Source organism: Micromonospora sp. RTP1Z1 (assembly GCF_033804685.1).
Lineage (GTDB): Bacteria > Actinomycetota > Actinomycetes > Mycobacteriales > Micromonosporaceae > Micromonospora.
In genome coordinates this window covers 1-40393 of the sequence record NZ_JAPFQV010000060.1, presented here as the reverse complement: position 1 = coordinate 40393, position 40393 = coordinate 1, and the positions used below count along the sequence as shown (strand labels likewise).

Annotated in this window: 35 protein-coding genes and 1 pseudogene; 23 read left to right on the top strand and 13 right to left on the bottom strand. The window is 72.8% G+C overall.

What is annotated here, in order from left to right; all coding sequences use genetic code 11:
• Together SLP03_RS25010 and SLP03_RS25005 are read right to left on the bottom strand one after the other, a co-directional pair.
• Positions 1-3059: pseudogene (locus tag SLP03_RS25010) on the bottom strand (permease); the annotation flags it as partial.
• A gap of 157 nt (positions 3060-3216) precedes the next feature.
• Positions 3217-4644, bottom strand: coding sequence for a UDP-glucose/GDP-mannose dehydrogenase family protein (locus SLP03_RS25005; RefSeq protein WP_319463073.1), 1428 nt, complete (start codon positions 4642-4644; stop codon positions 3217-3219).
• A gap of 240 nt (positions 4645-4884) precedes the next feature.
• On the opposite strand from SLP03_RS25005, the gene SLP03_RS25000 reads away from it, so the two are divergent.
• Entirely contained in the window at positions 4885-6048 is a 1164-nt protein-coding gene (locus SLP03_RS25000; RefSeq protein WP_319463072.1) for an acyl-CoA dehydrogenase family protein, read from the top strand.
• A gap of 54 nt (positions 6049-6102) precedes the next feature.
• Here the strand turns inward: SLP03_RS25000 and SLP03_RS24995 are convergent, their stop codons facing one another.
• Positions 6103-6768, bottom strand: coding sequence for a hypothetical protein (locus tag SLP03_RS24995; RefSeq protein WP_319463071.1), 666 nt, complete (start codon positions 6766-6768; stop codon positions 6103-6105).
• Positions 6769-6791: 23 nt separating this feature from the next.
• On the opposite strand from SLP03_RS24995, the gene SLP03_RS24990 reads away from it, so the two are divergent.
• Positions 6792-7310, top strand: a complete 519-nt coding sequence (locus tag SLP03_RS24990) for an acyl-CoA thioesterase (protein ID WP_319463070.1) — start codon at positions 6792-6794, stop codon at positions 7308-7310.
• Between the two features lie 150 nt (positions 7311-7460).
• Positions 7461-9455 (top strand): acetoacetate--CoA ligase, encoded by a 1995-nt coding sequence (locus SLP03_RS24985; protein ID WP_319463069.1) that lies wholly within the window; start codon positions 7461-7463, stop codon positions 9453-9455.
• 27 nt (positions 9456-9482) lie between these two features.
• Here the strand turns inward: SLP03_RS24985 and SLP03_RS24980 are convergent, their stop codons facing one another.
• Positions 9483-10172 (bottom strand): TIGR03089 family protein, encoded by a 690-nt coding sequence (locus tag SLP03_RS24980; RefSeq protein ID WP_319463068.1) that lies wholly within the window; start codon positions 10170-10172, stop codon positions 9483-9485.
• Between the two features lie 151 nt (positions 10173-10323).
• On the opposite strand from SLP03_RS24980, the gene SLP03_RS24975 reads away from it, so the two are divergent.
• Both SLP03_RS24975 and SLP03_RS24970 read left to right on the top strand, forming a co-directional pair.
• Complete coding sequence (locus SLP03_RS24975; protein ID WP_319463067.1) at positions 10324-11469, top strand: glycosyltransferase family 1 protein; 1146 nt, start codon at positions 10324-10326, stop codon at positions 11467-11469.
• A 63-nt stretch (positions 11470-11532) separates the two neighbouring features.
• Entirely contained in the window at positions 11533-12624 is a 1092-nt protein-coding gene (locus tag SLP03_RS24970; RefSeq protein WP_319463066.1) for a mannose-1-phosphate guanylyltransferase, read from the top strand.
• A 69-nt stretch (positions 12625-12693) separates the two neighbouring features.
• On the opposite strand, the gene SLP03_RS24965 is transcribed toward SLP03_RS24970, so the two are convergent.
• A complete protein-coding gene (locus tag SLP03_RS24965; RefSeq protein ID WP_319463074.1) occupies positions 12694-13239 on the bottom strand; it encodes an NUDIX hydrolase in 546 nt (181 codons plus the stop codon).
• A gap of 105 nt (positions 13240-13344) precedes the next feature.
• Here SLP03_RS24965 and SLP03_RS24960 point away from each other — a divergent pair, with 105 nt between their 5' ends.
• The gene (locus SLP03_RS24960) at positions 13345-14382 is read left to right on the top strand and encodes a hypothetical protein (RefSeq protein ID WP_319463065.1); all 1038 of its coding nucleotides are present in this window, start codon (positions 13345-13347) and stop codon (positions 14380-14382) included.
• 274 nt (positions 14383-14656) lie between these two features.
• A complete protein-coding gene (locus tag SLP03_RS24955) occupies positions 14657-15661 on the top strand; it encodes a winged helix-turn-helix domain-containing protein (RefSeq protein WP_319463064.1) in 1005 nt (334 codons plus the stop codon).
• Between the two features lie 40 nt (positions 15662-15701).
• Here the strand turns inward: SLP03_RS24955 and SLP03_RS24950 are convergent, their stop codons facing one another.
• From SLP03_RS24950 to SLP03_RS24940, 3 genes are all read right to left on the bottom strand, one after another.
• On the bottom strand, positions 15702-16790 hold the full coding sequence (locus tag SLP03_RS24950) for a coenzyme F420-0:L-glutamate ligase (RefSeq protein WP_319463063.1): 1089 nt from the start codon (positions 16788-16790) through the stop codon (positions 15702-15704).
• A complete protein-coding gene (gene cofD / locus SLP03_RS24945) occupies positions 16787-17788 on the bottom strand; it encodes a 2-phospho-L-lactate transferase (protein WP_319463062.1) in 1002 nt (333 codons plus the stop codon). Before cofD ends, SLP03_RS24950 begins: the two co-directional genes overlap by 4 nt.
• Positions 17789-18087: 299 nt before the next feature.
• Positions 18088-18708 carry a hypothetical protein gene (locus SLP03_RS24940; protein ID WP_319463061.1) on the bottom strand — a complete coding sequence of 207 codons (621 nt, stop codon included), beginning with the start codon at positions 18706-18708 and terminating at the stop codon, positions 18088-18090.
• A gap of 218 nt (positions 18709-18926) precedes the next feature.
• Here SLP03_RS24940 and SLP03_RS24935 point away from each other — a divergent pair, with 218 nt between their 5' ends.
• The 8 genes from SLP03_RS24935 to SLP03_RS24900 all read left to right on the top strand — a co-directional run bounded on the left by SLP03_RS24935 (position 18927) and on the right by SLP03_RS24900 (position 27296).
• Positions 18927-19103 (top strand): hypothetical protein, encoded by a 177-nt coding sequence (locus tag SLP03_RS24935; protein WP_319463060.1) that lies wholly within the window; start codon positions 18927-18929, stop codon positions 19101-19103.
• Positions 19104-19288: 185 nt separating this feature from the next.
• The gene (locus tag SLP03_RS24930) at positions 19289-20518 is read left to right on the top strand and encodes a transposase (protein ID WP_319463059.1); all 1230 of its coding nucleotides are present in this window, start codon (positions 19289-19291) and stop codon (positions 20516-20518) included.
• A gap of 55 nt (positions 20519-20573) precedes the next feature.
• Entirely contained in the window at positions 20574-21497 is a 924-nt protein-coding gene (locus tag SLP03_RS24925; RefSeq protein WP_319463058.1) for a hypothetical protein, read from the top strand.
• A gap of 194 nt (positions 21498-21691) precedes the next feature.
• Positions 21692-24241, top strand: coding sequence for a bifunctional FO biosynthesis protein CofGH (locus tag SLP03_RS24920; protein WP_319463057.1), 2550 nt, complete (start codon positions 21692-21694; stop codon positions 24239-24241).
• 169 nt (positions 24242-24410) lie between these two features.
• Positions 24411-24686, top strand: coding sequence for a hypothetical protein (locus SLP03_RS24915; protein ID WP_089011090.1), 276 nt, complete (start codon positions 24411-24413; stop codon positions 24684-24686).
• Positions 24687-24790: 104 nt separating this feature from the next.
• Positions 24791-26188, top strand: a complete 1398-nt coding sequence (locus tag SLP03_RS24910; RefSeq protein ID WP_319463056.1) for a DUF4331 domain-containing protein — start codon at positions 24791-24793, stop codon at positions 26186-26188.
• Positions 26189-26198: 10 nt separating this feature from the next.
• On the top strand, positions 26199-26540 hold the full coding sequence (locus SLP03_RS24905) for a phospholipase (protein ID WP_319463055.1): 342 nt from the start codon (positions 26199-26201) through the stop codon (positions 26538-26540).
• 495 nt (positions 26541-27035) lie between these two features.
• On the top strand, positions 27036-27296 hold the full coding sequence (locus tag SLP03_RS24900; protein WP_013284161.1) for a WhiB family transcriptional regulator: 261 nt from the start codon (positions 27036-27038) through the stop codon (positions 27294-27296).
• A gap of 140 nt (positions 27297-27436) precedes the next feature.
• Here SLP03_RS24900 and SLP03_RS24895 read toward each other — a convergent pair whose 3' ends face one another.
• Positions 27437-27886: a metallopeptidase family protein gene (locus SLP03_RS24895; protein WP_088963879.1), complete on the bottom strand. Its 450-nt coding sequence runs from the start codon at positions 27884-27886 to the stop codon at positions 27437-27439.
• A gap of 154 nt (positions 27887-28040) precedes the next feature.
• Between SLP03_RS24895 and SLP03_RS24890 the strand changes: the two genes are divergently transcribed.
• The gene (locus SLP03_RS24890; RefSeq protein ID WP_319463054.1) at positions 28041-28409 is read left to right on the top strand and encodes a DUF3499 domain-containing protein; all 369 of its coding nucleotides are present in this window, start codon (positions 28041-28043) and stop codon (positions 28407-28409) included.
• Between the two features lie 51 nt (positions 28410-28460).
• Here SLP03_RS24890 and SLP03_RS24885 read toward each other — a convergent pair whose 3' ends face one another.
• The 4 genes from SLP03_RS24885 to SLP03_RS24870 all read right to left on the bottom strand — a co-directional run bounded on the left by SLP03_RS24885 (position 28461) and on the right by SLP03_RS24870 (position 32524).
• Positions 28461-29837, bottom strand: coding sequence for an FAD-dependent oxidoreductase (locus SLP03_RS24885; RefSeq protein ID WP_319463053.1), 1377 nt, complete (start codon positions 29835-29837; stop codon positions 28461-28463).
• Positions 29837-30532: a pyridoxamine 5'-phosphate oxidase family protein gene (locus SLP03_RS24880; RefSeq protein WP_319463052.1), complete on the bottom strand. Its 696-nt coding sequence runs from the start codon at positions 30530-30532 to the stop codon at positions 29837-29839. Before SLP03_RS24880 ends, SLP03_RS24885 begins: the two co-directional genes overlap by 1 nt.
• Positions 30517-31863, bottom strand: coding sequence for an aspartate aminotransferase family protein (locus SLP03_RS24875; RefSeq protein ID WP_319463051.1), 1347 nt, complete (start codon positions 31861-31863; stop codon positions 30517-30519). Before SLP03_RS24875 ends, SLP03_RS24880 begins: the two co-directional genes overlap by 16 nt.
• A 148-nt stretch (positions 31864-32011) precedes the next feature.
• Positions 32012-32524: an Lrp/AsnC family transcriptional regulator gene (locus SLP03_RS24870; RefSeq protein ID WP_319463050.1), complete on the bottom strand. Its 513-nt coding sequence runs from the start codon at positions 32522-32524 to the stop codon at positions 32012-32014.
• Positions 32525-32730: 206 nt separating this feature from the next.
• Here SLP03_RS24870 and SLP03_RS24865 point away from each other — a divergent pair, with 206 nt between their 5' ends.
• The 7 genes from SLP03_RS24865 to speB all read left to right on the top strand — a co-directional run.
• Entirely contained in the window at positions 32731-33915 is a 1185-nt protein-coding gene (locus SLP03_RS24865) for a spermidine/putrescine ABC transporter substrate-binding protein (RefSeq protein ID WP_319463049.1), read from the top strand.
• Positions 33916-33920: 5 nt separating this feature from the next.
• Positions 33921-35075, top strand: a complete 1155-nt coding sequence (locus tag SLP03_RS24860) for an ABC transporter ATP-binding protein (RefSeq protein WP_319463048.1) — start codon at positions 33921-33923, stop codon at positions 35073-35075.
• Positions 35072-35983 (top strand): ABC transporter permease, encoded by a 912-nt coding sequence (locus tag SLP03_RS24855; RefSeq protein WP_319463047.1) that lies wholly within the window; start codon positions 35072-35074, stop codon positions 35981-35983. The genes SLP03_RS24860 and SLP03_RS24855 overlap by 4 nt, the downstream gene beginning before the upstream one ends.
• A complete protein-coding gene (locus tag SLP03_RS24850) occupies positions 35980-36777 on the top strand; it encodes an ABC transporter permease (RefSeq protein ID WP_319463046.1) in 798 nt (265 codons plus the stop codon). Before SLP03_RS24855 ends, SLP03_RS24850 begins: the two co-directional genes overlap by 4 nt.
• Complete coding sequence (locus SLP03_RS24845; protein WP_319463045.1) at positions 36774-38195, top strand: FAD-dependent oxidoreductase; 1422 nt, start codon at positions 36774-36776, stop codon at positions 38193-38195. The genes SLP03_RS24850 and SLP03_RS24845 overlap by 4 nt, the downstream gene beginning before the upstream one ends.
• Entirely contained in the window at positions 38195-39397 is a 1203-nt protein-coding gene (locus SLP03_RS24840) for a saccharopine dehydrogenase family protein (RefSeq protein ID WP_319463044.1), read from the top strand. The genes SLP03_RS24845 and SLP03_RS24840 overlap by 1 nt, the downstream gene beginning before the upstream one ends.
• Positions 39394-40393, top strand: a 1000-nt coding sequence (gene speB / locus SLP03_RS24835) for an agmatinase (RefSeq protein ID WP_319463043.1), incomplete at its 3' end; no start/stop codon positions are given. The genes SLP03_RS24840 and speB, both read left to right, overlap by 4 nt.

Sequence of the window (40393 nt, the reverse complement as noted above, 5' to 3'; positions counted from 1 at the left end):
CAGTGCCGGGACGCCTCCGGGCGGCGGAGCCGGGGCAGGGTGGCGTCGACGTCCTGCAGGGCCGCGCCCACGGCCAGCACCCCGCACGCGGACCAGCCGGCGGCCAGCCCGGCGCCGGCCGCGTGCAGGGCGACCACTCCGGCCACCGTGGCCCGGGACAGCGCCGCCCGGGGGTCGATCGCGGCGACCGCCGCCATGCCGAAGATCGTGGCGACCGCGGCGCCGACCAGCACCGGCGACCACCAGGGCAGGTCGAAGGCGGCGGGAGTGCCGATGGTGGCCAGCACGACGGCCGCGCCCGTCACGTCGTACTTCCACGGCGTCGGCAGCAGGATGCCGGCGACGACGGCCAGCAGCGCCAGCGCGACCGGCGCCTGCCACGTCGCCCCGCCGGTCGGCGCGGCCGGCCAGCCGGTCAGGTCGCCGGCCCAGATCGGACCCGGGGTGGCCAGTACGCCGACCCCGCCGCGCAGCGCGCTCCAGCCGGCGATCAGCCCGATCAGCGTGCCGCCGACCGCTATGCCGAGGATCGGCCCCCGCCGCCACTCCTCGGGCATGGCCCGGGCCGCGACGGCGACCACCAGCTCCAGCGCGGCCGCCACCATGAGCTGCCCGCCGGGCGCGAGCACGGCGGCGATCCGGGCCAGGGTGGCGATCAGCGCCGCGGTGGTCGCGGCGGCGGCCAGGTCGGAGCCGTCCAGCGTCAGGTCGGAGCGGCGACCCCGGTCGATGGATGGGTCGAGGAAGAGCAGCACCGCGGCGACGAGCATCAGCGCGCCCACCCAGGCGTCGGCGCTGGTGGTGCCCGGCGCGCCGAACGCGGCCGCGGCGACCGCCAGCGCGCCGAGCCCGGTGCCCACGGCCTGCGGCAGGCTGAGGTGCCGCTGCGCCACCTGGCGGATCGCGGCGTAGCCGAGGGTGACGCAGACGCCGAGGAAGCTCGCCGCGAGCACCGGGACGGTGACCTCGCGCATGCTCGCCGGGGTGGGGGTCGGATCGATGGGCACCGTGGCGGAGACGAACGCGGCGACCGCCCCCGGCAGCGCGAACGCCGCCCCGCCGGCGGCCCAGCCGGAGACCGTGTCCGCCGCAGCCGGGGCGAGTCGGATCCGGGGCGCGAGCGAGACCAGCGCGCCGGCCAGGAAGAGGGTGGTCAGCGCGGCGGCGGTCAGCGCCGGGCGGGAGAGCGCCGCCCCGGCGCCGGCGACGCCCAGCCCGGTCGCGGTGACCGCGTGCACCACGGCGGAACGTCCGCTGTCCGCGGAGAGCGCCAGCACGCCGATGCCCACCGCGGTCAGCAGCGTCGGCCACGGAGCGGCCGCCCAGCCCAGCCCGAGGGAGGCCGGTACGGCGAGCGCGGTCAGCGCCGCCCCGATCACCGCCAACTCGCGTCGGATCTCCGGGGGCAGGGCGACCACCGCGGCGATGGTGAGCAGGAAGGCGCTCGCGGCGAGCTGCCAGCCGGTCGGGCCGACCGCCGCCGCCAGCGTGGCGGGCCACCGGTCCAGGTCCGCCGCCCAGGCGGGCAGCCCCGCCCGGACCGGCGCCAGCCCGGCCCGCAGCGCGCCGCCGGCCACCACCAGGCCGCTGACCGTCAGGGCCACGGCCGAGGCGAGCTGCGGCCCGCGCCGGGCCGCCTCCGGTACGGCCCGCACGGCCAGCCCGGTGACCGTGATCACCGCCGCGATGAGCAGCAGCGACCGGCCGGGGAAGGCGACCGAGGCGATCCGGCCCAGCGCGCCGATCACCGCGAGGGTGACGATGCCGGCGCCGACGTCGGGCAGCGGCGGTCGACGCAGCACCAGCGTGCCGGCCAGCCCGACCAGCGCGGCGAGCAGCAGTACGGCGCCCGCGCCGGTGGCGACCGGCACCGTGTCGGCGCGCAGCAGCGCGGTGACCGCGTACGCCAGGGCGACCGCGACCGCCGCGCCGTGCAGCACCCAGGTCAGCTCGCCCAGCCAGGGCACCGGCCGGGCCGGTCCGGGTGCCGGGGCGGCCGGCGCTTCCGCGCCGAGTACCTCGGCGGACTCCTCGGGGTCCGTCTCCGGGCGACCCTCGGCGGCCCGCTGCCGAGGTGGCGGCGGTGCCGGCGGCGGGGTCGGCAGGTCACGCCGGACCGGTCGCTCGAGGATCACCGCCGAGCGGGCCAGCGCGAGGTCGACCACGGCGACCACGGTCAGCACCAGCGCCCAGCCGGCCGGCCCGGTGATCCGGTCGTAGGCCAGCAGCGGCAGCACCGGCTGGGCGGCGAGCACGGTCGCGAACCGGGGCGCGCGCAGCCCGGTCCCCTGGGCGTACCCGAGGGCCACCAGGGCGGTCAACAGGAAGATCGACCCGGCGAAGACCGCGCCCGATGCGCCGCCGATCCGGTCGACCGCCCAGAGCGCGTACCCGGCCAGCGGCACCAGCAGCAGGCCGACCGCGGCGATCGTCTCGGCGGTCGTGGTGAGCCCGCGGCGGGTCAGCACCGGTGGGGCGAGCAGCATCAGCACCGTCGCGACCAGCAGCACGCCGAGCCGGGCCAGCGCGTCCATCGAGCTGGTCGCGACCGCGGCGAAAACCACCGCCGCCACGCCGAGCAGCAGCGCGCCGAGGCCGAGGGGGATGTTCTGCACCTCGCGGGACGAGGCCTCCGGCGGGTGCTCCGGGTCGTCCACGTCGAGCCAGTGCGCGGTGGACCGGGGCGGCGACGGCGGGAGGTCGTCCGGGCCGGGTGGCGGGGTGCCCTGGCGGGGCACCCGGGGCGGCGCGCCGGTGGTGGCCGTCGGCGGGCGGCGGCCCGGCCGGCGGCGCAGCACCCTGCGGGGCCGGGTGGCCTGCTTGATCCGTTCCTCGCCGGCGTGCGCGAGGATGTCCCGCTGGAAGAGGGCGGCCTGCATCTTGGCGGCGATCTGCCGTTGCTCGCGGGCGATCTCGGCGTCCCGCGCCTTCATCTCCGCGATCGAACGCTCGATCTCCGCCAGGTGCTCGGCCCACTGTGGCTGGTCCGCCCCGCACTGCGGGCAGATGACGGCCGGCTTGATCTCCCGCCCGCACGAGGCGCAACTGAAGGTCTGCACGACACCCCTCCGTCCGGCCGGCCCGCACTGCGGACCTCCACTGTCGCAGCATGCCCTGACCGGGCGCGGATTTCGACAGTTGCCGGCGCGTTCGGAGCAAAAAGAAACGGCCGGCCGTGGAGCAGCTCCACGGCCGGCCGTACGCGTCGGGTCGGGGTCAGGGGCGGCCCATGCCGCGGTACTCCCAACCCGCCTGGGTCCACAGTGTGGAGTCGAGGCAGTTGCGCCCGTCTACCACCCGCCGGCCCCGCGCCAGCTCGCCCAGGGCGACCGGGTCCGCGTTACGGAACTCGGCCCACTCGGTGAGCACGCAGACCAGGTCGGCGCCGCTGACGGCGTCGGTCATGGTCTTCTCGTACGTCAGCTCGGGCATCGCCCGGCGGGCGTTCTCGGCGCCCTGCGGGTCGAAGACGTGCACGTCGGCCCCGGCCTTGCCGAGCAGGGAGGCGACCGCCAGCGCCGGGGCGTCCCGGACGTCGTCGGTGTTCGGCTTGAAGGTGGCGCCGAGCACGGCGATCCGGGTGCCGGAGAGGTCCGGCCCGGCCGGGCCGGAGCGGCGGCCGAGTAGCTCGGCGGCGAGCTGGACCACGCGGGTCCGCCGGCGCAGGTTGATCAGGTCGACCTCGTGCAGGAAGCGCAGCGCCTCACCGGCGCCGAGCTCCTGCGCACGGGCCTGGAAGGCCCGGATGTCCTTGGGCAGGCAGGCGCCGCCGAAGCCCAGACCGGCCTGGAGGAAGCGGTTGCCGATCCGGGGGTCGTACCCGATCGAGCGGGCCAGCTGGGTGACGTCGCCCCCGGCGGCCTCGCAGACCTCGGCCATCGCGTTGATGAAGGAGATCTTGGTGGCGAGGAAGGCGTTCGCGGCGACCTTGACCAGCTCGGCGGTGGCGAAGTCGGTGACCACCAGCGGGACCTCGCGGTCCTCGGTGGCGGCCAGGTCGAAGACGCCCTTGTGGGCGGCGTAGAGCATGCCGTTGGCCCACTCGCTCTTGACGCCGACCACGATCCGGTTGGGGCGCAGCACGTCGTCGACGGCGAAGCCCTCCTGGAGGAACTCCGGGCTCCACGCCACCTCGACGCCGAGGTCGGCGGGGGTGTGCTTGCCGACCAGCTGCTCAACCCACTCGGCGGTGCCGACCGGGACGGTGGACTTGCCGACGATCAGCGCCTTGCGGGTCAGGTGCTGGGCCAGGCTGGTCACCGACGCCTCGACGTACGACAGGTCGGCGCCCATGCCGTCGGCGCGCTGCGGGGTGCCCACGCAGATGAAGTGCACGTCGCCGAACTCGGCGGTCTCCGCGATGTCGGTGCTGAACCGCAGCCGGCCGGCGGCCAGGTTCCGCCGCAGCAGCTCGTCCAGGCCCGGCTCGTGGATCGGCACCTCGCCGGCGTTCAGCTTGGCGATCTTGTCGGCGTCGACGTCGAAGCCGAGCACCTCGTAGCCGAGTTCCGCGTAGCAGATGGCGTACGTCGCTCCGAGGTAGCCGGTGCCGAGGAAGGTCACCCGGGGCCGGGCCGCGCCGGAGGGCGGGGTCACCGCAGCGATGGCCGGCACCGGCTGGGTGTTCGGGTACGGGATCGTCACGCCTGTCTTCTCCGCTCGCACTGGCGGCGCTTCCTTGCGTCGCGTTCGGCTGCGGCGCCTGGCCGGGCGCCGGTTGGGGGGACGTTCTGTGGTCGCCGGTCGGCGTCTGCGCCTGTCACGCACGAGCCTACGCGGCGGTAAGGAGCACCAGAACCCCGGTCGCTATCCTTCACTCCGCGCGGTCGGCGGTTGTCAGGCGCTACAGACTGGGCATGATAGCGGTGAAGGGGAGGGGCCAACATGGCCGCAGAGCAGTCGTTCGACGTCTACCGGTTGCCGGAGGAGCACGAGGCGATCCGGGAGGCGGTCCGTGAGGTCTGTGCGGCCAAGGTGGCCCCGCACGCAGCTGAGGCGGATGAGACCGGTGAGTTCCCGAAGGCGTCGTACGACGCCCTGCGGGCCGCCGACTTCCACGCCCCGCACATCCCGGTCGAGTACGGCGGCGCCGGCGCGGACGCGCTGGCCACGGCCATCGTGATCGAGGAGGTGGCTCGGGCCTGCGCCTCGTCCTCGCTGATCCCGGCGGTCAACAAGCTGGGCACGATGCCGCTGATCCTGGCCGGCTCGGAGGAGCTCAAGCGGAGGTACCTGACCCCGGTCGCGGCCGGCGACGCGATGTTCTCGTACTGCCTCTCGGAGCCGGAGGCGGGCAGCGACGCCGCCTCGATGACGACCCGCGCGGTGCGTGACGGCGACCACTGGGTGCTCAACGGCGTGAAGCGGTGGATCACCAACGCCGGGGTCTCCGAGTACTACACGGTGTTCGCTGTGACCGATCCCACAGCCCGCTCGCGGGGCATCTCCGCCTTCGTGGTGGAGAAGTCGGACGCCGGGGTCAGCTTCGGCGCCCCGGAGAAGAAGCTCGGCATCAAGGGCTCCCCGACCCGCGAGGTCTACCTCGACAACGTCCGGATCCCGGCGGACCGGATGATCGGCGCGGAGGGAACCGGCTTCGCCAGCGCGATGCAGACCCTGGACCACACCCGGGTCACCATCGCCGCCCAGGCGGTCGGCATCGCGCAGGGCGCGCTGGACTACGCCAAGGGGTACGTGAGCGAGCGCAGGCAGTTCGGCAAGGCGATCGCCGAGTTCCAGGGCATTCAGTTCATGCTCGCCGACATGGGCATGAAGCTGGAGGCGGCCCGGCAGCTCACCTACACCGCGGCCGGCAAGTCCGAGCGCGGCGACGCGGACCTGACCTACTTCGGCGCTGCCGCGAAGTGCTTCGCCTCGGACGCCGCCATGGAGATCACCACCGACGCGGTGCAGCTGCTGGGCGGCTACGGCTACACCCGCGACTACCCGGTCGAGCGGATGATGCGGGATGCCAAGATCACCCAGATCTACGAGGGCACCAACCAGGTCCAGCGCATCGTCATGGCGCGCCAGCTGCTCAAGGGCTGACCGGGCGGATCTGATCGGGCGGGCGGGCCGGGGTCTCCGGCCCGCCCGCGGCGGTCAGCGGGTGCCGGTGGTGCCCTCCGGTCGGGTGGTGGCGCGCGGCGGCGCGGACCACGGCGACTCGCCGGTGGCCCGGCGGGGCAGCGGTTCGGTGGGGGTCGGGTCGGGATAGTCGAGGGTGAGCGGGGCGGGGTCCCGGTCGTTCCGGGCGCCGGCCGGCGGCCAGTCGCTGATCGGGAAGACGTTCTCGGCCGGCTTGTCGGCCGAGGTCAGCTCCGCCTCGGCCGGGGACGTCGCCGCCGGCCACGGCCGCCAGCGCTGCGCGCTGAAGGCCGCCATCAGCAGCAGCACGCCGATCAGGAACAGCGTGCCGTTCTCCACCGGCTGGCGCAGCGGCAGCGGGTCCCCGAGCACCTTCCAGTTGTCAGGGATCCAGCCGCGGACCGTGAACGGCGCGATGAACATCCCGACGTACGGGGTGATCAGCAGCAGCCCGGCGAACAGCGCGCCGAGCGGCGAGAAGCGCAGCGTGCCGAGTAGGCCGAGCAGGAGGCCGGCGACGCCGAGGTAGACGGCGGGCTCGATCAGGTTGGGGGTGCTGTACGTACCGATCTCCACCCAGCGGTGCACGGTACGTCCAGACCCGTCCTGCCCGAGGGTGACGAGCACCCAGGTGACGGGCGCCACCACCAACCCGGCAAGGAAGCTCCAGAGATGTCGCATCCGCGCACCGTACCGTTTCCGGCATGACAGATCATCCCTCCACCGTGCCGGCGGGCAAGTCGACGTCTTACTCCCGGGTCACGCTCAGCCGCATCATGACCGCAGTCGATGTCAATCTGTACGGAACCGTGCACGGTGGGGTACTGATGAAGTTCGTGGACGACGTGGCCGGGGCGGCCGCGGCGCGGCACAGCGGCGGCACCGCGGTCACCGCCTCGATCGACGAGATCGTCTTCTCCGAGCCGGTCCGGGTGGGCGACCTGGTGCACGCGCACGCCCAGGTGAACTGGACCGGCAACACCTCGATGGAGGTGGGGGTGCGGGTGGTCGCCGAGCGCTGGGACTCGGCCGAGGACGAGCCGGTCGGGGTGGCCACCGCGTACCTGGTCTTCGTGGGGGTGGACGTGGGCGGCGCGCCACGGCCGGTCCGGCCGGTGCTGCCGGAGACGCCGGAGGACGAGCGACGGTTCCGGGAGGCGGAGATCCGCCGGGCGCACCGGCTGGCCAAGCGTCGGGCGATCCAGGCCGCCCGCGCCGGCTGACGCCCGGTCCACATACCCGCCGGGCGGGGCGTGTGGGCCGGCCACGCCCCCTGGGCGGCACCCGGTGCGGAGAATGGCCCTGCGAGGTAGGGCAAGATGGCGGCACGGCCCATGTCACAGTGTCGTGCGGGCCGCAGGGAGGGTGGAGTAGTGGGTGACGTGCTGTGGACGCCGCCGGCCGACGTGCGCGAGCGGTCCCGGATCGGTGACTACCTGCGCTGGCTGGCCGAGCACCGCGGGCTGGAGTTCGCCGACTACGACGCGCTGTGGCAGTGGTCGGTCACCGACCTCGCCGCGTTCTGGCGGTCGATCTGGGAGTACTTCGACGTCGTCGCGTACACCCCGCCGACCGCCACGCTGACCGACCCGGCGATGCCTGGCACCCGCTGGTTCCCCGGCGCCACGCTCAACTACGCCGAGAACGTGCTGCGGATGCCCGGCCGGGGCGACGACGACCCGGTGGTGATCGCGCACGGCCAGACCCGGCCGCCGGTCACGCTGACCGCCGGGCAGCTGCGCGAGCAGGTCCGCCGGGTGGCGGCCGGGCTGCGCCGGCTCGGCGTCGGCCCCGGTGACCGGGTCGCGGCGTACGCGCCGAACATCCCCGAGACGTACGTGCTGCTGCTCGCCACCGCCAGCCTCGGCGGGATCTTCTCCTCCTGCGCCCCCGAGTTCGGCACCCGCAGCGTCACCGACCGCTGGCAGCAGATCGAGCCGAAGGTCCTGGTCGCGGTCGACGGCTATCGGTACGGCGACAAGCCGGTGGACCGGCGGGGCGAGGTGGCCGCCATCCGGGCCGCGCTGCCGTCGCTCCGGCACACCGTCAGCGTCGCGTACCTCGACCCGGCCGGCGTCCCGCCGGAGGGCGCGCTCTCCTGGGACGAGCTGGCCGCGCCGACCGACGAGCCGCTGGCCTTCACCCCGGTGCCGTTCGACCACCCGCTCTACGTGCTCTACTCCTCCGGCACCACCGGGCTGCCCAAGCCGATCGTGCACGGCCACGGGGGCATCCTGCTGGAGCACCTGAAGATGCTCGCGCTGCACCACGACCTGGGCCCAGCGGACCGGTTCTTCTGGTTCACCACCACCGGCTGGATGATGTGGAACTTCCTGGTCTCCGGGCCGGCGGTGGGCGCGGCGATCGTGCTCTTCGACGGCAACCCGGGCCACCCCGACCTGGGCGCGCTCTGGCGGCTGGCCGAGGAGACCGGCACGACCTACCTCGGCACCTCCGCGCCGTTCCTGCTGGCCTGCCGCAAGGCCGGGCTGATGCCGAGGGAGATCGCCGACCTGTCCGCGCTGCGCGGCGTCGGCTCGACCGGCGCGCCGCTGCCCGCCGAGGGCTTCACCTGGGTGTACGAGAACGTCGGCGACCGCCTCCAGCTCCAGTCCCTCTCCGGCGGCACGGACGTCTGCACCGGCTTCGTCGGCGGCGTGCCGTTGCTGCCGGTGCACGCCGGGGAGATCACCTGCCGGGCGCTCGGGGCGAAGGTGGAGGCCCGTTCGGCTGCCGGCACCCCGGTGATCGGGGAGCTGGGCGAGCTGGTGATCACCGCGCCGATGCCCAGCATGCCGGTGGGCTTCTGGAACGACCCGGACGGCGTCCGCTACCGGGAGGCGTACTTCGAGCTCTACCCGGGCGTCTGGCGGCACGGGGACTGGATCACGATCAACGAGCGCGGCGGCTGCGTGATCACCGGTCGCTCCGACGCCACTCTCAACCGCGGCGGCGTACGCCTCGGCACCGCCGAGTTCTACTCGGTGGTGGAGGGGCTGGACGAGGTCGTCGACTCGGTGGTCGTGCACCTGGAGGACGACCAGGGCGGCGCGGGGGAGCTGCTGCTCTTCGTGGTGCTCGCCGAGGGCCGCGAGCTGGACGACGCGTTGCGGAAGAGGATCTGCCGGGAGCTGCGGACCGCCCTGTCGCCGCGGCACGTCCCCGACGAGATCCACCAGGTTCGCGCCGTGCCCCGCACCCTGTCCGCGAAGAAGCTCGAGGTCCCGGTCAAGAAGATCCTGACCGGCACCCCGGTGGACTCGGCGGCCGCCAAGGGCGCCCTCGTCAACCCGGAGTCCCTCGCGGCCTTCGCCCAGTTCGCCCAGCGCCGCATCCCCACCGACTCGGACTCCCCGGCCCCGGCCTGAAGTGCACCGGGGGGGCGGGGGTACGGGCTAGGTCAGGGTGCGGGTGGTCTTCTCGCTCGTCGCGCGGGAGTCGAGGCGGGAGCGGTCGAGGTTGCCGCAGAGGACGATGCTGGCAGCGGCCGTCAGGGGGGCGAGGAGCCAGTCGACCGGGTCCGGGTGCGTCGCCGTGTCGATGAGGATGCGGTCGCCGGGGGCGATGCCCAGGTCCGCGGCGCGGGCGGCCGCGCGGGCCAGCAGGTCCGCGTCCGCCTCGCCGCCGCCCGGGTACGGGGTGAAGTGGTCCCCGTGGCCGCGTACCTCGACGACGTAGTCGGCGAAGCTGGGCGGCACCTGACGCAGCGGGGCGGCGAACGGGGCGAGCGCGAGGGCGTACCGTTCGCCGGCCGACCAGGCCTCCGCCTCGGCGGCCCGGTCGGCTGCGGCGAAGAGCACCGCCACGTCACCCGGCGTGTCGACCACCGTCACCTTCGCCGACCAGCAGCCGAGCAGTACCGCGGCGGTCTGCCAGTGCGGCGGCAGCAGCACGCCGGCCGTGTCGCCGGGGGCGACGGCCGCCTCGTCGACGAGCAGGTTGGCCGTCTTGGCCACCCAGTTCGCCAGCGTCGCGCCGGAGAGTTCGGTCCGCTCGCCGGTCGCGTCGTCGTACCAGGTCAGCAGGGGGCGGGTCGGATCGGTCGCGATCGCGTCGGCGAAGACCCGGGCAATGTTGTCGGCCATCGGCGCGAACGATACGCGGTCCCCGCCCGTACTCGATGGCGATGACAAGTCGGCGTACCGTCGGGTCGCAGTCAGCGTCGGGACCTTGCCCCGGCGTAGGCTTGCCGCCAGTGTTGTGTGCCACAGATCCGCAAGCCTGAGGAGTCGCCCCGTGACCGCCGGTCGCCCGCCCCGCGTGCTCATCGACGCCACGAGTGTCCCCGCCGACCGTGGCGGCGTCGGTAGATACGTCGATGGCCTGCTCGGCGCCCTGGGCAAGGTCTGCGGCTCCGGCGTGGACCTGGCTGTGGTGAGCCTCCGCACCGACCTGGAGCGCTACAGCCGGATGCTGCCGGGGGCCGAGGTCGTCCCCGCCCCGGCGGCGGTCGCGCATCGTCCCGCCCGGCTCGCCTGGGAGCAGACCGGCCTGCCGCTGCTCGCCCAACAGGTGGGGGCGGAAGTGCTGCACTCGCCCTTCTACACCTGCCCGCTGCGGGCCGGCTGCCCGGTCACGGTCACCGTGCACGACGCGACCTTCTTCACCGAGCCGGAGCATTACGACAAGTCCCGCCGCACGTTCTTCCGCAGCGCGATCAAGACGTCGCTGCGCCGCGCGAACCGGGTGATCGTGCCGAGCAAGGCCACCCGGGACGAGTTGATCCGGCTGCTCGACGCCGACCCGACCCGGATCGACGTGGCGTACCACGGCGTCGACCAGGCGGCCTTCCACGCCCCGAGCGAGGAGGAGAAGGCTCGGGTGCGGGCCCGGTTGGGGCTCGGCAGCAGCAGCTACATCGCGTTCCTCGGGGCCAAGGAGCCGCGCAAGAACGTACCCAACCTGATCCGCGGCTGGGGCCGCGCGGTGGCCGACCGGGCCGACCCGCCGGCCCTGGTCATCGCCGGCGGCCAGGGGCACGACGACGACATCGACCGCGCGGTGGCCGAGGTGCCGTCGCACCTGCGGCTGCTGCGCCCGGGCTACCTGCGCTACGCCGACCTGCCCGGCTTCCTCGGCGGCGCCCTGGTCGCCGCCTATCCGTCGTACGGCGAGGGTTTCGGCCTGCCGATCCTGGAAGCGATGGCCTGCGCCGCGCCGGTGCTGACCACGCCCCGGCTCTCCCTGCCGGAGGTGGGCGGCGACGCGGTGGCCTACACCAGCGAGGACCCGGCCCAGATCGCCACCGACCTGACCGCCCTGCTGGACGACGAGCACCGCCGGCTTTCCCTGGCCAAGGCCGGTTTCGACCGGGCCAAGGAGTTCACCTGGGAGTCCAGCGCCGAGGTGCACATCGCGGCGTGGAGCCGGGCCCGTTCCTGAGTGCCCGCTGCCGGTGCGGCCGGCCGTGCGCCCGGAGCATGGCGGTTCGGGCATGATGTGCTGATGTTCTATGCCGTCATCCCGGCGGGTGGCAGTGGCACGAGGTTGTGGCCGCTGTCCCGTGCCGGCCACCCCAAATTCCTCCACCCGCTGACCGGCACCCCGGCCTCGCTGCTCCAGGCCACGGTGGACCGGCTCGCGCCGCTGACCACACCCGAGCGCACGTTGGTGGTCACCGGTGCCGCACACGTCGCGGCCGTGGCTCGGCAACTGGCCGGCCTGCCGGAGGAGAACATCCTCGTGGAGCCCTCGCCGCGTGACTCCTGCGCGGCGATCGCGCTGGCCGCCGCGGTGATCGCGCTGCGCGAGCCGGAAGCGGTGATGGGCTCGTTCGCCGCCGACCACCTGATCGGTGACCCGGCCCGCTGGGCGGAGACGGTGCGCCAGGCGATCGGCGGCGCCGAGCAGGGGCTGCTGATGACGGTGGGGATCACACCGACCCGACCGGAGACCGGCTACGGCTACCTGGAGACCGGCGACCCGACCGGTGCCGGTCCACTGCGCCCGGTCACCGAGTTCAAGGAGAAGCCGGCCGCCGAGGTGGCCGAGGGGTACGTCCGCTCTGGGCGGCACCTCTGGAACGCCAGCATGTTCGTCTGGCGGGTGGACGTCTTCCTGGCCGAGCTGGCCCGGCAGCAGCCGGCGCTGCACGCCGGGATCACCGCGATCGCGGCCGCCTGGGGCACCCCGGAGCAGGACGACATCCTCGGCACCGTCTGGCCGACCCTGCCGAAGATCTCCGTCGACTACGCGGTCATGGAGGGCGCGGCGACGGCCGGCCGGGTGGCCACCGTGCCCGGCGACTTCGGCTGGAACGACGTCGGCGACTTCCACACCCTCGGCGAGGTGCTGCCCGCCGACCCGGACGGCAACGTGGTGCTCGGCATCGACGGCAAGCCGGGCGTGCTGCTGCGGGACAGCCGCAACCTGGTGGTGGTGCCGCAGTCGGGAAGGCTGGTGGCCGTCCTCGGCGTGCACGACCTGATCGTGGTGGACACCCCGGACGCGGTGCTTGTCTGCCCCCGCGACCGGGCCCAGGACGTCAAGAAGCTGGTCGACGAGCTGAAGGAACGCGGCGAGGAGGGTCTGGTCTGAGCCCGGTGGGCTGACTGCGTCGCGGGTCGGGCGGGCGTGACGGGCCGCTCCGGGTGAGCGGCTGCCGGGTCAGCCGGCGGACCGGCGGCCCAGGGCGGCCAGGGCCGGTGCGACGAGTTGGACCGTACCGTCGGCCAGCGGCTCGGGCAGCCGGTCCGGCGGGAACCAGCCCAACGCCGCCGACTCGTCGCTCACCTGCTCGGTCGCCCCGGCCGGGGCGAACACCGCGAACCGGACGTCGTAGTGCAGCGAGCCGCCCCGACAGCTCACCGGGTGGATGTCCACGTCGATCGGGACCGGGTCGACCAGCAGCCCGGCGATCCCCGACTCCTCGGTCGCCTCGCGCAGCGCGGCGCCCGCCAGGGTCCGGTCGCCGGGCTCGCAGTGCCCGCCGAGCTGCACCCACTTGCGGAACTTGCCGTGCAGGCAGAGCAGCACCCGCCCGCCGGTGGGGTCGAGCACCAGCGCGCTGGCGGTGACGTGCCCGGCCCGATTGCCCCGGCTCATCGCCACCGGTCCCGCCGCCAGCAGGTCCAGCGTGCGGTCCCGCGCCTCGCCCGCCGCCGGGCCGGTCGGTGTCCAGCCGGCCAGCACGGCGGCGGCGTCGGCGTGCAGGTCGGCGTACCCCTCGGCGGTGGGCGACGGGGCGGCGGGGCTCTTGACGGGAACGGTGTCGGGCACCCCGACACTCTACGAGCACGGGCTCCGTACCCTGGCCCGGTGACCCTGCGACTCGTCGAGTTCGTCGTCGCCGGCAACGAGGCCAGCGACCTGCTGCCGGTGCGCTCGCCGGCGCTGCTGCGCGCGCACCGCGCGCGGCGCGGCTTCTGGACCGTCCTGGACGAGGGCCCGGTGGAACGCTGCCTGGCCCTGCTGCTCGAACGCGAGGACGGCGAGTGGGCGGCGCACCACGTCACCGCCGACGCGGGCGGGGAGAACGGCCGGACCGAGGACGGCGAGGCGCTCGCCCACCACGACGGCTGGGTGTACGTCATCGGCTCGCACTTCGGTTCGAAGGCCGGCCCGCTGCGGCCCCGCCGGGCGTTCGTGGCCAGGTTCCGGGAGGACGACGCCGCGACCGGCACGCTGCCCGTGCACGTGGTGCGCAACCGGTTCCGGCTGCACCGGGCGGTGAACGACGCGCTCGCCGCCGCGCCGCTGACCCCGGTGCCGCCGGGTCACCGGGTCCGGCACCGGTTCATCGTGGAGACCCTGGCGCGGGGCACCGCCCGGGAGAAGAGTTGGGTGAGCCGGCTCGCCGAGGACGACCTGCCGCTCAACGTCGAGGCGGCCGCCTTCACGCCGGCCGGCACGGTGCTGCTCGGGCTCCGGTTCCCGGTGACCGCCGAGGGCGAGCCGATCCTGGTCGAGTTGGCCGGGGTGGCCGGGATGTTCGCCGCCGACCCGGTCTGGCCGCGGGCCGTCGGGGCGTACGCGCTGACCGGGGTGACCCCGCCGGGCGCGCTGGCCGGCTTCCGGGCGATCGCGCCCACCGCGGACGGCGGGTACGCGGCGGTGATCGGGTCGATCGACGCGTTGGGCAAGGGTTCGGTGCTGCTGGACGACCATCCGCAGGGCGGCGGGGTGATCTCGCGGCACGTCCGCTTCCGGCTCGACGTCACGCCGGACGCGCGGGTGGCCGGGAAGGTGGTGGCCGACCTGGCGCCGTTCCACCACGTGGAGGGGCTGGCCGAGCTGGAAGGGCGCTGCTGGTACGTCACCGACGAGGACCATCGGGTCGCACTCTGGGTCGACTGACGCCCGGGTCGAGCCGGTGGGCGACCGGGTGGCACCTCTGCGGACTGTGGGCCGCAGACCCTCGTGGTGTCGCCCGGTCGCCGCTTCCCCCTGCCCCCGGTCACCCCCCGGCGCCGGTGACGTCCCGGCCCCGACGGGCAAGGGGAAGCATGCCCAACCCGGCCTGGCCACGTCGAGGTTTTTCAGCTCACGCTTAAAGATGGAGATTAGTGCCGGCGGGTACAGTGCAGGTGGTCGGCGGCGCACTCCCTCTGCCCGCCCCCGGGAGCGCTCCATGCTGAAGATCCTTTTCACGAGCGAGGACATTCTGCGGACCAGGGTGGCCCCTGCCGCAGACCCGGTCTGGGAACTCGTCCTCAGCCTGCACCTGTTGCAGGGCCGCAGCCGGGACCCGCTGATGGCGAACTGGCGGCGCAGCGTGGCCCGGACCCTGCGGACCGACAGCGCCGCCGACCGGCTCCGCCTGCTCTTCGCGCTGAACCCGCCGCGCGGCTACTTCCCCGACTTCCTCACCCCGTACGAGAGCCTGGCGGGCTTGGAGGCCGGGCTGGAGGCGGTCCGGGGTACGCCGGCCGACCTGCTGCGGCGGGACCTGACCCTGCTGGCCGCGGAGACCACGCTGCCCTCCTCGGCGTCCGCGCTGGCCCGGGGTGAGCCCGAGGTGCTGCGCCAGCTCACCGATTCGATGGCGCGGTACCAGGAGTTGGCCATCGCGCCGTACTGGTCCCGGATCCGGGCAACCGTGGAGGCGGACCGGGCGCGGCGGGCCCGGGCCCTGCTCGACGGCGGCGTGGAGGGGCTGCTCGCCAGCCTGCGCCCGAGCATGCGCTGGGAGGCGGGGGTGCTCGAGGTGCTCGACTACCCGGACAGCCGGGAGCTGCACCTGGACGGTCGCGGGCTGCTGCTGGTCCCGTCCTTCTTCTGCGCGCGGACCCCGGTCGCGCTGCTCGACCCGACCCTGCCGCCGGTGCTGGTCTACCCGGTGGACCGGCTCGGCGGGCTCGCCCCGGTGGCCGGCCGGGGCGCCGGCCCGGCGTCGACCGACGGAAACCGCCTAGCCCTGGCGGCCCTGCTCGGGCGGACCCGCGCCGCCGTGCTGGAGGCGACCGACGACGGCTGCACCACCGGCGAGGTGGCCCGCCGGCTGCACATCTCGCCGGCCGCGGCCAGCCAGCACACCGCCGTGCTGCGCAACGCCGGGCTGCTGGTCAGCCACCGGGACCGCAACACCGTGCTGCACACCCTGACCCCGCTCGGCCGGGCCATGCTCGACACCTGACCCGCGCCGGCGCTGCGGCCCGCGCGGCGGACGGGTGGGGTCAGACGGCCAGGGCGGCGCGGGCGGTGGTCCCGTCGGGCGGCGGCAGGAGCGCGGAGGAGACACCCTCCGCGGCCAGGGCGGTCCGCAGCCGTTGCACGTCGGCGCCGAAGCGCACCAGGTCCGGCTGGTCGACCGGCGCCGGCGGGGCCCCGAGGAGCAGCCCGGTGGCCTGCGCCGGCCAGCCCGGCACGGTGGCCACCAGGCCGGCGCGTACCTCCTCGTCGGTGACGTGGGTGAAGACCGTGCCGGGCGCGACCACGTCGGCGACCGCGGCGACGGCCCGGTCGACCGCGGCCGGGTCGGCCCGCGTCGGCCCCGGCCCGTCGGCCAGGGTGGCGGCCGCGCGGAGCCCGGCGGCCTTCGCCTCGGCGGTGCCCAGCGAGAAGAGGTCGAGCTCGGCGTTCCGGACCAGCGCGCGGGCGCCCTCGCCGTCGCCGGCCCGGGCCACGCCGAGGTAGCCCCGGACCACCGCGACCGGCACCTGGTCGCACTTGCCCTTGATCAGCTCGCCGGCGCCGGCCAACTCGTCCACCACGGCCATCTCGGTCAGCTGCAGCTCGTTGCCGTACGGGTCGATCTCGCCCCGGTGGTCGCGGATGGCCGGCATCCCGGCCACCCCGAGCGCCACGTCGGTGAGCCCGTTGCGCCACGGTCGGCCCATCGTGTCGCTGATGATCACCGCGACGTCGAGGTCGTAGCGGTCCCGCAGCCCGGCGCGCAGCGCCCGGGCCGAGGCGTCCGGGTCCTCCGGAAGCAGCACCAGTCGGGTCTTGTCGACGTTCGAGGCGTCGATCCCGGCGGAGGCCATCACGAAGCCGTGATGGGTCTGCACGATCCGGGTCGCCCCCCGGGTCGCCACCACCCGGGCGGTCTCCGCGGCGAGCACCTCGTCCCGGGCGGCGAGCCGCTCCGGGCCGTCCGCCGGCACGTCGACCAGCCGGCCCTCCGCCTTCGACACGATCTTGCTGGTCACCACCAGCACGTCGCCGTCGCGCAGCCACGGCGCCGCGGCGGCGATCAGCGCCGCCAGGTCGTCGCCCTCGGTCACGTCGCCGATGCCCGGCACCGGCAGGATCTCCAGCCTCACACCAGCTCCAATGCGGCGCGGACCATCGCCACCGTCGCCGCCTCGTCGGTCATCCGCAGCGGCGCCGTCCGGACGGTCACCTCCGGCACCAGCGCGCCCTCGTCCTCCGGCGCGACCAGCCAGCCGTCGAGCAGCCCGCCCGCCGGCCGTCCGCCGTAGAGCCCGCCCACCCCGGCCGCGCTGCACTCCACACCGAGCACGGCCAGGCAGCGGTCGGCCATGCCGCGCACGGGCGCTCCGCCGATGACCGGCGACACGCCCACCACCGGCGCCGGCCCGTCAGTGACCGCCTCGCGCAGCCCCGGCACGGCCAGGATCGGGGCGATGCTCACCACCGGGTTGCTCGGCGCGATCAGCACCACGTCGGCGGACCCGATCGCCTCCAGCACCCCCGGCGCCGGCTTCGCGGTCTCCGCGCCGACGAAGACGAACCGGTGCGTCGGGATGTCCGCCCGGTACCGCACCCACCACTCCTGGAAGTGGATCGCCCGCTGCCCCTGGTCCCCGTCCACAGCGCTGGCGCTGTTCGCGACTGCGGGGCTCGCAAGCTCACTCCTCCCGCTCACCACGACGTGGGTCTCCAGGCGGTCGTCGGTGGCCGGCAGCATGGTCAGGCCCGGTTCCCACCGGGTGGCCAGCGCCTGGGTCACCGCGGAGAGCGGGTACCCGGCGTTGAGCGTCGTCGTCCGCACCAGGTGCGTCGCGATGTCCTTGTCGCCGAGGCCGAACCAGCTCGGCTCGGCGCCGTACGCGGCCAGCTCCGACTTGACCGTCCAGGTCTCGCCCACCCGACCCCAGCCCCGCTCCGGGTCGGCGCCGCCGCCCAGCGTGTACATCACGCTGTCCAGGTCGGGGCAGACCTTCAGCCCGTGCAGCAGCAGGTCGTCGCCGACGTTGACCACGGCGGTCACCTCGGCACCCACCTCCCGGGCGTACGCCCGGACGCCGAGCAGGAACCGGGCGCCGCCGATCCCGCCGGTCAGAACCACGATGCGCATGGCGTCCATCCTTCCGCACGCGCCGCCGTCGATCGGCCGGTGGCCGGGGAGACGTGACTTCTAGTCCCACCACATGCTTGAATCCGTCCCAGCACATGCTGACAGCCGGCCTTGGATGCTCGGTCATGCTGGGTACAGTCGGTGACAGCTGAGCCGTCGTGGCGGCGCACTCACGTGCCGATGAGAGTCCGGCCGCCGTGTGTGACTCGCCGAGACAGCGCTATGCCGCTAATGCCTTGGTTACCTGCAGCAGATCCTCGGGCGGCATCCCGCCTCGCGTACGAACGGCATGGTCGTAGTCACACACCAGGACCTCGTCTTGCCATGTCCAGTGGGCAGGGTGTTCGAGCAGCTGCCGGGGCCGGTTCGTCAGCGACCGCAGGGTCGCATGCCTGGCTGCCGACGGTCAGTAGCGCTGCGGCGGCCAGTCCCACCGCCTCCTTAGGTGTGTTCGCGTCACCTAAGGCCGGCAGCAAGAGGAGCAGACGCTGCGCCCGAGTGCCCAGCCGGCCTCGCGAGACCAATCGCTCTGCTTCCGGCCAGGACAGTCCTGGTCCATAGCCGTGCCCCTCGCGAGCAGCCACGCTGATGCGTCGCCCGCTGCCGTCGGGAAGGACCAGGAAGTCGTAACCGCCCTCGTAGTCGTAGCCATGCCAGCACACGACCGCGAAATCTGCTTGGCCGGCACCCAAGCGCAGTACAGGCCACCGGCCCGACTGCCTGATCAGCTCATCCAATTCATCTGCGTCGTCGTCATCGCCGTCGAACAGGGCGCCGACCAGCTCGGGATCGGCGTAGCCGGCCATCAGGCTCAGCCAGAACGTCCGTCGCTGCAGCAGCCAGGTGCCGTCGGCCAAGATGTCCGGCGAGACATCTTCGTAACGTCGCAGATAGTCCTCAGCCTGAGGATGATCCAGCATTGGCCGAGATGACAGTGGCCCCTTCCCGCCGAGAGTCGAGGCGTCTTGGCCTGCGGCCGACGTGCCATATGTCGCGGACCGTGAGGGCCTCCGCGGCACGTCTTGAGAACCATGCAAGGCATCAGGTGGGACGCTGTCAAGCACCTCCGGGGACACGACACCGGGGAGACGTGAGTAGTTGTCGATTTTCGCAGCATATCTATCTATGCTTGCTTGCTGTGCGTGGCGTCTACCGGATCGGTGAGCTTGCCGAGCAGGTGGCGTTGTCCCCGCGGCTGGAACTGGTGGCGGATCTGCTGGCGGTCGTGTATGCCTTCTCGTGGCGGCTGGACGGGCTCCGCCCCTTCGAGGAGGAACTCGATAGGGCGAACCTGACCGGGGCTGGTCAGCGGTGAAGGTCACGCGCATCGCTTACTCGACGGGCCTGAATGCGGGTAAGTACGCAGCGTTGCGGGAGCAGGCTCGCCGGTTGGGTCTGGTGCGCAGTGAGGTGTGGCAGCGTTCCGGCTCGGTCAGGGGGGTCGGGTCCGGGCTGACAGACCGGCAGGTGCGGGACCGCTGGTTGGCCGACGGCATACACATGCGGTTCGGTGTGCTGGCGAATGCGTGGAAGGAGACCGTCCGCGACGCCATGGCCGACATCGCAGCGAACCTGGCGGCGGCCAAGGTCGAGGTCCGGCGGGCGATCACCCGGCGTACCAACGATCCCGTGGAGCGCAAGCGGATGCTGAACGCGTTGAAGGCGGACAGGTGGGCTGGCGACCCGTTCCTGGCTCGGCAGATGCGTAAGCATTGGAAGCGTGGCCGCAATCGCACGCATGATCAGATCGTGGTGCGCGCCGACAAGCACAACACCGTCACTGACGGGCGCGGCCGGTTGTGGCTGGCGGTTCCTGGTCTGGAACGGCGCAGGATGGTCAGGATCCCGCTGTCCACGACCGTCGCCCCGACTGGCACGCTGCGGCTGATCCTGCGCGGTGGCCGGGTCGAGGTGCACTACCAGATCGACGCATCGCAGATGCGGTCGTCGCTGCGGCCGTGCGGCGACCGGACGATCGGCGTCGACAAGGGCTACACCGAGGCCCTGACCGACTCCGACAGCGAGCGCCACGGCGTTCGGCTCGGCGGGCTGCTGAACAGCGAGTCGGACCGGTTGAAGGAACGCAACCGGCGCCGGGCGAAGCTGCGCTCGATAGCGAACAGCGCCGCTGGTCGTGGTGACCACGCGAAGGCGCGCCGGATCAAGGCCAACAACCTCGGCACCGTCAAGCGGGACCGACAGGCCGCCCGCCACCGCGCACAGGTGCGCACGGAGATCTTCACCGCCGTGCACCGGGTCGTCGACAAGGCGGCCAGCGTGGTCGCCGAAGACCTCACCAAACGCTTCGCCGGGCGCAAAATGCTCGGCAAGAACGTGAATCGGCGTCTGGCCGCGTGGACCAGAGGGGTCACCGCCGAGGCGCTGACGAACGTGTCGGAGCGCAGAGGTTCTGCGCTCGTGCACGTCAACGCCGCCTACACCTCACAAGCTTGTCACCGTTGCGGCCGGCTCGGCCGACGCAACGGGGACCGGCTTCACTGCACCCCGTGCGGGGTGGTGTGGCAGGCCGACGTGAACGCCGCGATCAACATCCTGCAACGAGCAGGCGACCCCGACATCGCCCTGCACACCCCACACCACAAGGTGAGGCAGATCCTGCAGGACAGGACCGATCGCCACCGGACCAGACTGCCGGTCCAGGACTCCAGCCCGGCCAGCACCGAGCGGAGAGCGAATAATCCGAACCGCTCACCAATGAGCAACCAGTAGGAAGCAGACTAGGCTCACGTCGGCAACTGTCCGTTTTCGTCCCCAGGGGGAGTTCGTGACCAGCCCCGCCGAGCCCGCGTCCACCGACCCGGCGCAGGCCAGCCAGCTGACCAAGCCACTGCGCGAACTGGCCGCGCTCGTCCTGCTCGGCGCGAACGCCGTGCTCCTCTTCGTCGGCCTCTTCCGGCTGCTGCTGCCGACGGACGGCTACAGCACCTTCAGCCTCCGGGCGGGAAACACCTTCTTCACCTTCGTCGGCGTCGAGTCGACCGTGCTGCCGGTGCTGGCCGTGCTGCTCGCCACCCACGTGCGGCCGGTGCTGGCCAAGGCGAAGCTGATCACCCAGGTCGCCCTCGGCGAGTACGCGGTCGGCGCGTTCTTCGGCGCGCTGACCTTCCTGATCTGGCTCGTCGGCCGACTCGCCGAGGCGGAGGTGCTCGACGCCCTGTTCGGGCTGCTGACCCGGGCCGCCTGGCTGGCGATCTTCGCCGTCGCCGGGTACGTCGTCTTCAAGGTCTGGCGCACCCTGTACTACACGCCCAGGCCCAAGCCGCAGCCCGGCGTCTACGGCCAGCCCCAGCCCGGTTGGCCGCAGCAGCAGGCCGGCTACCCCGGCCAGCCCGGCGGCTACCCGCCCGCCGGCCAGCCCGGCGGCTACCCGCCGCCCGGCCAGGGCGGATACCCCTCGGCCGGCGGCTACCCGGCCCCGAACCAGCCCGGCGGCCACCCCGCGCCGAACCAGCCGGGCGGGTACCCTCCGTCCGGCCAGTACGGCCAGCCGAACCCGTCGGCGCCGCCGTTCAACACCGCCCCGCCGTACGGCACCGCCCCGCACTCGGCGCCGCCGTTCGGCCAGCCGCCGTCGGCCGACCCCACCCAGGCCATCCCGCGGCAGTCCGCGGAGTTCGGCCAGCCGACCCCACAGGACGGCGACCACACCCAGCACTTCCACCGGGACGACCCCAACCAGCCGCGCTGACCCACCCCCGCCGGCGCCTCGGGGGCGGCCCCGCGCACCACGGCGCGGACCGCACGCACACCTGCCGCGAAGGAGTGGCCTCCGCGCGTCGGGAGGCCACTCCTTCGCGGAAAGTGCGGGCCCGCCGCGCGCACGGATGCCGCCTCGTCAGGCGTGCGGCCGGTGCCGTCGGGGTCAGCGCATAGGCTGGGCGGATGGTTGATCGCACCGACTCCGCCCCGACCGCGGCGAGCGTGCAGCGGGCGCTGCGCCGGGCCGCGACCGGGCGGGCGCTGGACCTCGACGAGGCGACCGCGCTGCTGACCGCCCGGGGCGCCGCGCTGGACGAGCTGCTCCGGGTCGCCGGCGACATCCGTGACGCCGGTCTGCGCGAGACCGGCCGTCCCGGTGTGGTCACCTTCTCCAAGAAGGTCTTCATCCCGCTGACCCGGCTCTGCCGGGACCGCTGCCACTACTGCACCTTCGCCACCGTGCCGCACCGGCTGCCGGCCGCGTACCTGGAGAAGGACGAGGTGCTGGCGATCGCCCGCGAGGGCGCCGCGCAGGGCTGCAAGGAGGCGCTCTTCACCCTCGGCGACCGCCCGGAGGAGCGCTGGCCGGCGGCGCGGCAGTGGCTGGACGAGCGCGGCTACGACTCCACCCTGGACTACCTGCGCGCCTGTGCGGTGGCGGTACTGGAGGAGACCGGGCTGCTGCCCCACCTGAACCCGGGCGTCCTGTCCTGGTCGGAGCTGCAACGGCTCAAGCCGGTCGCGCCGAGCATGGGGATGATGCTGGAGACCACGGCGACCCGGCTCTGGTCGGAGCCGGGCGGCCCGCACTTCGGCTCGCCGGACAAGGAGCCGGCGGTCCGGCTCCGGGTGCTCGACGACGCCGGCCGGGTCGGCGTGCCGTTCACCACCGGCATCCTCATCGGCATCGGGGAGACCCTCGCCGAGCGGGTCGACGCGCTCTTCGCGATCCGCCGCGCTCAGCGGGAGTACGGCCACCTCCAGGAGGTGATCGTGCAGAATTTCCGCGCCAAGCCGGACACCGCGATGCGCGGCATGCCCGACGCCGAGCTGCACGACCTGGCCGTCACGGTGGCGGTGGCCCGGGTGCTGCTCGGGCCGAGGGCCCGGATCCAGGCCCCGCCGAACCTGATCGAGGGCGAGTACGCCCTGCTCCTGCGCGCCGGCATCGACGACTGGGGCGGGGTCTCCCCGGTGACCCCGGACCACGTCAACCCGGAGCGGCCCTGGCCGCAGCTCGACGAGCTGGCCCGGCACACCGCCGCGGCGGGCTTCACCCTGCGGGAACGACTCACCATCTACCCCGAGTACGTCCGGGCCGGCGACCCCTGGCTGGACCCGCGCCTCCTCCCGCACGTGACCGCGCTGGCGGATCCGGCGACCGGCCTCGCGGTCGAGTCGGCCCGCCCCGAGGGCCGGCCGTGGCAGGAGCCCGAGGAGGTGTTCGGCGGCCGCACCGACCTGCACGTGACCATCGACACCGCCGGGCGTACCGACGACCGGCGTGGCGACTTCGACAGCGTCTACGGCGACTGGTCGGAGGTGGCCGGCAAGGCCGACGCGAGCCTGGCCGAGGCCGTCCGGGTCGCGGGTGCCGCCGGCCGGACCGGTACGACCACCGGCGACCACGACCTGCGTACCGGACTCCGGTTGGCCGCCGACGACCCGGCGGCGCTGCTGGAGCCGCGGCACGCGGACGCGGCGCTGGCGCTCTTCGCCGCCGACGGCCCGGCGCTGGAGGAGCTCTGCCGGCGCGCCGACGACGTGCGGCGGGACGTGGTCGGCGACGACGTCACCTACGTGGTCAACCGCAACATCAACTTCAGCAACGTCTGCTACGTCGGCTGCCGGTTCTGCGCCTTCGCCCAGCGGGAGAGCGACGCGGACGCGTTCCGGCTGTCGCTGGAGCAGGTCGCCGACCGGGCCGAGGAGGCGTGGGCCGCCGGCGCCAGCGAGATCTGCCTCCAGGGCGGGATCGACCCGAAGCTGCCGGTCACCGGCTACGCCGATCTGGTCCGGGCGATCAAGACCCGGGTCCCGGGGATGCACGTGCACGCCTTCTCCCCGATGGAGATCGTCACCGCCGCGGCGAAGGCCGGCGTACCGGTGAAGGAGTGGCTGATCCACCTCCGCGACGCCGGCCTGGACACCATCCCGGGCACCGCCGCGGAGATCCTCGACGACGAGGTGCGCTGGGTGCTCACCAAGGGCAAGCTGCCGGCCGCCGCCTGGGTCGAGGTGGTGAGCACGGCCCACGAGCTGGGCATCCGGTCCAGCTCCACGATGATGTACGGCCACGTCGACCACCCGGGCCAGTGGCTCGCCCACTTCCGGGTGCTGGCCGGGGTGCAGGACCGCACCGGCGGCTTCACCGAGTTCGTGGCGCTGCCGTTCGTGCACACCAACGCCCCGATCTACCTGGCCGGGATCGCCCGGCCCGGCCCGACCTGGCGGGAGAACCGGGCGGTGCACGCGATGGCCCGGCTGCTGCTGCACGGCCGGATCGACAACATCCAGTGCTCCTGGGTGAAGCTGGGCGACGAGGGCACCGTGGCGATGCTCCGGGGTGGCTGCAACGACCTGGGCGGCACGCTGATGGAGGAGACCATCTCCCGGATGGCCGGCTCGGCCAACGGCTCGGCGCGTACCGAGGAGCAGCTGCGGGGGATCGCGGCGGCGGCGGGGAGACCGGCCCGCAAGCGGACGACCGCGTACGGTCACGCCCGCGCGTAGCGTCGAACCTTTCCCCGCCGTCGGCCGTACCAGTGGATGCCGGCGGCGGTCGCGGCGAGCACCGCCGCCGGCAGCCCCCACCGGGGTGCCCGGCGGCGTCCTCCTCGGCGGAGCGCCCGGGGCTCCCGACCACCGCGGGCGCTGACGCGCCGGCCCGGAAAGGTTGCTCATGACCAGTGATCAGCGGAAGCGGCCCTGGCCGCGACTGACCCGCCGGCAGACGTTGACCGCCGCGGCGAGCGCCACCCTCGGCGCCGCCGCTCTCACCGTGCCGGGCCTGTCGGCCGCACAGAACACCCCGTCGGCGGGCCGCCGGGACGACCCGATCGTGGTCCACCTCCGCGACGCGGCCTCCGGGACCATGGACGTCTTCGTCGGTACGACCCGGATCGAGGTACGCGACCGCGCCCTGGCGGACCGGTTGCGGCGCGCTGCCCGACGCTGACCCGCCCGCCCGCGCCGCCGGTCGGCGCGACCTTCCCGGCGCAGGCTCTCGGCGCCGGTGATCCCGCTCGACTTCCGCTCCCAGACGTAAAGGTGTGGTCCGCCATGTCCTCCCACCGCGAAGCGCCGGAGATAGCCAAGGATCCGGTCGCCGACAGCTCCGACCTGTACGCGTTCGTCAGTCCCGATCACCCGGACGCGGTCACGTTGATCGCCAACTACGTGCCGCTGCAGCTCCCCTCCGGCGGTCCGAACTTCTTCGAGTTCGGTGACGACGTGCGGTACGAGATTCATATCGACAACGATGGCGACGGCTATCCCGACGTGACCTACCGGTTCGAATTCACCACCGAGATCACGAATCCGAACAGTTTTCTCTACAACACCGGGCCGATCGAGTCGTTGGACAGCAAGAACTGGAACCGGCGGCAGTTCTACCGGCTGACCCGGGTGGCCGACGGCAAGGAGCACGTGCTCGCGCACAAGCTGCCCTGCCCGCCGTGCAACGTCGGCCCGCTCTCCACGCCGAAGTACCACGACCTGGTCCGACAGGCCACGTACCGCCTCTCGACCGGGGAGAAGGTCTTCGCCGGGCAGCGGGCGGACGGCTTCTTCGTCGACCTGGGCGCGATCTTCGACCTCGGTACGCTGCGGCCGTTCCAGCAACTGCACGTGGCCGGCAAGAAGATCTTCAAGGCCGAGGGGGAGCCGGTCAACGCGCTGGACCGGCTGAACGTGCACAGCATCGCCGTGCAGGTGCCGCTGAGCCGGGTCCGCCGCAAGGCCGCCCGGTACGGCTCCGCCGACCGGGCCTCGACGATCGGGGTGTGGACGTCGGCCTCGCGTCAGCAGGTGCGGGTGCTCGGCGACCGGGCCGCCGCGGACACCGCCGCCGGTCCCTTCACCCAGGTCTCCCGGCTCGGCAATCCACTGTTCAACGAGGTCATCGTGCCGATGTCCAAGAAGGACCTGTGGAATACGCTGCCGCCCGCGGAGGACAAGCGGTTCGCCCGGTTCGTCGAGCAGCCGGAGCTGGCTGCCCTGCTGCCCGTGCTCTATCCGGGACTCTTCCCCAACCTGGACGCGCTGAACAAGTCGAAGAAGCCGCGGGCGGACCTGGTGGCGATCCTGCTGACCGGCGTCCCGCCCGGCCTGATCGACGGCTTCACCAACGCGACCGGTGACGTCCAGGCTGACATGCTGCGGCTGAACACAGCGATCAAGCCGAACCGCAAGCCGGACCGGTTCGGCGTGCTCGGCGGCGACCTGGCCGGGTTCCCGAACGGTCGCCGGGTCGGCGACGACGTGGTGAGCATCGCGCTGCGGGCGATCGCCGGGCTCACCGTGCCGCTGGTGGACAAGGCGTTCAAGCCGGACGCCGCGGCGGCGGCGGTCACCCCCGGGTTGAGTGCCGCCGACGTGACGGCGCCGTTCCTGGGCGACTTCCCGTTCCTCGGCACCCCGTACGACGGGTTCAACAACCCGCCCGCGGCCAAGGCCTGAGGAGCGGGCCGTGCACGAGCACCACCACACCTACGGTCCGACGGGCAGCGGCAGCGTCGTGCTGAACCTCGGCGGCAACTCCGGCGCGCTGATCATCTACGCCGGACGCGAGCTGCACGGCCGGGAGATCGAGATCAGCCGGGACGACGAGGAGCGGCGTACGCATTCGGCGGTGCGGGAGCGCCAGGTCCGCGACGGGCCGTTCCACACTGCCGTCTACCCCGATCTGGAGGCGGGCCTCTATACCGTCTGGTGGGACGATCGGACGCCGGCCGGCGCGATCTCCGTCACCGGCGGGGCGATCGCCGAATTCGTCTGGCCCAGCAGCCACCTGCCGCCGGGGGCAGGCTGACCCCTCGACCCGGTCCGGCCGCCGCGCCCCGTCCCGTCATGTTGACGGGGCGCTGTCGGCGTACTCCGGCTCGACGGGCGGTCGGGGCGGACTCGGGTTAACCTGTGCCCCACCACGATGCTGATCTTGGACGCTGCCGCGATCGCCTTCCGGGTACGGCCCGCCGGAGCCTCCACCGAGGGTCTCCGGCGGTGTCGTCTCCGGGCGCGCCACGGCAGAAAAGCCGGGCAACTCGCCGGAGAGGGCGTTACCCGTCCGGGGTCTGAATCGATAGGGCAGGTTGCGAGGCTCGGGCGGCTCGGTCGGTCGTCCGGAACGTGTCGGGAGAACGACTCCATTATCAAGTTCGGCTTGACGGCGCACGCATTACACGCGTGTAATTTGAATGGGGTTGTTCGCGCGGAACGCATCAAAATGTGACCGGACGGACAAGCACGCCTTTCGCGTGGGGGGTTGCAGCGGCGATGACGCCGGTGCGCGACAAGGAGGCATCTGATGGACGGCCAGCTCGAGGTGGCCGACCTGCTCGGAAACGCGCCGGAGTGGCAGGAGCGGGCGCTCTGCTCGCAGACCGACCCGGAGGCGTTCTTTCCCGAGAAGGGCGGCTCGACCCGCGAGGCGAAGCGCATCTGCTCGCGGTGTGAAGTCAAGACGGAGTGCCTCGAATACGCTCTCGGCCACGACGAGCGGTTCGGGATCTGGGGTGGGCTCTCCGAGCGGGAGCGGCGCAAGCTCAAGCGGCGGGTCGCCGCCTGAGACGGTGCCGGGTCGGGGCGGTGGGGGCCGCCCGGGCTCGGGACGACGACTCGACCGGCGGGGGCCGGCCGGGTGTCGACGGCGGGCCGTCGGTGACGCGACGGGGTCGCGTCAGCCGGCTGCCCCGGCGGGGTGGCGTCTCAGGCCAGCTCGTCGGGGTCGACCCCGAGCAGGTTCGCCACCTGCTCGATGATCACGTCGTGCACGAGGTCGGCGAGGTCCTCGCGGTCCATCGCGCGGAACTCCAGCGGCCGCCGGTACAGCACGATCCGCGGCGGCACCTCCTGCCGGCCGGGGCGGCCCGGCAGGAGTCGGGCGAGCGGCACCTCGCCGTCCTCCAGCACGTCGGAGTCGTAGACGTTCAGATCCGGCGGGACGTCCTCGACCGCGAACTCGACGCCGGCCAGCTCCTTGGCGAAGCGGCGTTCCAGCGTTTCCACCGTGTCCAGCACCAGGTCGTCGAAGACCTCCGCCTTGGTCCGCGCCAGCGGCACGGTGGCCGGGACCAGCCGCCCGCGCAGCCCACGACCATGGCGGTCGCGGTGGGTGCGCCGGCCGGAGCCGGGGCGGCGGTGTTCCGGGCTCGTCATGAGAATGAGGGTAGCCCCCACCGCCGGCCCGCCCACCGGTGCGTTGCTGGCGCGGCGTGCCGGTGATCCGATCGGACGAATTGTGATCACCGTGACGGGCGTGTCGCAGCGCGAAGCGGTGCGCCGGACCCGGTAATGGAGATACCCTGCCGCCGTGAGGTCACCACGGCGCTGCTCCCGTAACGGCTGCCCCCGGCAAGCGGTCGCCACATTGACCTATGTCTACAACGAGTCGACAGCCGTGGTGGGTCCGCTGGCGGCCTTCGCCGAGCCGCACACGTACGACCTCTGTGAGCCGCATGCGCGTAACCTGACCGCCCCGCGTGGCTGGGACGTGGTCCGGCACGAGGGCGAGTTCGAGCCGCCGCCGCCCACCACCGACGACCTGGTCGCGTTGGCCGAGGCCGTCCGCGAGGCCGCCCGCCCGGCGCCTCCCCGTCCTCCCGAGGGCGACCACGACCTGCGCCAGAACCCGCCGACCGGCCGCCGCGGCCACCTCCGCGTCATCCCCCCGACCCACTGACCCCCGCCCCTCGCCCCGTTCGGGGTTGATCAGGGGGCCGGGCGGGGTGGGTCAGTGGCCGAGGAGGCGGGAGAACGCGGCGGCGCGGCGGGACGGGCGATTGCTGCGGAGTTCGGCCTCGTCGGCGGAGAACATCAACCTGAGGCCGGCGTTGACCGCCAGCCAGCGCAGGGGCTCCGGCTCCCACCGGGGGGAGCGGTGGTTGACCCAGGGCAGCGCGGTCAGCTCGCTCTCCGCGCCCCGGATCAGGTCGGCGAGAGTACGCCCGGCGAGGTTGCTGGTGCCGACGCCGTCGCCGACGTACCCGCCGGCCCAGCCCAGCCCGGACGCGCGGTCCAGGCCGACGGAGGCGGCCCAGTCCCGGGCCACGCCGAGCGGCCCGCCCCAGCTGTGCGTCACCGGCACGTCCGGCCCGAGCACCGGGAAGAGCTCGCCGAGCACCCGGCGCAGCGCGGCGAAGACCCGCGGCTCGCGGTCGTAACCGGGGGCGGTCCGGGAACCGAAGTGGTACGGGGCGCCCCGCCCGCCGAACGCGAGCCGGCCATCGGCGGTGCGCTGGCCGTAGATGATGACGTGCCGGTAGTCGGAGAACGTCTCCCGCTCCGCGAGCCCGATCCGGGCCCAGGTCTCCTCGGGCAGCGGCTCGGTCGCCACCATCAGCGAGTAGACCGGGGCGACCGCGCGTCGCTGCCCCGGCAGGGTGGAGGTGAACCCCTCGGTGGCCCGGACCACCACCGGCGCCCGTACCACCCCGGCCGGGGTCACGGCGGCGCCGGACCGCACGGCCGTCACCGGCGTCCGTTCGAAGATGGTCACGCCGCGGCGTTCGACCGCCCGGGCCAGCCCGCGGACCAGCCGGGCGGGATGCACCGCGGCGCAGTGCGGGGTGTACGTCCCCCCGCGTACCCCGTCGGCGGCGCAGCGGGCGGTGGCCTCGGCGGCGTCGAGGAGCACCAGGTCCTCGTCGGACAGGCCGTACTCCCGAGCCTCCTCGACGGCGGCCCGGGCCCGGCCGAGCTGGGCCTCGGTGCGGGCCAGCACCACCGTCCCGCCGGGCTGCCAGTCGCAGTCGATGCCCTCGGCGGCGACCACCCGGCCGACCTCGCGGACGGTCTCCTGCATGGCCCGCTGCATGGCGAGCGCCCGGTCCCGGCCGTGCCGGCGGGCCAGCGCGGGCAGTGAGGTCGGGAAGAGCGCGGAGCACCAGCCGCCGTTGCGTCCGGAGGCGCCGTACCCGGCGATCTCCTTCTCCAGCACGGTGATCCGCAGCGTCGGGTCGGCCTCCGCCAGGTAGTACGCCGTCCACAGCCCGGTGTAGCCGGCCCCGACGATCACCACGTCCGCGTCGGCGTCGCCGGGCAGCGCGGGGCGCGGGCTCAGTGGCTCGTCCACGTTGGACAGCCAGTACGACAGTTCCTGGTAACGCATCACCACTCCGGTGGGGGCTGGTCGACGCGCAGCCGCGGATCGGGCTGCGGAATGCCGTACGCCTCGACGACCGGCACCACGCCGGCCCAGACCGGCTGGTCGAGGTCGTCCTCGGGGTCGTCGGGCGGGCCGGCGCTGACCTTCACCGAGCACTCGTCCAACGGCAGCGCGAGCACCAGCGTGGCGGCCAGCTCCTTCGCCGACGGCGGCCGGATCACCGCCCAGCGGCCGGGCAGCAGGTGCTCGGAGAGGCGTTCCAGGGCGGCCAGCTTCGCGTCCCCGTCCAGCGCGGTCAGCTCGCCGAGCACCATCGCGCAGCGGTAGTTCATCGAGGACTCGAAGGCGCTGCGGGCCAGCACCAGGCCGTCGAGCAGGGTGACGGTCAGGCAGGCCGGGGCGCCGGCGGCGAGGTGCCGGAAGAGGCGGCTGCCGGTGGAGCCGTGCACCAGCACCCGGTCGCCGTCGCGGGCGTACGCCACCGGCAGCGCGTACGGCTGGCCGCCGTGGGCGATGGCCAGGTGCCCGACCCGGCCGGCGTCGAGGACGGCGTACAACGTCGCCCGATCGGGCACGGCCAGGTCGGGCAGCCGGCGTACCCGGGTCCGATCGGTCCCGCCGACGGCGCGGGGCCGGTCCCCGGTGTCCCGGGAGCCGGCCCCGCCCGAGCCTGGTCCGCCGCTCAGAGCCGGGCCCATGCCTCGGTCAGCACGGCGCGCAGGATCTGCTCGATCTCGTCGAACTGCTGCTGCTCGGCGATCAGTGGCGGGGCGAGCTGCACCACCGGGTCGCCCCGGTCGTCGGCCCGGCAGTAGAGGCCGGCCTCGAACAGCGCGCTGGAGAGGTAGCCGCGCAGCAGCCGCTCGGACTCCGCGTCGTCGAAGGTCTCCTTGGTCGCCTTGTCCTTGACCAGTTCGATGCCGTAGAAGAAGCCGTCGCCCCGGACGTCGCCGACGATCGGCAGGTCGTTCAGCTTCTCCAGGGTGGACCGGAAGGCGCCCTCGTTGGCCCGGACGTGCCCGACCAGGTCCTCGCGGGCGAAGACTTCCAGGTTGGCCAGGGCCACCGCGCAGGAGACCGGGTGGCCGCCGAAGGTCACCCCGTGGGCGAACATGCCGGTCTCGGTGAGGAACGGCTCCATCAGCCGCTCGCTGGCGATCATCGCGCCGAGCGGGGCATAGCCGGAGGTGATGCCCTTGGCGGTGGTGATGATGTCCGGCTGGTAGCCGTACCGGACGCAGCCGAAGTACTCGCCGAGCCGGCCCCAGGAGCAGATGACCTCGTCGGAGACGAGCAGCACGTCGTACGCGTCGCAGATCTCGCGGACCCGCTCGAAGTAGCCCGGCGGCGGCGGGAAGCAGCCGCCGGAGTTCTGCACCGGCTCCAGGAAGACCGCCGCGACGGTGTCCGGCCCCTCCCGCTCGATGGCGCGGCCGATCTCCTCGGCGGCCCAGCGGCCGAACGCCTCGGGCGAGTCGCCGTGCTCGGGGGCGCGGTAGAAGTTGGTGTTCGGCACCTTGATGGCGCCGGGCACCAGTGGCTCGAAGTCGCTCTTGATGCCGGGCAGGCCGGTGATCGACAGCGCGCCCATCGAGGTGCCGTGGTACGCGATGTAGCGGCTGACCACCTTGTACTTGTTCGGCTGGCCGGTGCGCTTGAAGTAGGCCCGGGCCAGCTTCCACGCTGCCTCGACGGCCTCCGAGCCGCCGGTGGTGAAGAAGACCCGGTTCAGGTCGCCGGGGGCGAGCGAGGCGACCTTCTCGGCCAGCTCGATGGCCTTCGGGTGGGCGTACGACCAGAGCGGGAAGTAGGCCAGCTCGCCGGCCTGCTTGGCGGCCGCCTCGGCCAGCTCGGTACGGCCGTGGCCGGCGTTGACGACGAAGAGCCCGGCGAGTCCGTCCAGGTAGCGGCGGCCCCGCGAGTCCCAGACGTACGTGCCCTCGCCGCGCACGATGGTCGGCACCTCTCCGTCGGCGTAGCTGGCCATCCGGGTGAAGTGCATCCAGAGGTGGTCGGTGGCGTTGGCCATGTCAGCCCCATCGGGTCTCGGGCCGGTCAGGGGTGACACCGGCCGCTCTGCCCACGGTTATCGCACAGTCGATGCTGATAACGCAAGTCCTAAGGGCTCCACGCAACGGATTCAGCGAGCGCTGTTATCCAGTGCAACGGATTTCGTATCAGGCCGTACCCCAGGTGTAGGTCTGCTTGCGGAGCTTGAGGTAGACGAACGCCTCGGTCGCCAGCACACCCTCGACGGCGCGCAGCTTCTGCAGGATCTCCAGCAGGTGGGCGTCGTTGCGGCAGACCACCTCGGCCAGCAGGTCGAACGAGCCGGCCGTGATCACCACGTAGTCGAGCTCCTCGAACGCGGCGAGCCGGTCGGCCACGGCCTCCAGGTCGCCGTCGGTGCGCAGCCCGATCATCGCCTGCCGGGGGAAGCCGAGCTGGAGCGGATCGGTCACCGCGACGATCTGCATGACTCCGGCGTCGAGCAGTCGCTGCACCCGCTGGCGGACCGCCGCCTCGGAGAGGCCGACCGCCTTGCCGATGGTCGCGTACGGCCTGCGACCGTCCTCCTGGAGCTGCTCGATGATCTGTTTGGCCACATCGTCCAGCAGAGTGTGGCTGGCGCCCTCACGCACGGTGACACGACGTGCGCCGTTTCCAGTCTCCAGGTGCCGGTTGTTCATCGCCGCTCCCCATGTCCGTTTCATTGGGGCTGAGAGTAGTGCCCCGCCGCAGTCTGGCGTATTTCGTCGCGCATCGCTATTCCCGCAACGGAATCCCTTGTAAGGCAGGTCACTCCATGTCAGGATCAGTCGTCCATCGCCACTGACCTCCCGCCGGCGTGCCACCCCCGTCCCGCCGCCGACGATGACCCCCTAGGAGTCGTCACATGCGTAGTCCCCTCCGGCCCCTCACCCGGCGTGGTCTGCTCACCGGCACCCTCGGCTCGGCAGCGCTGCTGGCCACCGCCGGCGCGCTGACCGGTTGCGGCACCAAGGGCGCCCAGCAGACCGAGGCCGGCTGCAAGAGCGATGACCTCTCCGCCACGGAGAAGAAGCTGGCCTTCGCGAACTGGCCGCAGTACATGGACGTCGACGAGAAGGAAGCGTCGAAGCGCCCCACGCTCGACGCCTTCATCGCCAAGTCCGGCATCCAGGTGACCTACACCGAGGACGTCAACGACAACAACGAGTTCTTCGGCAAGGTGCAGAACCAGCTCGCCGGCTGTCAGACCACCGGGCGGGACATCATGGTCCTCACCGACTGGATGGCGGCCCGGATGATCCGGCTCGGCTGGATCCAGAAGCTGGACAAGGCGAAGATCCCGAACGTCGAGGCCAACCTGCTGCCGTCGCTGCGCAGCCGGTCCTTCGACCCCGACGGCCAGCTCGCCGTCCCGTGGCAGTCCGGCCTCGCCGGTCTCGCCTACAACGCCAAGGTGGCCAAGGAGATCCGCACCGTCGACGAGCTGCTCACCCGCCCCGACCTCAAGGGCAAGGTGACCGCGCTGTCCGAGATGCGGGACACGATGGGCCTGCTTCTGCAGTCCAACGGTCACGACCCGGCGAAGTTCACCGCCGCGCAGTTCGACGACGCGCTGAACAAGCTCAAGAAGGCCGTGGACTCCAAGCAGATCCGGAAGTTCACCGGCAACGACTACGCCCCGGACCTGGCCAAGGGCGACATCGCCGCCTGCATCGGCTGGTCCGGCGACGTGGTCCAGCTCGGCTTCGAGGACGAGAAGATCAAGTTTGTGGTGCCCGACTCCGGCGTGATGCTCTGGTCGGACAACATGCTCGTGCCGAACAAGGCCACCCACAAGGCCAACGCCGAAGAGCTGATGAACTACTACTACGACCCGGCGGTGGCCGCGAAGCTGGCCGCGTACGTCAACTACATCTGCCCGGTCAAGGGTGCGCAGGCCGAGATGGAGAAGATCGACCCGGACCTGGCCGCCAACCCGCTGATCTTCCCGGACGAGGCGATGCTGTCGAAGTCCAAGGTCTTCATGGCCCTGGACGAGAAGCAGGAGAAGGAGTACGAGGCCAAGTTCCAGCAGGTAATCGGGGCGTGAGGACGATGGGACACGAGACACCGGCCGGCGACGTTCGGCTGGCCAACCTGACCAAGCGGTTCGGCATCTTCACCGCGGTCGACGACCTCAGCCTGACCATCCCGCAGGGCTCGTTCTTCGCCCTGCTCGGCGCGTCCGGCTGCGGCAAGACCACCACCCTGCGAATGATCGCCGGGCTGGAGGAGCCGACCAGCGGGCAGGTGCTGCTCGGGGACCGGGACATCGCCCGGCTGCGGCCGTACAAGCGACCGGTGAACACCGTGTTCCAGAGCTACGCCCTCTTCCCGCACCTGGACATCAACGAGAACGTGGCCTTCGGGCTGCGCCGGCGGGGCATCCGCAAGGTCGCCGACCAGGTCGACCGGATGCTCGCGCTGGTGCAGCTCGAAGGGTACGGCCGCCGCCGGCCCGCCCAGCTCTCCGGCGGGCAGCAGCAGCGGGTCGCGCTGGCCCGCGCCCTGATCAACCACCCGCAGGTGCTGCTGCTGGACGAGCCCCTCGGCGCGCTCGACCTCAAGCTGCGCCGGCAGATGCAGATCGAGCTGAAGCGGATCCAGACCGAGGTCGGCATCACCTTCGTGCACGTCACCCACGACCAGGAGGAGGCCATGACCATGGCCGACACCGTCGCGGTGATGAACGCCGGGAAGATCGAGCAGCTCGGCGCCCCCGCCGACCTCTACGAGTTCCCGGCCACCGCCTTCGTGGCGAACTTCCTCGGCCAGTCCAACCTGCTCGCCGGCGAGGCCGGCGGCACCGGCGGGGACGACGTGCTGGTCTCGGCGCACGGCGGGCGCTACGCGGTGCCCGCCGCCCGGGCCCGCCTCGACCGGGGACCGGTCTTCCTCGGGGTACGCCCCGAGAAGCTGCACCTGGTCGGGAACGCCACCGAGGTGCCGGTCGGCCACCAGCACGTCGGCGGCGTGGTCACGGACGCCTCCTACGTCGGGGTGAGCACCCAGTACCTGGTCCGGACCGCCTGGGGCAGCGAGCTGTCCGCGTTCTCCGCGAACAGCGGCCTCGGCGGCCAGCTCCCGGTCGGCGCCCCGGTGGTGGCGCACTGGGACCCGCGGCACGCCTTCCTGCTCCCCCGCGAGCCGGGCGAGGACGACCGCACCACCCCGCTCCTCGACGAGCCGCCGGTGGGTGTGCTGTCATGACCGCCCTCGCACACGTACCCACCCCGTCGGGGCAGGCGGCGCCACCGCCGACGCCCCGGCGCGGGCGGTACCGGCTGCTGCCGTACCTGCTGCTGCTGCCGGGCGCGGCCTGGCTGTTGATCTTCTTCGCCCTGCCGCTGCTCCAGCTCGCCGCGGCCAGCCTCTACGACCCCAGCGGCTCGCTCTCCACCGGGTATGCGCTGACCTGGGCGTTCGGCAACTACCCCGAGGCGTTGCAGGCGTACTGGCCGCATTTCGTCCGGTCGTTCGCCTACTCGGCGATCGCGCTGGCGCTGGCCCTGCTGATGGGCTACCCGCTGGCGTACGGGATCGCGCAGAAGGCCGGCCGCTGGAAGAACCTGCTGCTGGTGTGCGTGGTCGCGCCGATGTTCACCAGCTTCCTGGTCCGCACCCTGGCCTGGAAGACCATCCTGTCGGACAACGGAGCGCTGGTCGGCCTGCTCCGGGACGTGCACCTGCTCGCGCCGGACGGGCGGCTGCTGGCCACCCCGGTCGCGGTGGTGCTCGGCCTGACGTACAACTTCCTGCCCTTCCTGGTGCTGCCGCTGTACGCGAGCCTCGAGCGGCTGGACTACCGGCTGCTGGAGGCGGCGAGCGACCTGTACGCCAGCCCGCTGCGGGCGTTCCAGAAGGTCACCCTGCCGCTGTCGATGCCCGGACTGATCGCCGGCACGCTGCTCTTCTTCATCCCGGCGACCGGTGACTACATCAACGCCGAGCTGCTCGGCACCCCGAACGAGTACATGATCGGCAACGTCATCGACTCGGCGTTCCTGGTCCGGCTGGACTACCCGCAGGGCGCGGCGCTGTCGTTCCTGCTGATGGCGGCGATCCTCGCGGTGGTCTTCGTCTACCTGCGCAGGGCCGGCACGGAGGAGGTGCTGTGAGACTGTCCCGTTGGTTGGCTGACCGCTGGGTGATGGGCGTGGCCCTGCTGGTCCTCGGCTACCTGTCGCTGCCCATCGCCGTGGTGGCCGGCCTGTCGTTCAACCGCCCGTCCAGCCGGCTGTCGTACGACTTCAACGAGTTCACCCTGGACAACTGGACGCACCCCTGCGCCACCTCCGACATGTGCGACTCGGTGCTGCGCAGCGTGCAGATCGGGTTCATCGCCACCGTGGTCTCCACGGTGCTCGGCACGCTGATGGCGTTCGCGCTGGTCCGGCACCGGTTCAAGGGACGCTCCGGGATCAACGTGCTGATCTTCCTGCCGATGGCCACCCCCGAACTGGTGATGGGCACCTCGCTGCTCGCCCTCTTCGTCTCCGCCGGAGTCCCGCAGGGCTTCTGGACCATCGTCATCGCGCACGTGATGTTCTGCGTGTCGTTCGTGGTGGTGACCGTGAAGGCGCGGCTGGCCGGCATGGACAGCCGGCTGGAGGAGGCCGCCATGGACCTCTACGCCAGCGAGTGGCAGACCTTCCGGCGGATCACCCTGCCGCTGGTGCTCCCCGGCATCGTGGCGGCCGCGCTGCTCGCCTTCTCGCTCAGCTTCGACGACTTCATCATCACGAACTTCAACGCCGGCACCACCGTCACCTTCCCGATGTACGTCTGGGGGGCCGCGCAGCGCGGCATCCCGCCGCAGGTGAACGTCATCGGCACGGCGATGTTCGTGATCGCGCTGCTGCTGGTCGGGCTCGGCTCGCTGCGCGGCCGGCGGGCGAAGCGCCTGTCATGAAACTCCCGCATACCGGCCGGGCGCTCGCCGACGCGGCGCCCGTGCCGTACTGGCTCGACCGCCCGGAACGTCCCGACCCGCTGCCGCCGCTGACCGGTACGGCCAGCGCCGACCTGCTGGTGGTCGGCGGCGGGTACGCCGGGCTCTGGACCGCCCTGCTCGCCAAGCAGGCCGACCCCGACCGGGACGTGCTCCTGGTCGACGCGGGGACCTGCGGCTGGGCGGCGTCCGGACGCAACGGTGGGTTCTGCGCGGCCTCGCTCACCCACGGGCTGGCCAACGGCGTCGACCGCTTCCCCGGCGAGATCGACGAGCTGGAACGGCTCGGCCGGGAGAACCTGGACGCCATCGCCGCCACCGTCGACGAACACCGGATCGACTGCGACTTCGAACGCACCGGGGAACTGGCGGTGGCCGTCGAGCCGTACCAGCTCGCCGGGCTCACCGAGGATGCCGAGCTGGCCCGCCGGTACGGCCACGACGTCCGCCTGCTCGACCGCGACGAGGTCCGCGCCGAGGTGGACTCGCCGACGTACCTCGGTGGGATGTGGGACCGGAACCGGGTGGCCATGCTCGACCCGGCGAAGCTGGCCTGGGGGCTGCGCCGGGCCTGTCTGGACCTCGGCGTGCGGATCCACGAGCACACCCGGGTCACCGGCCTGCGCCGCGACGGCGCGGCGCTGCGGCTCGCCACGGCCGGCGGCGCGGACGCCGCCCCCGGCAGCGTCCGCGCCCGGCAGGTCGCGCTCGCCACCAACGCCTTCCCGCCGCTGCTGCGCCGGCTGCGGGCCCGGCTGGTCCCGGTGTACGACTACGCGCTGATGACCGAGCCGCTGACGTCCGGGCAACGGGACGCCATCGGCTGGCGCAACCGGCAGGGGCTAGCCGACACCGGCAACCAGTTCCACTACTACCGGATCACCGCCGACGGCCGGATCCTCTTCGGCGGGTACGACGCGGTCTACCACTACGGCAACCGGATCGCGCCCGAGCTGGAACAACGAATGGCCACCTTCACCGCCCTCGCCGAGCATTTCCGCACCACGTTCCCGCAGCTGGCGGACCTCCGCTTCAGCCACCGCTGGGGCGGGGTCATCGACACCTGCACCCGGTTCTGCCCCTTCTTCGGCACCGCCTACGACGGGCGGTTGGCGTACACCGCCGGGTTCACCGGGCTCGGCGTCGGGGCGACCCGGTTCGGCGCCCGGGTGATGCTCGACCTGCTCGGCGGGGAGGAGACCCCGCTGACCCGGCTCGAGCTGGTGCGCAGCAAACCACTGCCGTTCCCGCCGGAACCGTTCCGCGCCACCGGCATCAATCTCACCCGCTGGTCCCTCGCCCGCGCGGACGCACGCGAGGGCCGGCGCAATCTCTGGCTCCGTACGCTCGATCATCTTGGTTTGGGGTTTGATTCCTGATGCGCATCCTGCTCGTCGGCGCCGGCGGTGTCGGCTCCGCCGCCGTCGCCATCGCCGCCCGCCGCTCCTTCTTCGAGGCCATGGTGGTCGCCGACTACGACCTCGGCCGCGCCTCCCGGGCGATCGCCGACCACGACGGCCGTTTCGTCGCCGCCCAGGTCGACGCGTCGTCGGCGGAGGCGGTCGCGGCGCTCTGCCGGGAGCACCGGATCACCCACGTGTTCAACGCGGTCGACCCGCGCTTCGTCATGCCGATCTTCGACGGCGCGTTCGCCGCCGGGGCCGACTACCTGGACATGGCGATGTCCCTGTCCCACCCGCACCCGTCCCGGCCCCACGCGGAGACCGGCGTGAAGCTCGGCGACGAGCAGTTCGCGCAATCCGACGAGTGGTCGGCGGCGGGACGGCTGGCGCTCTGCGGCATCGGCATCGAGCCCGGCCTGTCCGACATCTTCGCCCGCTACGCCGCCAACGAGCTGTTCAGCGAGATCGACGAGATCGGGGTCCGCGACGGCGCCAACCTCACCGTCGACGGGTACGACTTCGCGCCGTCGTTCTCCATCTGGACCACCATCGAGGAATGCCTCAACCCGCCGGTGATCTGGGAGGCCGACCGGGGCTGGTACACCACCCCACCGTTCAGCGAGCCGGAGGTCTTCGACTTCCCCGAGGGGATCGGCCCCGTCGAGTGCGTCAACGTGGAGCACGAGGAGGTGCTGCTGATCCCGCGCTGGGTGAAGGCGAAGCGGGTCACCTTCAAGTACGGCCTCGGCGACGAGTTCATCGAGGTGCTGAAGACCCTGCACAAGCTGGGCCTCGACTCGACCGCTCCGGTCAGCGTGCGCGGCGCTTCGGTGTCGCCGCGCGACGTGGTGGCCGCCTGCCTGCCCGACCCCGCCACCCTCGGCGACCGGATGCGCGGCAAGACCTGCGCCGGGACGTACGTCACCGGCACCGGGGTCGACGGCCAGCCCCGGAAGGTCTACCTCTACCACGTCGTCGACAACGAGTGGTCGATGAAGGAGTACGGCCACCAGGCGGTGGTCTGGCAGACCGCCGTCAACCCGGTCGTCGCCCTGGAGCTGCTCGCCACCGGCGCCTGGTCCGGCGCCGGGGTGCTCGGCCCGGAGGCGCTGCCGCCGGTGCCGTTCCTGGAGCTGCTGACCGGCTACGGCTCACCGTGGGGGATGGAGGAGCGGTGACCCGCTACGGCCCCATGTTCGGCCCCGACATCACCTTCCTCGGCGTGCCGCCGTGCACTCTTTCCGAGCCCGTCACCTATGTGGACGCTGACGTCGTCATCGTCGGCGCGCCCTTCGACGGCGGCACCTCGCACCGGCCGGGCACCCGGTTCGGCCCGTCGGCCATCCGCCAGGCCTGCTACCTGCCGCACGACGGCTCTCGTCCGTCCCTCGCGCTCCGCGTCGACGCCCTGCGGGACCTGCGGGTGTACGACGCCGGTGACGTCGAGATGTTCTCCGGCGACATCGAGCGGTCGCTGGCGTCCCTGGAAGAGGCGGTCTTTGCGGTGGCCCGGGCCGGTGCCATCCCGGTCGTGCTCGGCGGCGACCATTCCATCGCCCTGCCCGACGCCACCGGGGTGGCCCGGCAGCACGGGCTCGGCCGGGTGTCGCTGGTGCACTTTGACGCGCACGCCGACACCGGGGACATCGAGTTCGGCTCCCTGCACGGGCACGGCCAGCCGATGCGCCGGCTCATCGAATCCGGCGCCGTACGCGGCGACCGGTTCCTCCAGATCGGCCTCCGCGGCTACTGGCCGGGCCCGGAGACGCTGTCGTGGATGGCGGAGCAGCGGATGCGGTCGTACGAGATGACCGAGGTGGTCGCCCGCGGGCTGGACACCTGTCTCTCCGAGGCCTTCGAGATCGCCACGGAGGAGTGTGAGGGCGTGTTCCTCTCCGTCGACGTGGACGTGGTCGACCCCGGCATGGCCCCCGGCACCGGCACCCCCGAACCCGGCGGCCTCACCTCCCGCCAGCTCCTCGACGCGGTCCGCCGGGTCTGCTACGAGCTGCCGGTGGTGGGCGTCGACGTGGTCGAGGTGGCCCCGCCGTACGACCACGCCGACATCACCGCCTTCCTCGGCAACCGAGTGGTCCTGGAGGCCCTCTCGGCGATCGCCCGCCGCCGCCGCGACGCCACCACCACCGGCACCCCCTGGAACCCCACCCAACCCC

Bases quoted from the DNA above. Each gene is read 5' to 3' on its own strand.
- SLP03_RS24885 (WP_319463053.1), bottom strand. From the start codon at position 29,837: ATGCGTTACCAGGAACTGTCGTACTGGCTGTCCAACGTGGACGAGCCA.
- SLP03_RS24990 (WP_319463070.1), top strand. From the start codon at position 6,792: ATGACAGATCATCCCTCCACCGTGCCGGCGGGCAAGTCGACGTCTTAC.
- SLP03_RS24895 (WP_088963879.1), bottom strand. From the start codon at position 27,886: ATGACGAGCCCGGAACACCGCCGCCCCGGCTCCGGCCGGCGCACCCAC.
- cofD (WP_319463062.1), bottom strand. From the start codon at position 17,788: ATGCGCATCGTGGTTCTGACCGGCGGGATCGGCGGCGCCCGGTTCCTG.
- SLP03_RS24845 (WP_319463045.1), top strand. From the start codon at position 36,774: ATGAAACTCCCGCATACCGGCCGGGCGCTCGCCGACGCGGCGCCCGTG.
- SLP03_RS24920 (WP_319463057.1), top strand. From the start codon at position 21,692: ATGGTTGATCGCACCGACTCCGCCCCGACCGCGGCGAGCGTGCAGCGG.
- SLP03_RS24910 (WP_319463056.1), top strand. From the start codon at position 24,791: ATGTCCTCCCACCGCGAAGCGCCGGAGATAGCCAAGGATCCGGTCGCC.
- SLP03_RS24915 (WP_089011090.1), top strand. From the start codon at position 24,411: ATGACCAGTGATCAGCGGAAGCGGCCCTGGCCGCGACTGACCCGCCGG.
- SLP03_RS24855 (WP_319463047.1), top strand. From the start codon at position 35,072: ATGACCGCCCTCGCACACGTACCCACCCCGTCGGGGCAGGCGGCGCCA.
- SLP03_RS24995 (WP_319463071.1), bottom strand. From the start codon at position 6,768: ATGCGACATCTCTGGAGCTTCCTTGCCGGGTTGGTGGTGGCGCCCGTC.
- SLP03_RS24870 (WP_319463050.1), bottom strand. From the start codon at position 32,524: ATGAACAACCGGCACCTGGAGACTGGAAACGGCGCACGTCGTGTCACC.
- SLP03_RS24980 (WP_319463068.1), bottom strand. From the start codon at position 10,172: ATGGCCGACAACATTGCCCGGGTCTTCGCCGACGCGATCGCGACCGAT.
- SLP03_RS24970 (WP_319463066.1), top strand. From the start codon at position 11,533: ATGTTCTATGCCGTCATCCCGGCGGGTGGCAGTGGCACGAGGTTGTGG.
- SLP03_RS24900 (WP_013284161.1), top strand. From the start codon at position 27,036: ATGGACGGCCAGCTCGAGGTGGCCGACCTGCTCGGAAACGCGCCGGAG.
- SLP03_RS24860 (WP_319463048.1), top strand. From the start codon at position 33,921: ATGGGACACGAGACACCGGCCGGCGACGTTCGGCTGGCCAACCTGACC.
- SLP03_RS24875 (WP_319463051.1), bottom strand. From the start codon at position 31,863: ATGGCCAACGCCACCGACCACCTCTGGATGCACTTCACCCGGATGGCC.
- SLP03_RS24880 (WP_319463052.1), bottom strand. From the start codon at position 30,532: ATGGGCCCGGCTCTGAGCGGCGGACCAGGCTCGGGCGGGGCCGGCTCC.
- SLP03_RS24840 (WP_319463044.1), top strand. From the start codon at position 38,195: ATGCGCATCCTGCTCGTCGGCGCCGGCGGTGTCGGCTCCGCCGCCGTC.
- SLP03_RS24930 (WP_319463059.1), top strand. From the start codon at position 19,289: ATGCGGTTCGGTGTGCTGGCGAATGCGTGGAAGGAGACCGTCCGCGAC.
- SLP03_RS25000 (WP_319463072.1), top strand. From the start codon at position 4,885: ATGGCCGCAGAGCAGTCGTTCGACGTCTACCGGTTGCCGGAGGAGCAC.
- SLP03_RS24940 (WP_319463061.1), bottom strand. From the start codon at position 18,708: ATGCTGGATCATCCTCAGGCTGAGGACTATCTGCGACGTTACGAAGAT.
- SLP03_RS24955 (WP_319463064.1), top strand. From the start codon at position 14,657: ATGCTGAAGATCCTTTTCACGAGCGAGGACATTCTGCGGACCAGGGTG.
- SLP03_RS24865 (WP_319463049.1), top strand. From the start codon at position 32,731: ATGCGTAGTCCCCTCCGGCCCCTCACCCGGCGTGGTCTGCTCACCGGC.